This is a genomic window from Pseudomonas sp. B21-015 (genome assembly GCF_024749285.1).
Taxonomy (GTDB): domain Bacteria; phylum Pseudomonadota; class Gammaproteobacteria; order Pseudomonadales; family Pseudomonadaceae; genus Aquipseudomonas.
Genome location: NZ_CP087196.1, coordinates 113,483 through 171,153 on the forward strand (window position 1 = coordinate 113,483; position 57,671 = coordinate 171,153).

A 57,671-nucleotide genomic window follows, 5' to 3' on the forward strand; every position below is an offset into this window, starting at 1 on the left:
CTCGATCCCGTAGGCGCTGCCGAAGGTTGCGATCTTTTATCGGTTTAGCTGACCAACGTCGCATCCAGGCTGATTTTCGCATTCAATACTTTGGACACCGGGCAGCCCTCTTTGGCCTTGTTGCTCAGTTCCTCGAATTGCGCCTGGGTCGCCCCAGGGATTTTCGCCTTGAGGATCAGTTTCACGGCGGTGATTGCAAAGCCGCCGTCCACCTGGTCCAGGGTAACTTCGGCGTTGGTGTCGATGCTGTCGGCCTTGAGGCCGGCCTCACCGAGAATCATTGAAAACGCCATGGAGAAACAGCCCGCGTGAGCCGCGCCGATCAGCTCTTCCGGATTGGTGCCCTTACCTCCCTCGAAACGGGCTTTGAAGCCGTAGGGCGCTTCTCTGAGTACACCGGTTTCCGTGGAAATCGAGCCGATGCCGGTCTTCAGATCACCTTCCCAATGAGCCGATGCTTTCTTTGTGATGGCCATGTCTGCCTCCTCAAGGTCCGGCGCGAACCGTCACGCCTTCGTGGTTTTTGGTTACCAGGGTTCTGAGGATAGACCGTCGGGCAAAGTTCACCTCATCTGATCAGTCTTCTGATTACGCAGGAATTTTGTCTCTCCTATTGAAACTCGGGTATATGCCCTCATTGCAGAGAACACGCTTATAGACTCGGCAGGTTTTCGTTCGTGAAAAAACCTGCTTACCCATTGGAGAAGCAGGTTTATGAAACGATTGTCTGATATCAAGTTTTCGACCCTCGATTTGGTGCCCGTGCGGGAAAACGGCAGCGCGGCGCAGTCCTTGCGCAATTCCCTGGACCTGGCGCAGCACGTCGAAAAATTCGGCTACCACCGCTTCTGGGTTGCTGAACACCACAATATGGACGGGATCGCCAGTTCGGCGACCTCGGTTCTGCTGGGTTATCTGGCCGGCGGCACTTCGACCATTCGTGTCGGTTCGGGCGGCGTGATGCTGCCCAACCACGCGCCGCTGGTGATCGCCGAGCAGTTCGGCACCCTTGAAAGTCTGTATCCAGGCCGGATCGACCTAGGCCTGGGCCGCGCGCCCGGCTCCGATCAGATGACTGCCCGCGCCTTGCGTCGTGAGCGCTCCGGCAATGCCGACGACTTCCCGGAGGACGTGGCCGAACTGATGCGCTACCTCGGCCCACGCACGCCGGACCAGCGGATCATTGCCATGCCGGGTACCGGCACCAACGTTCCGATCTGGTTATTGGGTTCGAGCTTGTTCAGTGCTCAGCTGGCCGGTGAGCGCGGTTTACCCTACGCCTTTGCCTCACATTTCGCACCGCGCTTCATGCACGAGGCGATTCGCGTTTACCGCAACCACTTCAAGCCTTCAGCGGTTTTGGATAAGCCTTACGTGATGCTTGGTGTGCCGCTGGTGGCGGCAGACACCGATGAGCAGGCCGATTACCTGGCCACTTCGGTGTACCAACGGATTCTCGCGTTAATGCGTGGTCAGAGCCTGGTGCAACGCCCGCCCGTGAAGACCATGGACGGGCTGTGGCTGCCCCATGAGAAAGAAGCGGTCGGTGATTTCCTGGGACTGGCCATGGTCGGCAGCCCGCAGAAAATCCGCGCCAAGCTTGAGGTGCTGATCGAGCAGACCCAGGCGGATGAGCTGATTTTTACCTGTGATCTATACGAACATGCTGATCGCGTGCATTCCTATGAGCTGTTGGCGCAGGTCATGAAGGGCTGACGTTCAAGCGGCACCCACAAAAAAGCCGACGCCATTGCGTCGGCTTTTTCATTTTCGAGGGCGGTCAGCCCTGCTTGTAGACGATTTGCTTGGTGCCTTTCTCACAGGAGCCGACGACTTTTCCGTCAGCAGCAGCGCCTTTGTCGATGATCTCCAGTGTGTAATTGGAAACACCCTTGGCATCCAGTTTCGCTGCGATTTCGGCTTTCAGCTCTTCGCACGGCTTGCCCTCGGCAAAGGCTGTTCCCGCAAGGCTCAACAAACCTACCGCCAAAATAAACTTCTTCATGGGTTGCACTCCCTGGTCGGATCAATAGGGTGAGTGCATCCAGCTATCCGCCGGATTCGCTCACCACTTAGCGCTTTGCCATTCCCTATGGCATTCGGCCAGCGCGCAAGTTCAGAAGACTAGCTCAAACTCAGCTACTGGCAATCCGGAACCCGACTTTGAGCGTCACCTGGAAGTGCGCAGCTTTGCCGTCCTTGATGTGCCCACGGGTTTCGGTCACTTCAAACCATTCCATGTACTTTAGGCTTTTGTTGGCTTCGGCCAGGGCATTGTTGATGGCGTCTTCAATGCTGGTGGTGGATGAGCCAACCAACTCGACTTTCTTGTAGGTGTGATGGTCAGTCATGGCGTTCTCCTAAGGGTGTGAAATACAGCCTAGCAGTGATTTTTCTTATTTCTTCTGTCGACCAATTCGAGGTGGAGGTTCAGATTTACTGCACTTTCTCGAACGCCTGAAGTCCCAACCAACACACGCCACTCATCAACAATGCAGGAGAGCCACCATGGCCAACACCTCGTTACGCAAAGCCTCATTGCAAAGCATGGAAGCCGAGATCGAGAGTCTGCTGAAATCGTTGGAAAGCCTGAAGGACGACGCCTCGGACGAGTCGCGTAAAACCCTTAAAACGCTGAAAATCAACGCTGAGAATGCGCTGAAACATTCGCGTCATCTGCTCTCCGATGCCTATGAAGAGGTCAAGGTCAAAACCCGTGAAACCGGGATCGCGACTCGCGACTACGCTCAGGAACACCCTTGGACTACAGCCGGTGTCGCAGTCGGTGCGCTGGGTCTTCTGGCGGCCTATCTGCTGTGCAAGCGCGGTAATTAAGGTGCCTGGCGCAGTTCGTTTTTAAGCCACTGCGCCAGTTGCCGAGCGCGCCCGTCCGCGGCGCGCTTGGGTAGCCATAACGCCAGTTGCGCCGGGGTTTCACAGAAACCCCATGGCGCAACCAGGCGACCGGCCTTCAAATCCTCGGCCACCAGTGGCTCGGGCGCGATGGCCACACCCAGCCCGGCCACTGCCGCCTCCAGCAAATAATACAAATGCTCGAAACCCTGACCGTACTTCAGCGCCTTGGCGTCGAGGCCGCTTTGCTGTGCCCAACTCGGCCAGGCTTGAGGGCGTGAAGTGGTGTGCAGCAAGGGTTCGGTCAACAGTGCGCTTGCCGGTGCGTTCTGCAGCCTTTCGTAGCCGACGAATCGTGGGCTCATGACTGGGCCGATGCGTTCGCTGGCCAATTCGTAGACTTGCATGTCTGCTGGCCATGGCGGCTCGGCAAACACCAGCAAGGCATCCAGGCCGGGCCGCCGTGGATCGAGATCGCCTTCGCCAGCCGACAGGTGCAAGCGCAGATCCGGCAAATCCGCATTGAGTCGCCCCAAACGCGGAATGAACCAGCGCGCCAGCAGGCTGCCCGAGCAGCCGAGCACGAACGGCGCATCGGCGGTGCTCTGGGTCAATTCGGCGCAAACGCTACGCAAGCGCTCGAAGGCTTCGCCGCTGACATCACGCAAACGAACGCCGGCATCTGTGAGTTTCAGGCCGCGTCCATCCTTGATGAACAGACTCACGCCCAGATGCTCCTCCAGCACCTTGAGTTGCCGGCTGACCGCCCCATGAGTGACGTGCAGCTGTTCAGCAGCCTGACTGACGCTGTTTAGGCGGGCAGTGGCTTCGAAGGCCCGAAGGGCGTTCAGCGGAGGAAGGTCATGGCTCATGGAATCTGTGAGTTTTCCTGACAGGTTGCGGCGATCTTATCGGTTTTCAGCGTGGGACGTCAGGGGTAGAGTGAACCCCATCGTCACCTCTCGAATACAACTGGAGCGACCCATGACCCAGACTAATCTGCGCAACGGCCCCGACGCCAACGGCCTGTTCGGCGCGTTCGGTGGCCGCTACGTCGCCGAAACCCTGATGCCGTTGATCCTCGATCTGGCCCGCGAATACGAAGCGGCCAAGGAAGATCCGGCATTCAAAGAAGAATTGGCCTACTTCCAGCGTGATTACGTCGGACGTCCAAGTCCACTGTATTTCGCCGAGCGTCTGACAGAGTTCTGCGGTGGCGCGAAGATTTATCTCAAGCGTGAAGAGTTGAACCACACTGGCGCGCACAAGATCAACAACTGCATCGGTCAGATTCTGCTGGCGCGGCGCATGGGCAAGAAACGCATCATTGCCGAGACCGGCGCCGGTATGCACGGCGTGGCGACCGCCACCGTGGCGGCACGATTCGGCCTGGAGTGCGTGATCTACATGGGCACCACCGACATCGAACGTCAGCAGGCCAACGTGTTTCGCATGAAGTTGTTGGGCGCCGAAGTGATCCCGGTGGTTGCTGGCACCGGCACCCTCAAAGACGCGATGAACGAAGCCTTGCGTGACTGGGTGACCAACGTCGATAGCACCTTCTACCTGATCGGCACGGTGGCCGGCCCGCACCCGTATCCCGCCATGGTTCGCGACTTCCAGGCTGTGATCGGCAAGGAAACCCGCGAGCAGTTGCAAGCCCAGGAAGGGCGTCTACCCGACAGCCTGGTGGCGTGCATCGGCGGGGGTTCCAATGCCATGGGCCTGTTCCATCCGTTCCTCGATGACAAGAGCGTCGAGATCATCGGCGTCGAAGCCGCCGGTTATGGCATCGAAACCGGCAAGCACGCGGCCAGCCTGAACGGCGGCGTACCGGGCGTGCTGCACGGCAACCGTACGTTCCTGTTGCAGGATGACGACGGCCAGATCATCGACGCCCACTCGATTTCCGCCGGTCTCGACTATCCGGGCATCGGCCCGGAACACGCCTGGTTGCACGACATCGGCCGCGTCCAGTACACCTCGGTGACCGACGACGAAGCCCTCGACGCGTTCCACAAATGCTGTCGCCTGGAAGGGATTATTCCTGCACTGGAAAGCGCCCATGCCCTGGCCGAAGTGTTCAAACGCGCACCGACACTGCCGAAAGATCACCTGATGGTGGTCAACCTGTCCGGCCGTGGCGACAAAGATATGCAGACCGTGATGCACCATATGGAACACTCTCAACAAGAGCAATCCCAGCAGGAGAAACACTGATGAGCCGCCTGCAAACGCGTTTTGCCGAACTCAAGGAACAGAACCGCGCCGCCCTGGTGACCTTTGTGACCGCCGGCGACCCGAGTTACGACACGTCTCTGGCGATTCTCAAAGGCTTGCCGGGAGCGGGTGCCGACGTGATCGAGTTGGGCATGCCCTTCACCGATCCGATGGCCGATGGCCCGGCGATTCAACTGGCCAACATTCGTGCCTTGGGCGCCAAACAGAACCTGGCGAAAACCCTGCAAATGGTTCGCGAGTTCCGTGAAGGCAACAGTCAGACTCCGCTGGTGCTGATGGGCTACTTCAACCCGATTCACATGTACGGCGTGCCGCGTTTCATCGCTGAAGCCAAAGAGGCCGGTGTCGATGGTCTGATCGTGGTCGACATGCCGCCGGAGCATAACGCTGAGTTGTGCGACCCGGCGCAGGCTGCAGGCCTGGACTTCATCCGTCTGACCACACCGACCACCGACGACGTGCGTCTGCCGACCGTATTGAATGGCAGTTCCGGTTTTGTTTACTACGTGTCGGTGGCGGGTGTGACCGGTGCGGGTGCGGCGACACTTGAACATGTCGAAGAAGCTGTTACTCGTCTGCGTCGTCATACTGATCTGCCGATCAGCATCGGCTTCGGCATTCGTACACCGGAACAGGCAGCGTCCATCGCACGTCTGGCCGATGGTGTGGTGGTGGGGTCGGCGCTGATCGATCACATCGCCAGTGCCTCGACGCCGGACGAGGCCGTGGAGGGCGTACTCAGCCTGTGTGCGGCCTTGTCCGACGGCGTGCGTAAAGCGCGGGTCAGCTAAAGGTAAAGTTCCTGATACAGAGGAATTAGCGCCTCGCGGCACAGACTAAACAGCAAGACCTAGGGCTTCAGGACTACGTTCTGAAGCCCTTTTTGCTGCATGTGCCGTGAGGAAAGACCTGATGAAAATGCCGAAACGTCTGATTGCCGGCCTGGGCGTGCTGATGCTCGGTGCGACCCCGTTGCTGCACGCCAGCGCCGATCAGCGTGACGATCACGACCGCGGCGACCCGCAGCAGGGTCATTACGATAACCGCAGTGACAATCGTGGCGACGAGCACCGTGGCCCGCAGGACAATCGTCGCGGCGGTCCGCCACGGGATTTCGGCCCGGTGCGTCAGACCATTCACGACAATCGTGGTTATTTTGTACGCGGTGCGCCGCCACCTCCAGGCATTCATCTGGTCCGTGGCCGGCCGTTGCCTCACGGGTATTACGGCGAGCGCCTGGATAACCGCGCGTTGGGCCGACTGCCGCATTACCCGGGTTACGAGTGGCGTCGTGCGGGCGGCGATATTGTGCTGATCGCCGTAGGCACCGGGATTGTTTATGAGATTCTGGATGGTGTTTTGTATTGACCCACAGCTAAGCAATCAGGCGACCACTGTGGCGAGGGAGCCTGCTCCCGCTGGGGCGCGAAGCGGCCCCAAAATCGACCAGGCACCCTATCGCGTCGGCTTCGCCGTCGAACGGGAGCAAGCTCCCTCGCCACAGAGGATTTTGCTCTCTCGGGGTCTTATGTCTCAGGGCAGTTCCAACCCACCCGCAGCCTTGTGCAACTTCCTCAGATGTTCGCCAACCTGCTTCAGGTTGGCTTCGTTGGCGGCCATCTCGGCGGCACGGCTCGGATCGAGCAGCGCTCGCACTTCCTTGTCGAGGTCCCCGGTCAGCGCTTGCAGCTGTTTCTGGCGCAGGCTGCTCTCCGACTCCAGGCGCGTCCACTCGTTCGGCTGCGGCAAACCATAACCACCGGTGCCAAGCAATTCGGCCGGACGGCTGAGGAAGCCGCTATTGGCGAGAATCTGCTGCAAGGTCGCGTTGGCCTTATCCATACCGCCGTTGCTCAATTCTCGAGCGCCCAGGTACCGCTGTTTCACTTCGTCCTGGGCCAGCACCAGCTGCTGACGGAAACTGGCCTGCTCCAGCAGCAGCAATGCCGCGCTGGTGCGCAAGTCTGCCTGGTCAATCCATTTGCGGCGTTCTTCAGCTTTCAATGACAGCCAGTCTTCGACCTTTTCCTGCTTGATCGGCAAATGCTTTTTCAGCACTTCGAACATCGCTTGATAACGCTCGCGGAAGGAATCGAAGCGATAGCCCAGGCGTAACGCTTCGCGAGGATCATCCAGTACGCTGGTGTCCGCCAGTCCGCGGCCCTTGAGCACTTCCAGCAAACCGTTGGGCATGATGCTGTCCAGGCCGACCAGTTGCGCATTGTTGGTGCTGCTGCGCAGTAACTTCAGGCCTTCTACCGCGCAGTTGTTGGACAGGAAAAAATAGTTGCCGTCATAACTCCAGTGCATCTCCGCGGCGTGCTCCACCACGTCTTCGATCTCGCTTCGCGACAGGTTCAGCGGCACCGAGGCCAGGCTGCGCAGTTCAGTCTTGGTGTATTCGTCGATCACCTGAGCCAGGGGCAAGACAAACAGACGCGAAGGGTATTTACCCACCAGCCCATCCCAGCTCGATAGCTGTACGTCACCGACGAAGGCGCGGTAGGACAGCACCAAATGCTGATCCAGATCCAGTCGACAATCCGGCCCGCGCGGCCGACCCGGTGCGCAGATCACCAGTCGCAGCATGCTGTGGCCCCAGCGGCTGACCCAGTTCTGGTTGGCTTCGGCCAGCAGATAGTCGACAGCGTAAACCCGCTCCGGATCGACCTGGCCCAGGGGCTGCTTGGCGAAGTCGTTACCCGCATTGAGGAAGGCGAATGATTGGGCGCATTTATCTTTGGCGGCAGGTGCCCAACCGAAATGTTCTTTGTAGTAGCGGTACAGCGCAGGGCGACGGCAGGCATAGCTTGGGTCGAGGAGGAAGTACTCCATGTTGACCGCGACGAACTCCTTCGGGTTGCTCGTCTCGTAGATGTCCGGGCTGCGGGCAATCTGCCGGTTGTGCTGTTCACGTTCGCCGCGTCGGCCGACGTATTGCGGCCAGCCGGCGAGATCGAGCAGGCGAGGGTCGTCGCTGAGGGTCCAGCGTCGTGCGGTCTGCCCGCGGCATTGATCCGGGATGCCGATCAGCCCGGAGCTGCTGTTGCGTTGCGTGCAGCGCTGGATGAGCGTGCGCTCGGCGTCTGGCCACAGGCGCGCACGGTCATAGATGTGGGTGAGTTCGTGCAACACCGTGGCGAGCATCTCCCGGCGCACGGTGCCGTGGGGACGATACGTCTTTTTGGTCGCAGCGCTGCCGTCGGTGAGACTGGCGAGCAGGTTGCGATTCAGGTCGAGCTCGGACACAAGCGACGCCTGGCCGTAGGCATCGCTCGGCATGTCGTCGGTCCAGCCGACGTCGATACGCCGGTCCAGTTGCTCGATGAAACGCGGCGGCAACGCCTGCATGGCTTCATCGAGCAGCGCCTGACTGGCCTGCTGTTGCGCAGGGCTCAGACCGTCGGTCTTGAGTCGTAATTGCAGGCCGGCCTGAGCCGTGTTGCCAAGCAGCAACACGACCCCGGCCAGCAGCCAGGTGCCTAGCGACCTCACAGTGCGAGGATGGCTTCGGCGAGAACCTGATCACTGGCGTCGCGGGCTTCCGGTACGCGGGTGCGCAAGGTGTCGAAGGCCGCTTCCAGGTGTGCGCCACGGATTTCACCGTCGCTGGCGACGAAGCTGGCCGCATCGTCGTGGGCTTCACGGACGATCTTCGAATCACGGATGGACGTGGTGGTATCGGAAGTGAAATCAAGCGTGCGCTGGGTGGCACGAATGATGATGTTACTGGTGGCAACCAAGGTGTGCGCCTGGGTCACATCGGCCAATAACAGCAAGCCAAGGGTGGCAGCAATCAGCGGGCTACGCATGGAATGACTCCGGAGGAACTGGGGATAACTATTGGACGAGAATTGCCTGCGCCAGTTCAAGGTCACTGGCATGAAGTTTTGGCTGGGTCCGGCGCAGATAGATCAAGGCCGATTCCAGTTGTGCTCCTCGCAGTTGGCCGTCACTGGCGATGAACGCCGCAGCGTCATCCCGGGCGGCGATCAGCAGTTTATGGTCGAAGGGGGCGGAGGTCACCATGCTGGTGGCGTAACCACTGGCTACGGTGCCTTGTGTAGACAGGTTGAAAGCGTCGAAAGCATGGGCCGAACCTGACCAGCAGGCCGCAAGAAAAACCGGAGTGATCAACAGATTTGAAAGAAAACGCATGAGGCTCGATAGCTGAAAGCGAGTCCCAAGGCTAGCGCAATGCCCGGGCTAGAGCCAGCGCCGAAACATTGGGACACCTGTGGGAGCGGGCTTGCTCGCGAAAGCGGTGTGTCAGGCGACATCAATGTTGGATGTACTGAGGCCTTCGCGAGCAAGCCCGCTCCCACATGGAATGCGTTCAACTGACCAGCATTAGGGCGCCCGCTTTAGAGCTGTCGCCTAGATCGTCAGGATGGCCTGGGCCAATTGTGCGTCGGTCGCATTCAGTTGAGGAGCCTGTTGGCGGATATGGTCGAGTGCACTTTCCAGCTTCACGCCACGGATGGCACCTTCACTGGCAACGAAGCTGGCGGCGTCGTCACGGGCAGCACGGACAATTTTGTCGTCGCGAAAGGAAGAGGAGACATCCGAAGTCGCGTCGGAGGAAGCCTTCAGTCCACCAACAATGGAATCGGTGGTCACGATAAAGCTGGTGGCGTGGGCATTGGCAGCCATGGCAAGCAGGGCGGCAGCGCTGAGCAGACGAAGGCGGGACATGGGGGATAACTCCTTTGGATGAACCGATTGAGAGGTGGCGCAGGATCAGACGCCTGTCGTCTTAAAGCGTTCGCCACGTTCTGTCTAAATATTAGGCCTGAGCACATCGGTTAGAACAGTCCCGTCTGTGAATGGCAAAGCCTGGCCCCAGAGCGGTTTATCCAATTCATTGAGCCGGTCGGCGTGGCTGATGCCCAGTTCCGAGAGCTGTTGATCGTTGAGTTGGCCCAGCAAACGCCGGGTTCGAGCTCTTTCCAGGCTGTCAGCGAGCGCTCTCAATAAGCGTCGAAGCCTGCCCAGGCGGGGCTTGGTTTGAGGTGTGACGACGGAAATATTTAGCAAGCTATTCATGGGGGGTAGTCCGTGTTGCCAGCTATCTGGGATTCAATGGTGACCCCGTGACGTCTGCGGACACAGACACACCTTGATGAAATTGTACTGGTTCAATTCTTATAATTCATAAACTGTACATGTTGGTGGCTTTCTCTTCTGCACGAGCCAATAAGAAGCCCCAAAACGACAAAACCCGTCGTGGTTTCCCACGACGGGTTTTGTTTGTTCAATTCGGGTTGCTGGCGGTGGACCCGGTGGGTCAGAGCCAGCGACGCTAACTTAGCGCCAGAACGGCTTGCTCAGCTCTTCGTAGCGTTGTGCTTCGCTAATCCCGGCGTCAGCCAGCAGACGCGAATCCAGACGAGCCAGTTGGTGGCGGCTGGTGATGCGGCGCTGCCACAGCATCAGGTTGGCGATAACGCGCAAAGGCAGGGAAGCCTGGGTTTTTGCAGCAGTGTCTTCGAAGAACAGTTCGGAACTGAGTGTACGTTCCATGGTTGACATCCTTCCGCTTGTGGCGGGATTAGGTAGTGGTTTGACTGGTGCCCATGATCCTCTCGTTTGGCCAGTCTCTGTAGATACAGTTCACCTGTATTGTGAGGGACCAGTTAACTGTTAAATGGCAGTGTACTGGTCGAAATTGAGGCAACTGTACCTATGAGCACTGATATGGTGCGTTTTTGGTCGTTCGACCAGAAAGTGTAGGCGATTACGGTAGGAAAAGACCGATACAGCAGTACAGTTTTTGACAAAATTGGACGTTGCCACAGCGAACTGACGAAACTGTGTTTGCGTCAGCCGCTATCTGTATCAATTACACCGCCAGCATGCGCCCGGTTTCTTCCAGATTTATGTGCCAACTCAGGGCATCGCGCAGGATGTGTGGGGTGTGCCCGCCGACGGCACAAGCGGCGGTGAAGTAATCATTCAAGGCTGGGCGATAGTCCGGGTGAACACAGTTGTCGATGATGACGCGGGCGCGCTCTCGCGGCGCCAGGCCGCGCAGGTCGGCCAAGCCTGTCTCGGTCACGAGAATGTCGACGTCATGTTCTGTGTGGTCGACATGGCTGACCATGGGGACCACGCTGGAAATCGCACCGCCCTTGGCGATCGACTTGGTGACAAAGATCGCCAGGTGCGCATTGCGTGCGAAGTCGCCTGAGCCGCCGATACCGTTCATCATCCGCGTTCCGCAGACGTGGGTGGAGTTGACGTTGCCGTACAGGTCGAATTCCAGCGCAGTGTTGATGCCGATGATGCCCAGGCGCCGCACTACTTCGGGGTGATTGGAGATTTCCTGGGGGCGCAGCACCAGCTTGTCCTTATAGTGCTCCAGATTTCCGAATACATCGGCATTGCGCCGGCTCGACAGGGTGATCGAACTGCCCGAAGCAAAGCTCAACTTGCCGGCGTCGATCAGGTCGAAGGTCGAATCCTGCAGCACTTCGGAGTACATGGTCAGGTCTTCGAAGGGGGAGTCGATCAAGCCGCACATCACCGCGTTGGCAATACTGCCGATACCGGCTTGCAGCGGGCCGAGTTTGTTGGTCATGCGACCGGCAGCCACTTCTTGCTTGAAGAAGTCGATCAGGTGGTCAGCGATGGCCTGGGTGTCGCTGTCTGGCGGCAACACCGTGGATGGCGAGTCGGACTGATGGGTGATCACGATAGCGACGATCTTTTCCGGCGGTATCGCAATGGCGGTGCTTCCAATGCGATCGTCGACCTTCACCAGTGGAATAGGCGTGCGGGTCGGCCGGTAGGTGGGGATATAGATGTCGTGAAGGCCTTCAAGATTCTGGTTGTGCGCCAGATTGATCTCGACGATCACATGCTTGGCGAAAATCGCGAAGCTGGCCGAGTTGCCCACCGAGGTGGTCGGCACGATATGGCCCTGCTCGGTGATCGCCACGGCTTCGATCACCGCGATGTCCGGCAGCTTGAGTTGCTGGTTACGCAGTTGCTCTACGGTTTCCGACAGGTGCTGGTCGATGAACATGACCTCGCCGGCATTGATCGCCTTGCGCAGGGTGCTGTCCACCTGGAACGGCATGCGTCGCGACAGTACGCCGGCTTCAGTCAGCTGTTTGTCGAGGTCGTTACCCAGACTGGCGCCGGTCATCAGGCTGATTTTCAGCGGCGTGACCTTGGCGCGTTCGGCCAGTGCATGAGGCACGGCCTTGGCTTCGCCGGCTCGGGTAAAGCCGCTCATGCCGACGGTCATGCCGTCCTGAATCAGAGCGGCAGCGTCGGCGGCGCTCATCACCTTGTCCAACAATGAAGGCAAGCGAATACGGTCACGGTACATGATTGTTATCTCGGGCAACGGAAGCAGAGTGCGCAGTCTAGTGAATTTGATCGCTGCCCGACCCGCGACCAAGGTCGCATTCGAGGTGTCTATTCCGGTGCTTTCAGGCAAAACACCTTTACAGTATCTGTAACGTCCACAAACAAAAACGCCCCGACGAGTCGGGGCGTTCAGGTGGCCGAAGGTTTTTACTCGACGGCTTTAACCATGTCTTCGATGACTTTCTTGGCGTCGCCGAAAACCATCATGGTCTTGTCCAGGTAGAACAGTTCGTTGTCCAGACCGGCATAGCCGCTGGCCATCGAGCGCTTGTTGACGATGATGGTCTTGGCTTTGAACGCTTCGAGAATCGGCATGCCGGCAATCGGCGATTTCGGATCGTTCTTGGCCGCCGGGTTCACCACGTCGTTGGCGCCGAGCACCAGCACCACATCGGCCTGACCGAACTCGGAGTTGATGTCTTCCATCTCGAACACCTGGTCGTAAGGCACTTCGGCCTCGGCCAGCAACACGTTCATGTGGCCAGGCATGCGACCGGCAACCGGGTGGATTGCGTACTTAACGGTCACGCCACGGTGGGTCAGCTTCTCGGTCAGTTCTTTTAACGCGTGCTGCGCGCGCGCTACCGCCAGGCCATAGCCTGGAACGATGATCACAGTATCGGCGTTGGTCAGCAGGAAGGTGGCGTCATCAGCCGAGCCGGATTTCACCGGGCGGGCTTCTTTCGAGCCTGCCGGGCCAGCGGCATCTGCTGTGTTGCCGAAACCGCCGAGCAACACATTGAAGAACGAACGGTTCATCGCCTTGCACATGATGTACGAGAGGATCGCACCAGACGAACCTACCAGCGAGCCGGCAATGATCAGCATCGAGTTGTTCAGCGAGAAGCCGATACCCGCTGCGGCCCAGCCGGAGTAGCTGTTGAGCATCGACACCACGACGGGCATGTCGGCGCCGCCGATCGGGATGATGATCAGCACACCCATCACGAAGGCCAGGGCCAGCATCAGAGCAAATGCGCTGAAGTTGCCGGTCAGCATGAAGGTGACGCCCAGAGCCAGCGTGGTCAGGCCCAGCAGCAGGTTCAGTTTGTGCTGACCGCTGAACTGTACCGGTGCGCCCTGAAACAGACGGAACTTGTACTTGCCCGACAGCTTGCCGAACGCGATCACCGAACCGGAGAAGGTGATTGCACCGATGGCCGCGCCGAGGAACAGCTCCAGACGGTTACCCGCCGGAATCGAATCCCCCAGCTGTTTAACGATGCCCAGGGACTGCGGCTCGACCACGGCTGCAATGGCGATGAATACCGCCGCCAGACCGATCATGCTGTGCATGAAGGCGACCAGTTCCGGCATTTTGGTCATTTCAACACGCTTGGCCATGATCGAGCCGGCGGTACCGCCGACCAACAGGCCGACGATGACGTAGCCGATGCCGGCAGTAGCGAGCTCTGCCCCTAGCTTATAAATGAGGCCGACCGTGGTGAGGATCGCCAGGGCCATGCCGAGCATGCCGTAGACATTGCCGCGCCGCGACGTGGTTGGGTGCGACAGGCCTTTGAGGGCCTGGATGAAGCAGATCGACGCGATCAGGTAGAGCGTCGTTACCAGATTCATGCTCATTACTTGGGCGCCTCTTCTTTTACGGCTTTCGGGGCTTTTTTCTTGAACATCTCAAGCATGCGACGCGTTACCAGAAAACCACCGAACACGTTCACGGCCGCCAGAGCCACCGCCAGGGTGCCCATGGTCTTGCCCAGTGGCGTCACGGTCAAAGCCGCCGCCAGCATGGCGCCGACGATCACGATCGCCGAAATGGCGTTGGTCACCGCCATCAACGGCGTGTGCAGTGCAGGTGTAACGTTCCAGACCACGTGATAACCGACATAAATCGCCAGCACGAAGATGATCAGGTTGTAGATACCGGGGGAGATAAGCTCTTCCATCGTCTGAATCCCTGCTTAGGCGTTTTTGCGGATGACTTGGCCGTCGCGGCACATCAGGCACGCGGCGACGATGTCGTCTTCGAGGTTCACTTCGAACTGACCTTCTTTGTTGAAGACCAGCTTCAGGAAGTCCAGCAGGTTGCGCGCGTACAGCGCTGACGCGTCTGCCGCGACCGCGCCGGCCAGGTTGGTCGGGCCGACAATGGTCACGCCATTCTCGATCACTACCTGGTCCGCTACGGTCAGCGGGCAGTTGCCGCCCTGGGCTGCCGCGAGGTCGATGACCACGGAGCCTGGCTTCATCTGCGCCACGGTTTCGGCGCTCAACAGTGTCGGCGCCTTGCGGCCCGGGATCAGTGCGGTGGTGATGACAATGTCAGCCTGCTTGGCGCGTTCGTGCACGGCCAAGGCCTGGCGCTGCATCCAGCTGGCCGGCATTGGGCGCGCGTAACCGCCGACACCGACGGCGCATTCGCGCTCTTCATCGGTTTCGTACGGCACATCGACGAATTTCGCACCCAGAGATTCGATCTGTTCCTTCACGGCAGGACGCACGTCGGACGCTTCGATCACGGCACCCAGGCGTTTCGCCGTGGCAATCGCCTGCAAACCGGCTACGCCAGCGCCAAGAATCAGCACGCGCGCTGCTTTCACGGTACCCGCCGCCGTCATCAGCATTGGCATGAAACGTGGATAGTAGTGAGCGGCCAGCAACACGGCCTTATAGCCGGCGATGTTCGCCTGGGAGGACAACACATCCAGGCTCTGAGCACGGGAGGTGCGCGGCGCGGCCTCCAGTGCGAAAGCGGTAATGCCGCACTCAGCCAGCTTGGCAATGGTTTCATTGCTGAACGGATTGAGCATGCCCACCACAACGGTGCCGCTTTTTATCAGCGTCAGTTCGCTGTCGCTGGGGGCGACCACCTTGAGAATCAGCTCTGCGCCAAATGCATCATTGGCACTGCCAATGGTCGCGCCTGCCGCTTCATAAGCACTGTCGACAACGCTGGCGTTAATACCGGCGCCGCTTTGCACAGTGACTTTATGACCCTGGCCGATCAGCTTCTTGATGGTTTCCGGGGTTGCAGCAACCCGTGTTTCACCCGTCTGGGTTTCGAGAGGAACACCAATGTGCACGTCAAATCTCCTGCGTGATCTTATTGAGTAAACCCAGGCACTTCGGATGGTGCGTCTGGGGCGGCCGATCAGCACGATCCCGCCAAATCAGGGCGGGGCGCGGCATTTTGCAGGCGAACTTTGTGCCCTTCAAGGGATTATGACGGGTGACGGAAAATTAACTACAAGTCACCCCGTGACCGAATGTCGCACTGTCCGGTTAAATCCATTGCAGGCCGTGGCCTGTAAGGATTTTGGCCGAAATTCAAGAATTTACACATCGGCGCGGTGAATGAATCGCCATTGCTTACCAATAGAGGCTCAAGGCCACGTATTCAGTAGCTTGTGGGACGTTTGTGCTGTTTGTCGGTACAGTCTGTCAACATGCGACAAATACGTACATCTGTAGTGCTTTTGTTTTGCTGACTACGGGGTCAATTAATGGGTGCAGCCTTTATCCTTCCAGGTTGTAGCTTTGTGCCTGGCTCACCAGCCAATCGCGAAATGCCTTTAAAGAGGCTGATTCGACCTTTCGTTCGGGAATCATCAGGTAATAAGCCTTGATGCTCGATAAAGCTTGGGGATTGGCAATCACCAGGCGCCTCTCCGCCAATTCGCGCTGAATCAGGAACGGCGGAATCAAAGCGATCCCCATGTCATGCGTCGCCGCTTGGGCAAGCATGGAGAATAGCTCGTAACGCGGCCCTGTCATGTCTCGCGGGATATTCAGGTTTTGGGCGTTGAACCACTGACGCCAGGCATAAGGGCGTGTGGTTTGTTGCAGCAGGGGCAGTTCGGCGATTTCACTGGGGCTCAGGTTCGCTTTTTTGCCCAGTAACGTGGGGCTGCACACTGGCATCGGATTTTCGCCCATTAGCCTGTGGGATTCGGTGCCCGGCCAGTCGGCGTCGCCGAAATAGATCGCGGCATCGAAGTCGGTGTCGGCAAAAAGGAAGGGGCGCGTGCGGTTGGTGAGACTGACCGTCACTTCCGGGTGCTTGTGCTGAAAGTCTTTGAGTCGTGGCAGCAGCCATTGCGTGCCGAAGGTTGGAACCACCGCCAGCTCGATCACGTTGGCGCCTTGCTGGCCCATCACTGACAAGGTGTCCCGTTCAACCGCATCGAGTTGGGTGGCTACTCGGCGGCTGTAGGAAAGCCCCGCCTCTGTCAGCTTCACTCCGCGCCGCGAGCGTCGGAACAGTTCGACGTTGAGGAACTCCTCGAGGCTGGCGATCTGTCGGCAAATCGCTCCCTGAGTGAGAGAAAGCTCCTGGGCAGCCTTGGTAAAGCTCTCGTGGCGCGCTGCCGCTTCAAAGCTGATCAAGGCCGTTGTGCTGGGAATCTTCCTGCGCATGTACGTCAACCTCACTAATGCATCGCATAAAGGCTATTTGGCGATGTTTCGAAGTGAGAAATTAGCACAGCAGTATGCAAAATCCTCGTTTGTCGTGGCGCCGAACCCGGCCTAGGATCAACCCACGTTATTTGACCCGATTCGAGAGGACTCACTCATGGGCGGTAAAGCTAGCTTCAACTGGATCGATCCCCTGCTGCTGGATCAACAGCTCACTGAAGAAGAACGCATGATTCGCGACACCGCTCAGCAATTCGCTCAGCAGAAGCTCGCGCCGCGCGTTCTCGAAGCTTTCCGTCATGAGAAGACCGACCCGGCGATCTTCCGCGAGATGGGTGAAGTGGGTCTGTTGGGTGCGACCATTCCTGAGCAATACGGTGGCAGCGGCCTTAACTACGTCAGCTACGGTCTGATTGCCCGTGAGGTCGAGCGTGTCGACTCCGGCTATCGCTCGATGATGAGCGTGCAGTCCTCGCTGGTCATGGTGCCGATCAACGAATTCGGTACCGAAGCACAGAAGCAGAAATACCTGCCGAAGCTAGCCTCGGGTGAATGGATCGGTTGCTTCGGTCTGACCGAGCCTGACCACGGTTCCGACCCGGGCGCGATGATTACTCGTGCGCGCAAAGTTGAAGGCGGCTACAGCCTCACCGGCAGCAAGATGTGGATCACCAACAGCCCGATCGCCGATGTGTTCGTGGTCTGGGCCAAGGACGATGCGGGCGACATTCGTGGCTTTGTGCTGGAGAAGGGCTGGAAAGGCCTGAGCGCTCCGGCGATTCACGGCAAAGTTGGCCTGCGTGCATCCATCACCGGCGAGATCGTCATGGACAGCGTGTTTGTCCCTGAAGAGAACATCTTTCCGGATGTCCGGGGTTTGAAAGGTCCTTTTACCTGCCTTAACTCGGCGCGTTATGGCATCTCCTGGGGTGCACTGGGCGCTGCCGAGTTCTGCTGGCACACCGCTCGCCAATACACTCTGGATCGTCAGCAGTTTGGTCGTCCATTGGCCGCCACTCAGTTGATCCAGAAGAAACTGGCCGACATGCAGACCGAAATCACTCTGGCGCTGCAAGGTTGCCTGCGTCTGGGTCGTATGAAAGATGAGGGTACTGCTGCGGTCGAGATCACTTCGATGATGAAGCGCAACTCCTGTGGCAAGTCCCTCGACATTGCCCGCATGGCGCGCGACATGCTGGGTGGCAACGGTATCTCCGATGAGTTCGGTGTGGCTCGCCACTTGGTCAACCTGGAAGTGGTGAATACCTATGAAGGTACGCATGACGTCCACGCGCTGATCCTCGGTCGCGCGCAGACCGGCATCCAGGCGTTCTATTAATAGGAGAACGGCCATGGGCGCGCTTTCGCATCTACGGGTACTGGATTTATCGCGGGTTCTTGCCGGGCCTTGGGCCGGGCAGATCCTGGCGGACCTTGGCGCTGAAGTCATCAAGGTTGAGCGCCCGGGCAATGGTGATGACACGCGCGCCTGGGGACCTCCGTTCCTTAAAGACGCCTATGGCGAGAACACCAGTGAGGCGGCCTATTACTTGTCCGCCAACCGCAACAAGCAATCGGTGACCATCGACTTCACGCAGCCAGAGGGGCAACAGTTGGTGCGCGAGTTGGCGGCGAAGTCGGACATCCTCATCGAGAACTTCAAGGTTGGTGGTCTTGCAGCTTATGGGTTGGACTACGAGTCGCTCAGGGTGGCCAATCCGAAGCTGATCTATTGCTCGATCACCGGGTTCGGTCAGACCGGTCCGTATGCCAAGCGTGCGGGTTATGACTTCATGATCCAGGGCTTGGGCGGCCTGATGAGTTTGACTGGTCGCCCCGAAGGAGATGAAGGCGCTGGTCCGGTGAAAGTCGGGGTGGCGTTGACAGACATTTTGACCGGGCTCTATTCGACGGTAGCGATCCTGGCTGCGCTGGCTCACCGGGATCATGGCGGTGGCGGTCAGCATGTTGATATGGCATTGCTGGATGTTCAGGTGGCTTGTCTGGCCAACCAGGCGATGAACTACCTGACTACAGGCAATGCGCCCAAGCGCTTGGGCAACGCTCATCCGAATATCGTGCCTTATCAGGACTTTCCTACGGCGGATGGCGACTTCATCCTCACGGTGGGTAATGACGGGCAGTTCCGCAAGTTTGCGGAAGTGGCTGGTCAGCCGCAGTGGGCGGATGATCCGCGTTTTGCGACCAACAAGTTGCGGGTGGCAAATCGAGGGGTGCTGATTCCGCTGATCCGTCAGGCGACAGTGTTCAAGACCACTGCCGAATGGGTGGCGCAGCTGGAGCAGGCGGGCGTGCCGTGTGGGCCGATTAATGATCTGGCTCAGGTGTTTGCCGATCCTCAGGTTCAGGCGCGTGGGTTGGCTATTGAGCTGCCTCATGCGTTGGCCGGGATGGTGCCGCAGGTTGCGAGCCCGATACGCCTGTCCGAGACGCCGGTGGAATACCGTAGCGCGCCTCCTTTATTAGGCGAGCACACGCTGGAGGTTCTGCAGCGGGTGTTGGGTCTGGATGTCGGCGTCGTTGCTGCGCTCAAGGAGGCGGGAGTGCTTTGAGAAGCCTTTCTATATAGAGGGGCGTAGCTTTGCTCTCCTATAAGGTGCTTTTCGCAAGTCATTGATAGAAAAATCAAATTAACGGTTGACGGCAGATTCTGGACGTCTATAATTCGCCCCACTTCCGGCGCAGTCGAAACGGAAAACTCCTTGGTAAACAATGAGTTACGCAGTTTTCGGCAGCGGTTACGCTTCAGTTCATCGAGGCCAGAAGGAGTTGGTAAGGCAGTGTGTTGTCGCCTTATTGACGGTTCGATCTTCTCGGTCGAAAGCGGAGAAAAACAGGTGTTGACAGCAGCGACTAACGCTGTAGAATTCGCCTCCCGCTAACGAGAGATCGGAAGCGCAAGTGGTTGAAGTTGCAAAGGAAACTTTGAAAACTTCTGAAAATAACCGCTTGACAGCAACAGAGGCTGCTGTAGAATGCGCGCCTCGGTTGAGACGAAAGATCTTAACCAACCGCTCTTTAACAACTGAATCAAGCAATTCGTGTGGGTGCTTGTGGAGTCAGACTGATAGTCAGCAAGATTATCAGCATCACAAGTTACTCCGCGAGAAATCAAAGATGTAACCAACGATTGCTGAGCCAAGTTTAGGGTTTCTTAAAAACCCAAAGATGTTTGAACTGAAGAGTTTGATCATGGCTCAGATTGAACGCTGGCGGCAGGCCTAACACATGCAAGTCGAGCGGCAGCACGGGTACTTGTACCTGGTGGCGAGCGGCGGACGGGTGAGTAATGCCTAGGAATCTGCCTGGTAGTGGGGGATAACGCTCGGAAACGGACGCTAATACCGCATACGTCCTACGGGAGAAAGCAGGGGACCTTCGGGCCTTGCGCTATCAGATGAGCCTAGGTCGGATTAGCTAGTTGGTGAGGTAATGGCTCACCAAGGCGACGATCCGTAACTGGTCTGAGAGGATGATCAGTCACACTGGAACTGAGACACGGTCCAGACTCCTACGGGAGGCAGCAGTGGGGAATATTGGACAATGGGCGAAAGCCTGATCCAGCCATGCCGCGTGTGTGAAGAAGGTCTTCGGATTGTAAAGCACTTTAAGTTGGGAGGAAGGGCAGTTACCTAATACGTAATTGTTTTGACGTTACCGACAGAATAAGCACCGGCTAACTCTGTGCCAGCAGCCGCGGTAATACAGAGGGTGCAAGCGTTAATCGGAATTACTGGGCGTAAAGCGCGCGTAGGTGGTTCGTTAAGTTGGATGTGAAATCCCCGGGCTCAACCTGGGAACTGCATTCAAAACTGTCGAGCTAGAGTATGGTAGAGGGTGGTGGAATTTCCTGTGTAGCGGTGAAATGCGTAGATATAGGAAGGAACACCAGTGGCGAAGGCGACCACCTGGACTGATACTGACACTGAGGTGCGAAAGCGTGGGGAGCAAACAGGATTAGATACCCTGGTAGTCCACGCCGTAAACGATGTCAACTAGCCGTTGGGAGCCTTGAGCTCTTAGTGGCGCAGCTAACGCATTAAGTTGACCGCCTGGGGAGTACGGCCGCAAGGTTAAAACTCAAATGAATTGACGGGGGCCCGCACAAGCGGTGGAGCATGTGGTTTAATTCGAAGCAACGCGAAGAACCTTACCAGGCCTTGACATCCAATGAACTTTCCAGAGATGGATTGGTGCCTTCGGGAACATTGAGACAGGTGCTGCATGGCTGTCGTCAGCTCGTGTCGTGAGATGTTGGGTTAAGTCCCGTAACGAGCGCAACCCTTGTCCTTAGTTACCAGCACGTAATGGTGGGCACTCTAAGGAGACTGCCGGTGACAAACCGGAGGAAGGTGGGGATGACGTCAAGTCATCATGGCCCTTACGGCCTGGGCTACACACGTGCTACAATGGTCGGTACAGAGGGTTGCCAAGCCGCGAGGTGGAGCTAATCCCATAAAACCGATCGTAGTCCGGATCGCAGTCTGCAACTCGACTGCGTGAAGTCGGAATCGCTAGTAATCGCGAATCAGAATGTCGCGGTGAATACGTTCCCGGGCCTTGTACACACCGCCCGTCACACCATGGGAGTGGGTTGCACCAGAAGTAGCTAGTCTAACCTTCGGGAGGACGGTTACCACGGTGTGATTCATGACTGGGGTGAAGTCGTAACAAGGTAGCCGTAGGGGAACCTGCGGCTGGATCACCTCCTTAATCGACGACATCAGCTGCTCCATAAGTTCCCACACGAATTGCTTGATTCATTGAAGAAGACGATAAGAAGCAGCCCGAAATTGGGTCTGTAGCTCAGTTGGTTAGAGCGCACCCCTGATAAGGGTGAGGTCGGCAGTTCGAATCTGCCCAGACCCACCAATTTTGCTTGTGTGGGAACGCCTGTAGAAATACGGGGCCATAGCTCAGCTGGGAGAGCGCCTGCCTTGCACGCAGGAGGTCAACGGTTCGATCCCGTTTGGCTCCACCACTACTGCTTCTGTTTGTTGAAAGCTTAGAAATGAGCATTCCATTGTGATGATGGTGAATGTTGATTTCTAGTCTTTGGCTAGATCGTTCTTTAAAAATTTGGGTATGTGATAGAAAGATAGACTGAACGTTACTTTCACTGGTAACGGATCAGGCTAAGGTAAAATTTGTGAGTTTAATCGCGAATTTTCGGCGAATGTCGTCTTCACAGTATAACCAGATTGCTTGGGGTTATATGGTCAAGTGAAGAAGCGCATACGGTGGATGCCTTGGCAGTCAGAGGCGATGAAAGACGTGGTAGCCTGCGAAAAGCTTCGGGGAGTCGGCAAACAGACTTTGATCCGGAGATGTCTGAATGGGGGAACCCACCTAACATAAGTTAGGTATCTTAAGCTGAATACATAGGCTTAAGAAGCGAACCAGGGGAACTGAAACATCTAAGTACCCTGAGGAAAAGAAATCAACCGAGATTCCCTTAGTAGTGGCGAGCGAACGGGGACCAGCCCTTAAGTGGCTTTGAGATTAGCGGAACGCTCTGGAAAGTGCGGCCATAGTGGGTGATAGCCCTGTACGCGAAAATCTCTTGGTCATGAAATCGAGTAGGACGGAGCACGAGAAACTTTGTCTGAATATGGGGGGACCATCCTCCAAGGCTAAATACTACTGACTGACCGATAGTGAACTAGTACCGTGAGGGAAAGGCGAAAAGAACCCCGGAGAGGGGAGTGAAATAGATCCTGAAACCGTATGCGTACAAGCAGTGGGAGCCCACTTTGTTGGGTGACTGCGTACCTTTTGTATAATGGGTCAGCGACTTATTTTCAGTGGCGAGCTTAACCGAATAGGGGAGGCGTAGCGAAAGCGAGTCTTAATAGGGCGTCTAGTCGCTGGGAATAGACCCGAAACCGGGCGATCTATCCATGGGCAGGTTGAAGGTTAGGTAACACTGACTGGAGGACCGAACCGACTACCGTTGAAAAGTTAGCGGATGACCTGTGGATCGGAGTGAAAGGCTAATCAAGCTCGGAGATAGCTGGTTCTCCTCGAAAGCTATTTAGGTAGCGCCTCATGTATCACTGTAGGGGGTAGAGCACTGTTTCGGCTAGGGGGTCATCCCGACTTACCAAACCGATGCAAACTCCGAATACCTACAAGTGCCGAGCATGGGAGACACACGGCGGGTGCTAACGTCCGTCGTGAAAAGGGAAACAACCCAGACCGTCAGCTAAGGTCCCAAAGTTATGGTTAAGTGGGAAACGATGTGGGAAGGCTTAGACAGCTAGGAGGTTGGCTTAGAAGCAGCCACCCTTTAAAGAAAGCGTAATAGCTCACTAGTCGAGTCGGCCTGCGCGGAAGATGTAACGGGGCTCAAACCATACACCGAAGCTACGGGTATCACTTAGGTGATGCGGTAGAGGAGCGTTCTGTAAGCCTGTGAAGGTGAGTTGAGAAGCTTGCTGGAGGTATCAGAAGTGCGAATGCTGACATGAGTAACGACAATGGGTGTGAAAAACACCCACGCCGAAAGACCAAGGTTTCCTGCGCAACGTTAATCGACGCAGGGTTAGTCGGTCCCTAAGGCGAGGCTGAAAAGCGTAGTCGATGGAAAACAGGTTAATATTCCTGTACTTCTGGTTATTGCGATGGAGGGACGGAGAAGGCTAGGCCAGCTTGGCGTTGGTTGTCCAAGTTTAAGGTGGTAGGCTGGAATCTTAGGTAAATCCGGGATTCCAAGGCCGAGAGCTGATGACGAGTGTTCTTTTAGAACACGAAGTGGTTGATGCCATGCTTCCAAGAAAAGCTTCTAAGCTTCAGGTAACCAGGAACCGTACCCCAAACCGACACAGGTGGTTGGGTAGAGAATACCAAGGCGCTTGAGAGAACTCGGGTGAAGGAACTAGGCAAAATGGCACCGTAACTTCGGGAGAAGGTGCGCCGGTGAGGGTGAAGGACTTGCTCCGTAAGCCCACGCCGGTCGAAGATACCAGGCCGCTGCGACTGTTTATTAAAAACACAGCACTCTGCAAACACGAAAGTGGACGTATAGGGTGTGACGCCTGCCCGGTGCCGGAAGGTTAATTGATGGGGTTAGCTAACGCGAAGCTCTTGATCGAAGCCCCGGTAAACGGCGGCCGTAACTATAACGGTCCTAAGGTAGCGAAATTCCTTGTCGGGTAAGTTCCGACCTGCACGAATGGCGTAACGATGGCGGCGCTGTCTCCACCCGAGACTCAGTGAAATTGAAATCGCTGTGAAGATGCAGTGTATCCGCGGCTAGACGGAAAGACCCCGTGAACCTTTACTATAGCTTTGCACTGGACTTTGAATTTGCTTGTGTAGGATAGGTGGGAGGCTTTGAAGCGTGGACGCCAGTTCGCGTGGAGCCATCCTTGAAATACCACCCTGGCAACTTTGAGGTTCTAACTCAGGTCCGTTATCCGGATCGAGGACAGTGTATGGTGGGTAGTTTGACTGGGGCGGTCTCCTCCTAAAGAGTAACGGAGGAGTACGAAGGTGCGCTCAGACCGGTCGGAAATCGGTCGTAGAGTATAAAGGCAAAAGCGCGCTTGACTGCGAGACAGACACGTCGAGCAGGTACGAAAGTAGGTCTTAGTGATCCGGTGGTTCTGTATGGAAGGGCCATCGCTCAACGGATAAAAGGTACTCCGGGGATAACAGGCTGATACCGCCCAAGAGTTCATATCGACGGCGGTGTTTGGCACCTCGATGTCGGCTCATCACATCCTGGGGCTGAAGCCGGTCCCAAGGGTATGGCTGTTCGCCATTTAAAGTGGTACGCGAGCTGGGTTTAGAACGTCGTGAGACAGTTCGGTCCCTATCTGCCGTGGACGTTTGAGATTTGAGAGGGGCTGCTCCTAGTACGAGAGGACCGGAGTGGACGAACCTCTGGTGTTCCGGTTGTCACGCCAGTGGCATTGCCGGGTAGCTATGTTCGGAATAGATAACCGCTGAAAGCATCTAAGCGGGAAACTAGCCTCAAGATGAGATCTCACTGGGACCTTGAGTCCCCTGAAGGGCCGTCGAAGACTACGACGTTGATAGGTTGGGTGTGTAAGCGCTGTGAGGCGTTGAGCTAACCAATACTAATTGCCCGTGAGGCTTGACCATATAACACCCAAGCAATTTGCTGACTCGAGAGAGCACCAGATTGCGGTGTGTGAAGACGCAATGAACCGAAAGTTCGCACAAACACACAAACTATCGCATACCCAATTTGCTGAAGCGTCGAAAGACGGTTCGGTACCCGAATTTCTTGACGACCATAGAGCATTGGAACCACCTGATCCCATCCCGAACTCAGCAGTGAAACGATGCATCGCCGATGGTAGTGTGGGGTTTCCCCATGTGAGAGTAGGTCATCGTCAAGATTAAATTCCGAAACCCCTATCTGCGTATGCAGGTAGGGGTTTTGTTTTAGTAGAAGTCACCGATTTTGCTGGCACGTTACCGCTGTAACGGGCTGGTCACAGAATTTCTTGACGACCATAGAGCATTGGAACCACCTGATCCCATCCCGAACTCAGCAGTGAAACGATGCATCGCCGATGGTAGTGTGGGGTTTCCCCATGTGAGAGTAGGTCATCGTCAAGATTGAATTCCGAAACCCCTGTCTGCTTATGCAGACAGGGGTTTTGTCTTTCTGGGCTTATAGAAATTTAAGCCCGAAGCAGGTCAGATCCCAAGTCTGCGTGTCTCGCTACTCCGTCGAGCCAGTAACACCAGATATAGACCAACGCCCAGTAATCCGTCCTCTCTAGCACGCCGTTCGGCGGGTATCTGACGGGTTTCGTACAAATCCCTAAGTTTTCTCTCGTTCGTGCCGAAAGAGTGATGAGACATGCGTGCACCAAAGTAGAGCGGCTCCAGTATGCCGTCTGCGCTGTTACATGGAATGTTGCAACCCGGAACGCGTCCCCACTTTTGCATAAGAAGTCCCATGATATGAATCTCAAGTTCAGCCATAAAATTCTGCTGGCCGCTTCAGGCGTCGTGGTGCTGGCTTTTGCGTTGTTCACTTTGTACAACGACTATCTGCAGCGAAACACCATTCGGCAAAACCTCGAGTCCTCCGTTGAACAAGCCGGCGACCTGACCGCCAGCAGCGTACAAAACTGGATGAGCGGTCGCATACTGGTTCTGGAAAACCTCGCGCAGAACGTCGCTCATCAAGGCGCCAATGCCGATTTGCCGGGGCTGGTCGATCAACCCGCCCTCACCTCGAACTTCCAGTTCACCTACGTCGGGCAAGCCAATGGTGTGTTCACCCAGCGCCCTGACGCGAAGATGCCGGACGGCTACGATCCGCGTCAGCGCCCCTGGTACAAACAAGCCGTAGTCGCCGACAAAACCATGCTGACTCCGCCTTATATGGCCGCAGTCGGCGGGCTGGTGGTGACCATCGCCATGCCGGTGAAAAAGAATGGCGAACTGCTGGGCGTGGTCGGCGGTGACCTGAGCCTGGAAACCCTGGTGAAGATCATCAACTCGGTGGATTTCGGTGGCATCGGTCACGCGTTCCTCGTCAGCGCCGACGGTCAGGTGATCGTCAGCCCGGACAAGGATCAGGTGATGAAGAACCTGAAAGACATCTATCCGGGTTCCAGCGTCCGCATCGAAAAGGGCAACCAGGAAGTCGAATTGAACAAGCAGGATCGCATCCTCTCATTCACGCCAGTGAGCGGTTTGCCGGGTGCCGAGTGGTACGTCGGTCTGTCGATCGACAAGGCCAAGGCCTACGCGCCACTGAGCCAGTTCCGCACCTCGGCGCTGATCGCGATGTTCATCGCCGTGACCGCCATTGCGGTGCTGCTCAGCTTGCTGATCAACGTGCTGATGCGTCCGCTGACCACGATGGGCCGTGCGATGCAGGACATCGCTCAGGGCGAGGGTGACCTGACCCGTCGTCTGGTTGTAGAAAGCAAAGATGAGTTCGGCGAGTTGGGCGGTTCCTTTAACCAGTTCGTGGAGCGGATTCACGCGTCGATTTCCGAGGTGTCCTCGGCGACCCGCCAGGTTCATGACCTGTCGCAACGGGTGATGGCGTCGTCCAACGCCTCGATCATCGGTTCCGACGAACAAAGCGCCCGAACCAATAGCGTGGCCGCAGCGATCAACCAATTGGGCGCCGCCACTCAGGAAATCGCCCGCAACGCCGCCGATGCTTCGCAACATGCCAGCGGCGCGAGCGAGCAGGCCGATGACGGTCGTCAGGTGGTGGAGAAAACCATCCTGGCCATGACTGAGCTGTCGCAGAAAATCAGCCTGTCCTGCACGCAGATCGAAACCCTGAACGCGAGCACCGACAACATCGGTCACATTCTCGATGTGATCAAAGGCATCTCCCAGCAGACCAATTTGCTGGCGCTCAACGCGGCCATCGAAGCGGCCCGTGCCGGTGAGGCCGGTCGAGGTTTTGCGGTGGTGGCGGACGAGGTGCGTAACCTCGCTCATCGCACCCAGGAGTCGGCGGAAGAAATCCACAAGATGATCAGCTCGCTGCAGATCGGTTCACGCGAAGCGGTGACTACGATGAACGCCAGTCAGGTGTCCAGCGAGCAGAGTGTCGAAGTGGCGAACCAGGCCGGCCTGCGACTGGTCAGCGTGACCCAGCGCATCGGCGAAATCGACGGGATGAACCAGTCGGTGGCCGCGGCGACCGAGGAGCAGACTGCCGTGGTGGAAACCCTCAACGTCGACGTCAACCAGATCAACCTGCTGAACCAGCAGAGCGTAGCTAACCTCAATGAAACATTGAAGGATTGCGATGCGCTGTCTCAGCAGGCCAGTCGGTTGAAGCAGTTGGTTGACAGTTTCAAGATCTGATTGAGGTCAGCTCTACAGCGTTATCGTTCTTCGCGAGCAAGCCCGCTCTCACATTTGACCGCATTCCTTATGAAGGAACCCGATCAAAATGTGGGAGCGGGCTTGCTCGCGAAAGCGGTGTATCAATCACCGCCAAACTGAAGCCTTACACAAACAGCTTCAACACATTCCCCATCGCATCATCGGCAAACCCCTGAACGAAATCCTTGAACCCCGGCAGGGCCTCGGCGCCACCCTGAGCCGGTTCGGCGATGATGGTCCAGGTCGCCCGTGACTTGCCTGCGCCCAGGGATTCCACACTCATCGCCGCCCACAAATTGGCCACGCCCAGCGTGTTGTAGATGGTGGTCCAGGTCATGTTCAGCGCCTGGTCGTCCCGGGAGTTGAGCTGCTCGACCACCAGGTTGCCGTCCTTGAAGAATTTCTTGCGCAGCGATGACACACCTTCGCCCGTCATCTCGATGTGCGACAGCGCCGGAATGAATCGGTCGAAGCCGGCAAAGTTGCCGACCACCGTCCAGACTTGCGCTGCCTCGGTAGGTACTTCCACCGAAGACACGACGTGGCAGCCGTGAGGGTTTTTGATCAGGGTATCGGGTTGCAGAGTGTTCATGGTTTTTGCTCCGTGCTGGGTTAGGGTGAATCAGATGAAGTTGATTTCTTTGAGGTAGTCGCAGCCGCGGCGTAGCAGCGCCGGGGATTTTTCCGGGTAATGCGCGCCCATCTGCCGTACGCCGGCCTGGGCGTTGTCGTGGCCGATCATTGAGATGTCGCCGATGTCTTCCTCGAAGCCGTTGAGATAGAAACCCAGTACGCCAAACAGCGCGTTATCACTGTCGACCCGGCCCAGTTGTTGCTGCCAGTCGGCGACGCTGACCATGGAGAATTCCCGACCGGCCTCGCGAAAGGACGCCACGTAGGCGTCCCAGCTCAGAGGCTCGGGGTTGTGCAGGTTGAACACGGCTTTTTCGGCCTGGTAACGGCTGGCGTGGAAGGCGATGAAACGGGCGAGGAAGTCCACCGGCATCAGGTCGAAATTCAGCGCGAACTCCGGCACCTGACCGAGCTGGATCGAGCCCTTGAGCATCAGCATCAGACGATTTTTGTGGGGCTGGCAGACACCGGTGAGGCTGTTGAAACTGATGTTGCCAGGGCGATAAAGATTGACCCGCACCCCACGCTCCCGCGCCCGTTCGAGGATCCGCTCGCCGACCCATTTGGACAGGTTGTAGCCGTTTTTGATGTAGATCGGCGGCGTCTGCGCGGCAGGTAACTCCAGCACCCGACCATCGTCGGAAATCGTGCTGGACGCCGAGAGCGTCGAGACGAAGTTGAAGATCTTCTTGCTGCGTCCTTCACACAAACGCAGGCACTCGAAAATCGGCTCGACGTTATCCCGCGCCAACGACTCGTAATCGAGGACGTGATTGACGTTGGCGGCGTTGTGCACCAGCGCGCCGAACTCGCGATCCAGGTGTTGGTAAACGTCTTCGCCAAGTCCCAGTTGCGGGCGAGTGATGTCCGCCGCGTAAACCTGCACCCGGCTAAGGTCCAGATGCTCCAGACGGTTTTCCCGCAACGCCTGAGCGAAGCGTTGCGCTGCCGACTGCCCGCCGCCATCGCGCACCAGGCATGCCACTTCGCTGGCGCCCCAGGCCAGTAGAGCTTCGACGATATGAACACCGACAAAGCTGTTGGCGCCGGTGACGATCACCTTGTGCACATCGCCCATTCGGCTGACCGGTAACGGCTCTATGTCCAGTTCACGAAAGGCATCGGCCAGGGCTTTTTCACTCAGCACTTCCTCGGTTCCGGAGCCGCGCACCAGGGTCGCCAGCTTCGCAATCGTCGGCAGTTCGATGAAGCGGTTGATCGAGATACTGCGGCCAAACTCTTCGCGCAAACGCAGGAGCATGCGCGACAGCAGGATCGAGTGCCCGCCGAGGTTGAAGAAACTTTCGTCGGTGGAAATATCGCTGGCGGGCAGCTCCAGCAGCTCGGCCCAGATTTCCAGCAACAGCGCTTCGTCGGCGCTGGTGGGCAAGCGCCGCTGGCTGTTTTCGCTCACGCTGACGGGCAATTCCAGCAGCGCTTTGCGGTCGACCTTGCCGTTGCTGGCGAACGGCATGGTTGCCAGTTCGGTCCAGGCGGTCGGCAGCATGTAGTCCGGCAGACACTGCATCGCGTGGGCTTTCAATGCCTCGCGAGCAGCACCGGGTTGCTCTTCCTGAGGCTGCGCGAGAAAGGCCAGAATCCGTCGATGAGGGTCGATAACCACCGCCACCTGGCGGTATAGCTGACTGTCGCGCAGGCAGCGTTCGATCTCTTCCGGCTCGACCCGAAAGCCGCGAATCTTCACCTGATTGTCTCGTCGTCCGCACAGTTCGATACCGTCGGCGGTCCATTTGGCCATATCGCCGGAGCGGTAGGCTCGCAAGCTTTGGCCGTTCGGCAGGCTCAGGTTCAGATAGCGTTCGGCAGTCTGCTGCGGGTTGTTCAGGTAACCCATGCATACCCCTGGGCCGACGATGTACAACTCACCGACGGTTTGCTCGGCCACCGGTTGAAAGTCCTCATCGAGGATCAGCACCTGACTGTTGGCAATCGGTGCACCGAGGGTCCGGTTGCTGTCGCCGGTGCGCAGTTGCCGCGCGGTGATCAGCACCGTGGCTTCGGTCGGGCCGTAGAGGTTGTAGAGATTGCCTTGGCGGGTCAGTTGCTCGATCACGTAGGGTTCGCAGACATCGCCACCGGTCATCACATGATCGAGGACCTGCAACTGATCCAGCGGCAGGATGCTTAATAGGGCGGGCGGTAAAAACGCGTGGCTCAGCCTCTGGTGACGGATCAGCTCGACCAGTTGCAGCGGGTCGCGACGTTGGTCCTCATCGGGCACGATCAGCTCGGCGCCCTGGAGCAACGTCGGGAAAATATCGATCAGCGATGAGTCGAAACTCAAGGATGAAAACTGCAACGCCCGGCTCTGTTCGGTCAGCTGCACATAGTCGGCGTACCACGCGGTGAAGTGCGCGAGGTTGGCCTGGCTGAGCAACACCCCTTTGGGGTGTCCCGTGGTGCCCGAGGTATAGAGCGCCATGCACGGTGCGTCGAGATCGGGTCGTTGGCGCATCAAGGGTTGATCGAGATTTACATCGCCGATGTCGATGCGGCTGATGTCCAGCCCAGGCATCGTCTCGCTGAGCGGGTGTTCTCCGTCATGCAGCAACAACACCGCGCCGGCGTTTTCCAGAATGTACTGCTGACGTTGCAGTGGATGGCTTGGCTCCAGCGGCAGGTACACCGCGCCGCTGCCCAGGATCGCCAGAATCCCCGCATACAACGCGCTGCATTTTGGCAGGCAGATCCCGACTACCAACGGTCCTTGATGTCGATCGAGCAACGGCTGCAAGCGCTGTTGGATGGCGCGGCTGTGGGCGTGCAGTTGCCGATAGCTCAGCGACGTACCGGCGATGTTCAGTGCTGGCCGCTCGGCGGACTGGATGAAGCGTTGTTCAAGCCGCTCGATCATCGGTATCTGGGCCAGTTGCAGCAACCATGGTTCAGCCGTGGCGTTGAGCTGATGGACGTAGGCCAGACGCTCTAAAAACAGCAGGTTTTCCACCTGCTCGAAGTGCGCGGAAGCCATCGGTTCTGCCTGCAAGAAATACTCGGCATCCCGGGAGAAACGGCTGACCAGCAGTGCCACGTGATCGATCAGATCGGCCACCGCTCGCAGGCGCAATGCCTGGCCGTTGCCGGACAGCTCTTCGGCGACTGGCACGCGACTTAGCTGCATCGAGTTGTACGTGCACAGCAAGTCCAATGCTGGCAGGCCTGAGGCGCCCGGCACGCCGACACCCAGCTGCAGCGTCAGGCGCGGTGCATCGCCGAAGTCCTGAAACGGCAGGCTCGCATCGTCGATCAGCAAATCAAACGTGCTTGGCGGCAGCTCCACCAGATTCGCCAGTCGCGCCAGTGAATGACCGTGTTGTTCGAGTTCCAGCGCCAGGTCGGTCAGAGCCTGGCTTTGCCCAATGAGCAAAATATCGAGACGTCTCATGATGTTCTCCTCGTTAAACCAGGTAGTCGCTCAAGGCGCTTTGCACGCACGGTGAATCGAGTAGCGAACTGCTGCGGAAAAACCGCACGATGTTGGCGACCAGCGGGTGATGGCGATTGATCGGGAAGGCCAGCCCCGACACTTCGCTCTTGAGTGCCCGACGCGCCGTGTCGCTGATCTGCAAGGCGTCGATCAAGCGGAAGTCGAAGGATTTCTGAATGTCATTGGTCAGGTAATGGCCGATGAATACCGGCAGGATGTGCGCGATGCACTGGCGATCGTCTTCGCTTGCGGTGTGCCAGTAGATGCGCACCAACCGCGCCCAGAACCCGGAGTGACGGCCCTCGTCGAGCAAGTGGTCGGCCATCAGGCCCTTGATCGATTGTTTGATCGTGTCGTCCTTGGCGAACGCCGCCACATCGCCGGTCACGGTGTTCTCGGCGATGGCCACGCAGATCAGCTCCACGGCGCTGCGCAGGTGCTCCGGTGCGAGCGCCACGGCTGCTGGAATGGCACGGCTCAGTTCGATTTCATCCGGCAGTCCGATCGGCTCGATGCCGGTCATGGCGACGGTCTGCTGCATGAAATCCATGGCCACCAGGGCGTGGTAATCCTCGTCCACTACCACGGTCATGGCGTCGTAGCGACAGGCGAATGGGAACGCCACGCTGAAGCGGTTTTTGGCGATGCTGCGGGCGGTCTTGTCGACGATCTCGGTTTCGAAAATCACCACGTCGTTGATGAACTTGTAGAGCGTCTGCACCAGGGCAAAGTCCCGTTGTTCCGGGCACTCACGCAGGAAGGTTTCGCTCAGCACCAGCGGTTGACGGCTCAACGGATAGATCAGCTTGTCGTCGTTCTCCAACATGCGCCGGGGACGGGTGCGAATGGTCGCGCGGCTCTCCCAGGCGTCGGCGAAGGATTGGTAGTCGGCGGCGTTCATGCGTTCACCTCCGCAACCGGTTCGCTCATGCTCAGGCGCAAGCCGTCCCACAGGGCGATGCGACTTTCCACGGCGGCGATGGCGCTGGCGTAGACGTCTTCTTCGCGCTGCGGATCGCCGTCGACCAGGCGGGCGAGGAGTTTCTCCGCCGCCGGGCCGTGGTCCTCGGAGTCGACTTCGATGTGCCGTTCCAGGTAGTAGCGGAAGGTCGGTGCCTGTTCGATACCGATGCCCCAGTCGTCGAGAATTCGCTGGAACATCTGCGGAATCACGCTCTCGCGGCCATGCAGGAACGCCGCCGCCACACTGTGCCCCGGCGCATGCAACGCCGTGTGCAAGGTGTGCCGCACGAACTGTGCGGCCGCCGGGTCGACGTCGACGCTTTGCAAGGCCACGTCGTAGCTCACGCCTTCTTTTTGCAGCGCCACGAAGCGTTCGACGGCGACCGTGCTTGCACCGACTTCGCGCATCGCATCCAGGTACAGCTCGAAATGACTGTAGTGACCTTGGGCGGGACGATCATCGGACTCTTCACCGAGCACGATCTCGTTGATCAGCCGCGCCGCCTGCGGATCTTGCGGCGGCAGCCAGGGTAGCTGAACGCAGGTCAATTCCTGTTGCAGGCGCTTGGTCAGCGACATGAAATCCCACACCGCAAACACATGGGTTTCCATGAAGCGTTGAAGGACCGATAACGAATGTATTTCAGAGAAGATCGGGTGCGCACTAAGTTCTGCTTTCTTCTGATTAAGACGGTCTTTAGTTGGTTTCATGAGCGAGCCTATAAGTGATCTGGAATGCCATTGAGGGTGGTGTTGATCAATAAGTGATGGTGGCTTGAAGTTTTCTATTGGCGAACGGGGGCCTCAATTGAATTGATGTTTTTAGGCGTGCGTAATTGCTAAAAAGTGCCTGGCTCACAGTGTTTATGGGCGGCGGAGAAAAACTAATACACGGGCAAAGTTGCCGGCAAGTAATTTTTTTATTAATTTAAAGTTTAACTTTTTTGAGTGCGACAAGTTTCAATAAGACTTTTATATAAAGTTTTATTTGGGCGTAGTTACTCCTTTCGGCTTATATAAGCCAAAATTTAAATAAAGAGTGAATGCCTCACTCAAAGCAACTGTCTACTTGGATCGTTAATGTGATCTGAGGGGGGTGGAAGTTGGCTGGGAGTGACGCCGGTTCTTCCTTTCCCGTGGCAAGACTCCTTCCGTAGGTTCTTGTTGCGGGGGACTGCTCCGCGGGTGCGGTGCGTCGCCCGTCATTATTCGTTGGCAGCACAAGAGTGAGCGTAATTCACTGCGGTCGCTATCACTGACGCATGATCCGATCGGTGCAATTATCGGGCTTGAGGGTGACAGGGGCTTTGGGGGAGGGGAGGAAGTCGCTGCACAACGGTCTGGTGTGAGCGAAAGGAGGTTTTGTAAGCAGATTTGTTCGTCGAGCAACCCAGGTGCGGATCAGCCCGATATCGCGGCAAACGAAAGCGAGCCGCTCAATGGGCTCGCTCGGGGCTGTCGCTGCGGTTTTACTTTGAGGTTTTCCGGCGTTGCGCCTCAGGGCTTTCGAGGTAGCGCGTGATGACTTCGACGCCCCGGTTGAGGTGGTGTTCGAGCAGCGTCACCGAGTGCTCGACGTCCCCCTCTTCGGCGGCTCGCAATAGCGCGCGGTGATCTTCCTGGGACAGTTTGCCCAAGCCCATGGCTTCCAGGTTGAAGCGCAGGAAGCGCTCTTCTTCGTTCAGCCCGTCTTCGACCAGTCTCAGCAGTCGACGGTTGGGGGCCTTGTTGTAAAGCGCCATGTGAAACAGGCGATTGAGCCGGCCTATCTCGGTGTAATCGTGTTCCGTCTCCAGCTCGTCGATATAGCGGGCTGCCTGTTCGAAATCGGCGGCGTCGAGCAGGGGGATCGACCGACGCAGGGCTTCGGACTCCAGCAGGATTCGCAGCTCATAGGTTTCTGCCGCATCGCCCTGAACCAGCGGTGCGACCACCGCGCCTTTATGGGCGACCACGTTGAGCAGCGATTGCGCTTCGAGCTGGCGCAACGCTTCGCGCACTGGCATGCGGCTGACGCCGAACAGGTCGGCGAGGTCTTGCTGACGCAGGGCGGTGCCGCAGGGAATGCGGCCGTCGAGAATGGCTGCGCGCAGGGTTTCTTCGATCACCGAGCGTGCCAGATGAGCGGGAATCGGCCCGTTGACCTTGATGCTGCTGAGAGGGTTGGGCTTCTGTGTCACAACAAACGCACCCTGTTTGGCTGAAGATACTTGGATCCAAATGGACACTAGAGACTGCTTGAGGGGTTGTCAAACAGTCAAAAGATCGCAGCCTTCAGCAGCGCCTGCAAAGCTGCGATCTTTTTATTGCACCCGCAATGCAAAGTTTAGCGTGCCCGCAGTGATCTCACCGTGCCATTGTCTTTTAGTTGGCTACCCTTCACCATCAAGCAGATTTCCATCTGCCTGATCTGGATGCCTCGCATTGGCGGTACGTTTCGCGATCCCTCGGACTTTGCGCTGGCTATGCTGCGCACTGCTGCTGGCCGGCGTCATGCTGGGCGGGCTGCATGCCGACTGGGATTTTTCGCTGATCAGCCGTCGTGCGCAGGCATTGTACGGGCCTTTGGGTGAAGGGCAGCAGCGCATCGATGCCTGGCAGCAGTTGCTGGCCACGCAGAAGCAGATCGGCGAGCTGGAACAGCTCAACGTGGTCAACCGATTCGTCAACAAGCAGATGCGTTACGAAGAAGACATCGACTTGTGGCACGAGGTCGATTATTGGGAAACCCCGATCGAAGCCTTGTGGAAAGGCGCCGGCGATTGTGAAGACTACGCTATCGCCAAGTATTTCAGCCTGCGCCATCTCGGTGTCTCCAGTGACAAGCTGCGCATTACCTACGTCAAGGCTTTGCGCCTGAACCGCGCGCACATGGTCCTGACCTACTACTCAAACCCCGAGGCCATGCCTTTGGTACTCGACAGCCTGATCGATGCGATCAAGCCCGCCAGCCAGCGAACCGATTTGCTGCCGGTCTACTCTTTCAATGCCGAAGGGTTGTGGTTACCGGGTGCCAAGGGCAACAAAAAGGTCGGTGACACCAAACGCCTGTCCCGCTGGCAGGATGTGTTGAAGAAAATGCAGGCCGAAGGATTCCCGGTCGAGACGACTAACTAGGAGCACGCGCTCAGATGTCTTTGTTCAAACAGCTGTTGATCGCTATCTGTCTGTTCCTGGTGGTCGCCTTCACCGGCAGCTTCATGGTCAGTCTGGAAAGCTCGCGCACCCAGTACGTCAACCAGTTGCGCTCCCACGCCCAGGACGCCGCGACGGCGTTGGCGCTGTCTCTGACGCCGAACATCGACGACCCGGCGATGGTCGAGTTGCTGGTCAGTTCGATCTTCGACAGCGGTTATTACGCGAGCATCCGTGTGGTCGACCTGGCCAACGACAAGACCATTGTCGAGCGCAGCGGCATTCCGGCGGTCACCAACGTACCGGACTGGTTCGTCAAACTGATCGGCCTGGAACCGGCCGGTGGCGACGCCCTTGTCAGCCGTGGCTGGGAGCAGGCCGCGCGAGTCGAGGTGGTCAGCCATCCGATGTTCGCGTTGGCCAAACTGTGGCAAAGCGCGTTGGGCAGCCTTGGCTGGTTGTTGATCTGCGGCGCGGTGAGTGCGGTGCTGGGCGCGTTGTTGCTGCGCCGGCAATTGAAGCCGCTGGATTACATGGTCAAGCAGTCCCACGCCATTGCTCGCCGGGAATTCCTCAGCCTGCCGGAACTGCCGCGTACCCCGGAACTGCGCCGGGTGGTGCAGGCCATGAACCAGATGGTCGAAAAGCTTAAGGCGCTGTTTCAGGAACAGGCCGAACGCAGCGAAAAGCTGCGGGCCGAATCCTATCAGGACAACCTGACCGGTCTGGCCAACCGGCGCTATTTCGAAATGCAATTGAACGCACGAGTGAGCAACCCGGAGCAGGCCAGCTCCGGTTATCTGTTGCTGTTGCGGGTGAAGGATCTGGCCGGGTTGAACCAGCGGCTGGGTGGTCAGCGTACCGATGAATTGCTCAAGGCTGTGGGCGAGCAATTGTCCCGCGAGTGCGCCAAGTACCCGGAAACCCAAAACCTCGTGACGCGGATTCGTGGCGGTGAATTCGCCGTGCTGGCGCCGGGGCTGGTGCGCGAAGAAGCGCTGCAACTGGCGAGCAACCTCGACAGTGCCTTGGCGAGCTTGCATGCGACGGGCGCCACGGACGTGGCTTCGGTGGCCTCGATCGGGCTGGCGCCGTTTGCCCATGGCGACTCGCCGCAAGCGGTGATCGGTCTGGCGGATCAGGCGCTGGCCCAGGCGGAAAGTCAGGGCGAGCCGAGCTGGGCGTGTCTCGATCAGGGCGTGCCGGCCCGGGTTGGTGACGATCACCATGCCTGGCATACCTTGCTGGATGAGGCGTTGGATCAGCAGCGTTTCGAGCTGTACTTCCAGCCGGTGGTGGCCAGTCAGGACACACAGTGCGTGCTGCATTACAAAGTGCTGTCGCGCCTGCTCGACGAGCAGGGCCAGACCATTCCTGCCGGGCGGTTCCTGCCGTGGCTCGAGCGTTTCGGCTGGACCGCGCGGCTGGACCGTTTGATGCTGGAACGGGTGCTTGAGCAGATGGCCGACCATCAAGAGTCGCTGGCGCTGAACCTGTCTTCGGCGACACTGGCGGATCCGCAGGCGCTGAACACAGTGTTCGACATCCTGCGTCAGCATTCGAGTTTCGGGGCGCGCCTGACCCTGGAAATCGGCGAAGAACAACTGCCCGAGCAGGCGGTGCTGGAACAACTGACGCGGCGTTTGCGCGAGCTTGGGTTCTCGCTGAGTCTGCAGCGTTTTGGTGGGCGCTTCAGCATGATCGGCAACCTGGCGCGGCTGGGGTTGGCGTATCTGAAGATCGACGGCAGTTACATCCGGGCGATTGATCAGGAGAGCGACAAGCGTCTGTTCATCGAGGCGATTCAGCGGGCGGCGCACAGCATTGATTTGCCGTTGATTGCCGAGCGGGTCGAGACCGCAGGGGAGTTGTCGGTGATTCGTGAGATGGGGTTGTATGGGGTTCAGGGGCAACTCTTTGGTGAGCCGAAGCCTTGGCGGTGAGGCTGATGCCGTCATCGCGGGCAAGCCCGCTCCCACAGGATTTGTGTGGTACCACAATCCTGCGTTCACCTCTGCCCCCTGTGGGAGCGGGCTTGCCCGCGATGGCGCCCGTGCGGACACCGATTATTCTGGTAGCAAGATCCTAGGAGATTTCCTTCAAGTTGTAGCGGTTTTGGTGAACTTGTTCCGGCCGAAACTCAGGTCTAGTCTGGCTTTGTCACTGAATAATCGGTGACACGGACGTGCAAGTCCGACCAAACTGTTTAGGTAGCGTGCTGCCATTCCCCTCAATGAGCATTTCGATGTTCACTGCTTTATGGCGGCTGCGCGCAGGAGATCCTCGGATCTGCTGGGTGTCCTAAACAGTCCCGGTCTTGCACACCTGCGCACGGCCGCCACCCTATTCGCGTGCAAGCGAACGGTGACGGCTCCAACTTACTGTCTAGGGTATTTCTTATGTTCAAAATCGCTGCCGACCTGGCGGATGATGTGGAAGGCTTACGGCGCTCAGTAGCCCTGGCGCTTACCCGAATGGCCGATGGTGTGCAATTGTTGGTGGAGCGGGCGCTGGATCACCTTGAATCGCCGGAAATGATGCAGGCTCGGGCCAAGGTTTAGCAGGTTAGAGCGGTGGTGAGTTGAAGATCGCCTTCGCGGGCAAGCCTCGCTCCTACAGAGTTGCGTTCGTTCACGCGATTGCGGCACGACACAAATCCTGTAGGAGCGAGGCTTGCCCGCGAAGGCGTCAGCACAAACAACAATGAAGGCGGGGCGTTAGATCAACCCCGTCTCATCATCATCGATCAACTGGCTCAACCCGCCCAGCGCCTCGCGGGCCTGGGTTCGGTCCATGAGTTTGGCTTGTGCGGCCGGCGGCAGGTCGGTGACGCGGATCACGCCTTTTTGGGTCAGCACCTGGATCAAGTCGTCGAGTACCCGGATCATTTCCAGGTCGCTCTGCTTGAGCTGTTTGAGGCTGGTCTCCACCACTTCGTTGGCATACCAGGCCTGGATTTCATGGTGGTCGGCCGGCAGCGTTTCCGTGGCCTCGGCGTAGGCCGTGGCTTCCACGCGCACTAACTGGCCTTGCGCATCGCGTTGCACGTAAAACATTGAGCATCCCTCGGAAATGGACCAGCGTCATGCTGTCAGCAGCATAGGCCAACGCAGGCGAGTATGCGGTGCGACGACGAAATCGTCACCCGTGAGGTGTGCGCATACATGACGGCCGCCCGGTTTGGGCGGCCGTCAGCCTGCTGATCAGCTGTTGTTGTGATCGATCTTGATGGTCGGGTCACTGCCGGCGATCAACGAGTTGATGCTGGCGCTGGACCAATTGTTACCTTCCAGCTTGATCGTCACGTCCGGGGTGGCCGCTGCTGCGTCGGCGCCGTTGAACTTGCCGGCGGAGCTGACCTGCAAGGACGACACGCCATCCACGGTGGTGATCTTCAGGAAGTTGTCGATGGTGCTGCCGCTTTCACCCTGCAACAGATCGCGCAGGTCGATGCGGTCGCCTTCGCTGGCCTTGAAGTCCTTGATCACGTCGCTGCCGGTGTCGCCAGCCTTCCAGATGAAGGTGTCGGCACCCGAACCACCAATCAGGATGTCGTTGCCTTGACCGCCGATCAACGAGTCATTGCCGCTGCCGCCGAGCAGGATGTCATTGCCCTTGCCGCCGTCGAGGAGGTCGTTGCCACCCTGGCCGAAGAGAATGTCGTTGCCTGCGCCACCCAGCAGCGTGTCGTTACCGTCGTGGGCGCCAGACACGTCGAACGCGGTGTAGTGCTCGGTGATGTATTGGTGCACGTTGCTGGTCGTGACTTTGCTGACGTCGACGCCGGTCTGCTGGGCCACGAACGCCTGCATGGCCTGATAACCCTCGCCGGCGATGCCATTGAAGCTCACCAGATCGCCGAACAGAAGATCGTTGCCGTCACCGCCGCTGACCGTGTCGGCACCCGGCATTGTCGCTTCGGTATGGCCGATGACTGAGTTGGTCAGGTCTTTCGGGTCGATGTTGGTTTGTGGCGTTTGATTCGAGTCGTAGGGCTTGAGGTCGGTGAGGGTGACGTCTGTGTTCAGGCCGATCGCTTCCACCGTCGACACGTTGCTTAGCAATGCGAAGCCGCTGGTGGAGTTGTCGATGGCGGTGGAATCGGTGCTGCTGCCGGTGCCATCGCGATAGGACAGTTCGTACGTGCCGTTACCCTCGGCATGAAGGGTACCCAGTTCAGAACTGCTCCAGCGCCCAGAGTTTTTCAGAGTCTGCAGCGTGACGTTGCCGGCGCTGTCGATGGTCAGGTAGTGAGTGCTGTCCAGATAGCTGGAATAGGTCTGCCCCAACTTGTAATTGGTGGTGGTGATGACGTCATCGAGCTTCACGTTGCCGTACAAGGTCGGGTTGGTCTGCTCACCGCTCTGGTAGTAGGTCGGCTTGCCGTCAGTGATGAAGTACGTGAGGTTCTTCGCACCGGTATTGGCAGTGGCGTCGGCACTCTGGAACCAGTTGGCCGTGGTTTTGAACACGTCCTCGTAGTTGGTGCCACCGCCGGACGACATCGAGTCCAGTACTGACTTGAGCAGGGTCAGTGCGTTCGGGTCATTCAGGTTCACCGACACCGACTTGTTGACCTGGGTATCGAAGTCCACCAGGAAAATCTTCACGGTCCCGGAGTTGCTGCCCAGGCTTTGCTTGAGGGTGTTGAACACCGCCGTCAGCGAATCCTTGGCCGCGCTGATCGAAGAGGCGCTCATGCTGCCCGAGCTGTCGACCATGAACGCGATATTGTAGTTAGTGCCCGGCACCACGGTCAGCCCGCCGATGTCGGCGACCATGATGTCGTTACCATCGGTGCCGGTGATGGTGTCGTCGGCCGCAGTGGCGGTGATGGCGTTGTAAACCGCCGGGTACACCGTGACCGGGATCTGCGCGGTGCTCGGTGCCGAACCGCCATGGGCTTCGGTGGACGTCGAGGTGACGGTCAGGGTGAATTGGCCGTTGTAGTATGACGGCGGTGTGACGGTCAGGGTGCCGAGGTTCCAGCCGGTGACGTTGGCTTCGCCGTTGGTCGCGCTGGCGGTGAAGGTGTGACCTGCGCCATCGGTGAGCACCGAGCCCGCCGGGATGCCGCTGATTTTCACACTCAGGCTTTCGGAGCCGTCAGTGTCGGTCAGTGCTGTCTTGATCGCGGACAAGTGAACGCTGGTGCCTTCGGCGCCTTCGTTGAGTTTGTAGCCGTCGTAGTAGCCTTCGCCATTGGTGCCGTGCAGGTCGGAAACGGTCACGCCGGAAGCGGCCAGATCCGCCACGCCGGTGTACAGCGGCACGCCGGCGCTGCTCAGGTCGACTGCGGCACCGCCGTTGATCGACAGGTTGACGTCATAGTTACCCGGGCCATGCTGGTTGTGGTGGTAGATGTCCAGGGTGTAGTAGCCGCTGGTGGTCGGGGTGAACGAACCGTTCAGCTTGCCGCCTGCGCCCCACGTGGCCGCGGCCACATTCTGGCCACCGATGGTCACCAACAGACTGTCGTCACCGGTACCGCTGAAGGTGTACGTCTTGCCGGCTTCGAGGTAGATCAGGCCGGACGTTTTCGAGGCCGTGCCGACGGCGACGCCGTCGGACTGCACGTTGGTCACGGTGGCGCTGCTGTTCGGGGTACCCGCGCCGTCGATGACCGATTTCAGCGTGCCGGAAGCCGCGCCGCTGCCATCGGTGCCGAGGCCCGACAGACCGGTCCAGACTTCCTTGATCAGGCCGGTGGACTTGACGCTGTTGTCCGCGACGCTCAGGGATGGCGCGTCGGCAACCGGTGTGATGTCGATTTTCACCGTGCCGGTGTTGCCCAGCAGCTGACCGTCGGTTGGCTGGAACTTGATTTGCGCGTAGTCCGCCTGGTTATTGCCCACACCGGTGCCGCCGTAGCCGTCAACGCCTGATTCGTTGGCATCTGGCGTGAAGCGCAGTTTGCCGGCGTCGATGTCGGCTTTAGTGAAGGTCTGGTTGGTCGCCACGTCTTTCCAGGTCGAACCGTCCAGGTACTGCAACTTGCCTTCGCCCGGCAACTGAGTGATTTTCACCCCCAGGTTGGCGGCCGAACTGTCGACATCGCTGACGCCGAAGGTCGACCAGCCGAGGATCAGCGGGGTGTCTTCGGTGCCAGTGACGTTAACCGGTGCGGCGGTCGGCGCATCGTTCACGGCCACCACGTTGACGGTGGTGGTCGCGGTGTTGGAGTAGTTGCTGCCATCGGTCACCGTCACGGTGATGATCCGCGGCACGGTGCTCGGATCTTCGCTGCTGTTGGTGAAGCTGATGTTTTTGATCTGCTGCATGTAGTCGGCCAGCGTCGCGTTGCCCGACAGGGTCAGGGTGACAGTGCCGTCCTGGCTGTTGGCGTTGATGCTGATGCCGTTGACGCTGTTGCCCAGGTTCAGCGCGTCGCCCGGCTGACGGTTGGTCAGCACGATGGTGGCGCCGGTCAGCATCGTGCTGTCCGGGTCGGTGATCTTCAGGTCGGTGTCGCCGATCGATACGCCCTGGCCGGCGGTGCCTTCGGTGAAGGTCACGTTGTAGTTGGCCCCGGTCGCACCGCTGGAGTTGTTGGCGTCCAGGTCGAGAACCGGCGCGGCATCGTTGTCGGTGATCGAGGTGCTGACGCTGCCGCTGGAAGCGCTGACCGCGAGGTTTTCGAAGTTACCGCCGGTGGCCGAGTCGATCTTGATCACGAAGTTCTCGGTGCCTTCGGTGAGCTTGTCGTCCAGCGTTGCGACGTTGAAGCTCGCGCTGCTGGTGCCAGCCGGGATTTTCACGGTGTACACGCCGGTGAAGTCCGAACCGTCGGCGGCGGTGCCGCTGTAGACGATTTTCAGGGTCACTTCGGTCTGTGCCGGGTGGGTCAGGCTGACGGTGTAGCTGGCGGTCTGGCCTTCGGTCACCGAGGTGCTGCCGCTGATGCTGACTTCGGTTTTGTCGATGGTGTCGGTGACAGTCGTGACCGCAGCGGTGTTGCTGGTGACCAGGTTCTCGAAATTGCCACCGGTGGCGGTGGAGATGGTCGCCTGAACCGTGCCGGCGTCTTTGTAAACATCATCGGATGGTGCCGGGACGGTCACGGTGCCGGTGGTTTTACCGGCGTCGATGGTGATCACGGAGCCGTTGCTCAACGTCACGGTGACCGGTGTGCCGGCGGCGTTGGTCAGGGTGGCGGTGTAAACGATGGAACCACCTTCGGCGACCGAGTTGGTGGCGCTCAGGCTGAGATTGGTGGTGTCGACGGTGTCGGTCACGGTGGTGCTGACCGGCGTTTTGTCCGCCACCAGGTTCTCGTAGTTGCCGCCGCTGACGCTGGTGATCGAGTTGGTCAGCGGAGTATGGCCGGCCAACGCGTCGTTCGGCGCGGCGGTGGTCACGGTACCGGTGGTTTTACCGACGTCGATGGTGATCGTCTGGCCGTTGGCCAGGGACACGGTAACCGGGCTGCCAGTCACCGGTGCACCGACGGTCGCGGTGTAAGTGACGGTGCCGCCTTCCGCCGCCGAAGTGGTGGCGTTCAGGGTGACGGTCGAAGTGTCGATAGTGTCGGTGACGCTGGTGACTGCCGGGGCAGTGCTAGGGACCAGGTTCTCGAAATTTCCACCGGTGGCGGTGGAGATGGTCGCCTGAACGGTGCCGGCGTCTTTGTAAACGTCATCGGATGGTGCCGGGACGGTCACGCTGCCGGTGGTTTTACCGGCGTCGATGGTGATCACGGAGCCGTTGCTCAACGTCACGGTCACCGGGGTGCCGGCGGCGTTGGTCAGGGTCGCGGTGTAAGTGATCTGGCCACCTTCGGCGACCGAGTTGGTGGCGCTCAGGCTGAGGGTGGTGGTGTCGACGGTGTCGGTCACGGTGGTGCTGACCGGCGTTTTGTCCGCCACCAGGTTCTCGTAGTTGCCGCCGCTGACGCTGGTGATCGAGTTGGTCAGCGGAGTATGGCCGGCCAACGCGTCGTTCGGCGCGGCGGTGGTCACGGTACCGGTGGTTTTACCGACGTCGATGGTGATCGTCTGGCCGTTGGCCAGGGACACGGTAACCGGGCTGCCAGTCACCGGTGCACCGACGGTCGCGGTGTAAGTGACGGTGCCGCCTTCCGCCGCCGAAGCGGTGGCGTTCAGGGTGACGGTCGAAGTGTCGATAGTGTCGGTGACGCTGGTGACTGCCGGGGCAGTGCTAGGAACCAGGTTCTCGAAATTGCCACCGGTGGCGGTGGAGATGGTCGCCTGAACGGTACCGGCGTCTTTGTAAACGTCATCGGATGGTGCCGGGACGGTTACGGTGCCGGTGGTTTTACCGGCGTCGATGGTGATCACGGAGCCGTTGCTCAACGTCACGGTCACCGGGGTGCCGGCGGCGTTGGTCAGGGTCGCGGTGTAAGTGATCTGGCCACCTTCGGCCACCGAGTTGGTCGCGCTCAGGCTGAGATGGGTGGTGTCGACGGTGTCGGTGATCGAGGTGTCGGCTGATTTGCCATCGACTTCCAGCTTCTCGTAGTTACCGCCCTTGGCATCGTCGATTTTCACGCTCAGGGAACCGCCGCCGGCCAACGCATCGTTCGGCGCGGTGAAGTTGACGCTGGCACTGCTCGAACCGACCGGGATGGTGATGGTCTGGCCGTTGGACAGGGTCACAACCACTGGTGAACCGGTGACCGGAGCGGACACGGATGCGGTGTAAACCACCGTGCCGCCTTCAGCCACACTCGAAGTCGCGGTCAGGTTCACGGTCGAAGTGTCGATAGTGTCGGTGACGCTGGTGACTGCCGGGGCAGTGCTAGGAACCAGGTTCTCGAAGTTGCCACCGGTCGCATCTTTGATCGTCGCTTCGACGGTGCCGGCGTCTTTGTAGACGTCGTCTTTCGGCGCATCGACGGTCACGGAGCCACTGGTGGCACCGGCGGCGATGGTGATCACGGCACCGTTCGACAAGGTCACAGTGACCGGAGTCCCAGCGGCGTTGGTCAGGGTCGCGGTGTAAACGATGGAACCGCCTTCAGCCACCGAGTCGGTTGCGCTCAGGCTGAGAGTCGTGGTGTCCGAGGTATCGGTCACCGAGGTGTCGGCTGATTTGCCATCGACTTCCAGCTTCTCGTAGTTACCGCCCTTGGCATCGTCGATCTTTACGCTCAGGGAACCGCCGCCCGACAAAGCGTCGTTTGGCGCGGTGAAGTTGACGCTGGCGCTGCTCGAACCGACCGGGATGGTGATGGTCTGGCCATTCGACAGGGTCACAACCACTGGCGAGCCGGTGACTGGAGCGGACACGGACGCGGTGTACACCACGGTGCCGCCTTCAGCCACACTCGCAGTTGCGGTCAGATTGACGGTCGAAGTATCGACAGTGTCGGTGACGTTGGTAACCGCCGCTGCTGGGTTGGTCGCCAGGTTTTCAAAGTTGCCGCCCGCGGCGTCCTTGATAGTTACTTCGACTTGGCCGGCGTCTTTGTAGACATCATCGGCCGGGGCGGCGACGCTCACGCTGCCGGTGGTCGCGCCAGCGGCGATGGTGATCACGGCACCGTTCGACAGGGTCACGGTGACCGGCGTGCTGGCGGCGTTGGTCAGGGTCGCGGTGTAGACGATGGAGCCGCCTTCTGCCACGGAGTCGGTCGCCGACAGGCTGAGAGTCGTGGTGTCCGCTGTGTCGGTCACCGAGGTGTCCGCCGACTTGCCGTCGACTTCCAGCTTCTCGTAGTTACCGCCCTTGGCATCGTCGATTTTTACGCTCAGCGAACCGCCGCCCGACAAGGCGTCGTTTGGCGCGGTGAAGTTGACGCTGGCACTGCTCGAGCCGACCGGGATGGTGATGGTCTGGCCGTTCGACAGGGTCACGACCACCGGCGAACCGGTGACCGGTGCGCTGACGGATGCGGTGTACACCACCGTGCCGCCTTCGGCGATGGTGGACGTCGCGGTCAGGTTCACCGTCGAAGTGTCGACGGTGTCGGTGACTTCGGTAACTGCCGCCGCTGGATTGGTCGCTAGGTTTTCGAAGTTACCGCCGGCCGCGTCTTTGATCGTTGCTTCAACGGTACCGGCGTCTTTGTAGACGTCGTCTTTCGGCGCGTCGACGGTCACGGAGCCAGAGGTGGCACCGGCGGCGATGGTGATCACGGCGCCATTGCTCAGCGTGACGTTCACTGGTGTGCCGGCCGCATTGGTCAGGGTCGCGGTGTAGACGATGGAGCCGCCTTCAGCCACGGAGTCGGTCGCACTCAGACTAAGAGTGGTGGTGTCCGCCGTGTCAGTCACCGAGGTGTCCGCCGACTTGCCGTCGACTTCCAGCTTCTCGTAGTTGCCGCCCTTGGCATCGTCGATTTTCACGCTCAGGGAACCGCCGCCGGCCAACGCATCGTTCGGCGCGGTGAAGTTGACGCTGGCACTGCTGGCGCCGACCGGGATGGTAATGGTCTGGCCATTCGACAGGGTCACGACGACTGGCGAACCGGTGACTGGAGCGGACACGGACGCGGTATACACCACCGTGCCACCTTCAGCCACAGCGCTGGTCGCGGTAAGGTTGACGGTCGAAGTGTCGATGGTGTCAGTCACATTGGTGACCGCCGCCGCTGGGTTGGTCGCCAGGTTTTCGAAGTTACCGCCGGCCGCGTCTTTGATCGTTGCTTCAACGGTACCGGCGTCTTTGTAGACGTCGTCTTTCGGTGCATCGACGGTCACGGAACCGCTGGTGGCGCCGGCGGCGATGGTGATCACCGCGCCGTTCGACAGTGTCACGGTGACCGGCGTACCGGCCGCATTGCTCAGGGTGGCGGTATAAACGATGGAGCCGCCCTCTGCCACGGAGTCGGCTGCGCTCAGGCTGAGGGTGGTGGTGTCGACGGTGTCGGTCACGGTGGTGCTGACCGGCGTTTTGTCCGCCACCAGGTTCTCGTAGTTGCCGCCGCTGACGCTGGTGATCGAGTTGGTCAGCGGAGTATGGCCGGCCAACGCGTCGTTCGGCGCGGCGGTGGTCACGGTACCGGTGGTTTTACCGACGTCGATGGTGATCGTCTGGCCGTTGGCCAGGGACACGGTAACCGGGCTGCCAGTCACCGGTGCACCGACGGTCGCGGTGTAAGTGACGGTGCCGCCTTCCGCCGCCGAAGCGGTGGCGTTCAGGGTGACGGTCGAAGTGTCGATAGTGTCGGTGACGCTGGTGACTGCCGGGGCAGTGCTAGGAACCAGGTTCTCGAAATTGCCACCGGTGGCGGTGGAGATGGTCGCCTGAACCGTGCCGGCGTCTTTGTAGACGTCGTCCTTTGGTGCGTCGACGGTCACGGAGCCTGTGGTTTTACCCGCTTCAATGGTGATGACTGCGCCGTTCGACAAGGTCACAGTGACCGGAGTCCCAGCGGCGTTGGTCAGGGTCGCCGTATAGGTGATCTGGCCGCCTTCATCCACAGCGCCGGTGGCGGTCAGCGACAGGCTGGTGGTGTCCTGGGTATCAGTGATCGAGGTGTCGGCTGACTTGCCATCGACTTCCAGCTTCTCGTAGTTGCCGCCCTTGGCATCGTCGATTTTCACGCTCAGGGAACCGCCGCCGGCCAACGCATCGTTCGGCGCGGTGAAGTTGACGCTGGCACTGCTCGAACCGACCGGGATGGTGATGGTCTGGCCGTTGGACAGGGTCACAACCACTGGCGAACCGGTGACTGGTGCAGACACGGACGCGGTGTAAACCACGGTGCCGCCTTCGGCGACGGTGGACGTCGCCGTCAGGTTCACCGTCGAAGTATCGATGGTGTCGGTGACGCTGGTGACTGCCGCCGCCGGATTGGTGGCCAGATTTTCGAAGTTGCCGCCCGCAGCATCCTTGATGGTCACTTCGACTTGGCCGGCGTCTTTGTAGACGTCATCGGATGGTGCCGGGACGGTCACGGTGCCGGTGGTTTTACCGGCATCGATGGTGATCACGGAGCCGTTGCTCAACGTCACGGTCACCGGAGTGCCGGCGGCGTTGGTCAGGGTCGCGGTGTAGACGATGGAGCCGCCTTCAGCCACCGAGTTGGTTGCGCTCAGACTCAGAGTCGTGGTGTCCGAGGTATCGGTCACCGAGGTGTCGGCCGACTTGCCGTCGACTTCCAGCTTCTCGTAGTTACCGCCCTTGGCATCGTCAATCTTGACGCTCAGTGAGCTGCCACCCGCCAGCGGGCTGTTTGGCGCGACGAAGTTCACGCTGCCAGTGGTTTCGCCGACCGGGATGGTGATGGTCTGGCCATTCGACAGGGTCACGACGACTGGCGAGCCGGTCACTGGCGCGGTAACGGAAGCCGTGTAAACCACGGTGCCGCCTTCGGCAACATTCGCGGTGGCAGTCAGCGAAACGGTGCTGGTATCGAGGGTGTCGTTAACAGTGGTGACAGCGGGCGTATCGCTGGTGACCAGATTCTCGAAATTTCCACCGGTCGCGCCTTTGATCGTCGCTTCGACGGTGCCGGCGTCTTTGTAGACGTCGTCCTTCGGTGCGTCGACGGTCACGGAGCCTGTGGTTTTACCCGCTTCAATGGTGATGACTGCGCCGTTCGACAAGGTCACGGTGACCGGAGTCCCAGCGGCGTTGGTCAGTGTCGCCGTGTAAGTAATCTGGCCGCCTTCATCCACAGCACCGGTGGCGGTCAGCGACAGGTTGGTGGTGTCCTGGGTATCAGTGATCGAGGTGTCGGCTGATTTACCATCGATTTCCAGCTTCTCGTAGTTGCCACCCTTGGCGTCGTCGATTTTGACGCTCAGCGAACCGCCGCCCGACAAGGCGTCGTTTGGCGCAACGAAGTTAATAGAACCGCTGCTGGCGCCGACCGGAATGGTGATGGTCTGGCCGTTGGACAGGGTCACAACGACTGGCGAACCGGTGACCGGTGCCGACACGGACGCGGTGTATACCACGGTGCCGCCTTCGGCCACACTCGAAGTCGCGGTCAGATTCATGGTCGAGGTGTCGATGGTGTCAGTCACATCTGTGACCGCCGCCGCAGGGTTGGTCGCCAGGTTTTCAAAGTTGCCGCCAGCAGCGTCCTTGATGGTCACTTCGACTTGGCCGGCGTCTTTATAGACGTCGTCTTTCGGCGCGTCGACGGTCACGGAGCCACTGGTGGCGCCGGCGGCGATGGTGATCACGGCACCGTTCGACAAGGTCACGGTGACCGGCGTGCCGGCGGCGTTGCTCAGCGTCGCGGTGTAGACGATGGAGCCGCCTTCAGCCACCGAATCGGTTGCGCTCAGGCTGAGGGTGGTGGTGTCCTGGGTATCGGTCACCGAGGTATCCGCCGACTTGCCGTCGACTTCCAGCTTCTCGTAGTTACCGCCCGCAGCGCCGTCGATCTTGACGCTCAGCGAACCGCCACCGGCCAACGCGTCGTTTGGCGCAACGAAGTTAATAGAACCGCTGCTGGCGCCGACCGGGATGGTGATGGTCTGGCCGTTGGACAGGGTCACAACGACTGGTGAGCCGGTGACTGGAGCGGACACGGACGCGGTATACACCACCGTGCCGCCTTCGGCGACGGTGGACGTCGCGGTCAGGTTCACGGTCGAAGTGTCGATAGTGTCGGTGACGCTGGTGACTGCCGGGGCAGTGCTAGGAACCAGGTTCTCGAAATTGCCACCGGTGGCGGTGGAGATGGTCGCCTGAACCGTGCCGGCGTTTTTGTAGACGTCATCGGATGGCGCCGGGACGGTTACGGTGCCGGTGGTTTTACCGGCGTCGATGGTGATCACGGAGCCGTTGCTCAACGTCACGGTCACCGGGGTGCCGGCGGCGTTGGTCAGGGTCGCGGTGTAAGTGATCTGGCCACCTTCGGCCACGGAGTCGGTCGCGCTCAGGCTGAGGGTGGTGGTGTCTGCCGTGTCGGTCACCGAGGTGTCGGCTGACTTGCCATCGACTTCCAGCTTCTCGTAGTTACCGCCCTTGGCATCGTCGATCTTGACGCTCAGGGAACCGCCGCCGGCCAACGCATCGTTCGGCGCGGTGAAGTTGACGCTGGCACTGCTCGAACCGACCGGGATGGTGATGGTCTGGCCGTTGGACAAGGTCACAACCACTGGCGAGCCGGTGACCGGTGCCGAGACGGATGCGGTGTAAACCACCGTGCCGCCTTCAGCCACAGTGCTGGTCGCGGTGAGGTTGACCGTCGAAGTGTCGATGGTGTCGGTCACATCGGTGACCGCCGCTGCCGGATTGGTCGCCAGATTTTCGAAGTTGCCGCCGGCGGCATCTTTGATCGTCACTTCGACTTGGCCGGCATCTTTGTAGACGTCGTCCTTCGGCGCGTCGACGGTCACGGAACCGCTGGTGGCGCCGGCGGCGATGGTGATCACCGCGCCGTTCGACAGTGTCACGGTGACCGGCGTACCGGCCGCATTGCTCAGGGTGGCGGTATAAACGATGGAACCGCCTTCGGCCACGGAGTCGGCTGCGCTCAGGCTGAGGGTGGTGGTGTCTGCTGTATCAGTGATCGAGGTGTCCGCCGACTTGCCGTCGACTTCCAGTTTCTCGTAGTTACCGCCCTTGGCATCGTCGATCTTGACGCTCAGGGAGCCGCCACCGGTCAGGGCATCGTTAGGCGCGGTGAAATTGACGCTGGCGCTGCTCGAACCGACCGGGATGGTGATGGTCTGGCCGTTGGACAGGGTCACAACGACTGGTGAACCGGTGACTGGAGCGGACACGGACGCGGTGTACACCACGGTGCCGCCTTCGGCGACGCTCGAAGTGGCAGTCAGCGAAACGGTGCTGGTATCGATGGTGTCGTTAACAGTGGTGACAGCGGGTGTATCGCTGGTGACCAGATTCTCGAAATTGCCACCGGTCGCGCCTTTGATCGTCGCTTCGACGGTGCCAGCGTCTTTGTAGACGTCATCGGATGGCGCCGGGACGGTCACGCTGCCGGTGGTTTTACCGGCGTCGATGGTGATCACGGAGCCGTTGCTCAACGTCACGGTCACCGGAGTGCCGGCGGCATTGGTCAGGGTGGCGGTGTAAACGATGGAGCCGCCCTCTGCCACGGAGTCAGTAGCGCTCAGGCTGAGGGTGGTGGTGTCCGCTGTGTCGGTGATCGAGGTGTCGGCTGATTTGCCATCGACTTCCAGCTTCTCGTAGTTACCGCCCTTGGCATCGTCGATTTTCACGCTCAGGGAACCGCCGCCGGCCAACGCATCGTTCGGCGCGGTGAAGTTGACGCTGGCGCTGCTCGAACCGACCGGGATGGTGATGGTCTGGCCATTCGACAGGGTCACAACCACTGGCGAGCCGGTGACCGGTGCCGAGACGGATGCGGTGTAAACCACCGTGCCGCCTTCAGCCACAGTGCTGGTCGCGGTGAGGTTGACCGTCGAAGTGTCGATGGTGTCGGTCACATCGGTGACCGCCGCCGCCGGATTGGTGGCCAGATTTTCGAAGTTGCCGCCCGCAGCATCCTTGATGGTCACTTCGACTTGGCCGGCATCTTTGTAGACGTCGTCCTTCGGCGCGTCGACGGTCACGGAACCGCTGGTGGCGCCGGCGGCGATGGTGATCACCGCGCCATTGCTCAGCGTGACGTTCACTGGTGTGCCGGCCGCATTGGTCAGGGTCGCGGTGTAGACGATGGAGCCGCCTTCAGCCACCGAGTCGGTCGCGCTCAGGCTGAGGGTGGTGGTGTCTGCCGTGTCGGTCACCGAGGTGTCGGCTGACTTGCCATCGACTTCCAGCTTCTCGTAGTTACCGCCCTTGGCATCGTCGATCTTGACGCTCAGGGAACCGCCGCCGGCCAACGCATCGTTCGGCGCGGTGAAGTTGACGCTGGCACTGCTCGAACCGACCGGGATGGTGATGGTCTGGCCGTTGGACAAGGTCACAACCACTGGCGAGCCGGTGACCGGTGCCGAGACGGATGCGGTGTAAACCACCGTGCCGCCTTCAGCCACAGTGCTGGTCGCGGTGAGGTTGACCGTCGAAGTGTCGATGGTGTCGGTCACATCGGTGACCGCCGCTGCCGGATTGGTCGCCAGGTTTTCAAAGTTGCCGCCGGCGGCATCTTTGATCGTCACCTCGACTTGGCCGGCGTCTTTATAGACGTCGTCTTTCGGCGCGTCGACGGTCACGGAACCGCTGGTGGCGCCGGCGGCGATGGTGATCACCGCGCCGTTGCTCAAGGTCACGGTGACCGGCGTGCCGGCGGCGTTGCTCAGCGTCGCGGTGTAGACGATGGAGCCGCCTTCAGCCACCGAATCGGTTGCGCTCAGGCTGAGGTTGGTGGTGTCGACGGTGTCGGTCACGGTGGTGCTGACCGGCGTTTTGTCCGCCACCAGGTTCTCGTAGTTGCCGCCGCTGACGCTGGTGATCGAGTTGGTCAGCGGAGTATGGCCGGCCAACGCGTCGTTCGGCGCGGCGGTGGTCACGGTACCGGTGGTTTTACCGACGTCGATGGTGATCGTCTGGCCGTTGGCCAGGGACACGGTAACCGGGCTGCCAGTCACCGGTGCACCGACGGTCGCGGTGTAAGTGACGGTGTCGCCTTCCGCCGCCGAAGTGGTGGCGTTCAGGGTGACGGTCGAAGTGTCGATAGTGTCAGTCACATTGGTGACCGCCGCCGCTGGGTTGGTCGCCAGGTTTTCGAAGTTACCGCCGGCCGCGTCTTTGATCGTTGCTTCAACGGTACCGGCGTCTTTGTAGACATCGTCTTTTGGCGCGTCGACGGTCACGGAGCCACTGGTTGCGCCGGCGGCGATGGTGATCACGGCACCGTTCGACAGGGTCACGGTGACCGGAGTGCCGGCGGCATTGGTCAGGGTGGCGGTGTAAACGATGGAGCCGCCTTCTGCCACGGAGTCGGTTGCGCTCAGGCTAAGAGTGGTGGTGTCCGCCGTGTCAGTGATCGAGGTGTCCGCCGACTTGCCATCGACTTCCAGTTTCTCGTAGTTGCCGCCCTTGGCATCGTCGATTTTGACGCTCAGGGAGCCACCACCGGTCAGGGCATCGTTAGGCGCAGTGAAATTGACGCTGGCGCTGCTCGATCCAACCGGAATGGTGATGGCCTGGCCATTCGACAGGGTCACAACGACTGGCGAACCGGTGACTGGAGCGGACACGGACGCGGTGTAAACCACCGTGCCGCCTTCGGTCACAGTGCTGGTCGCGGTGAGGTTGACCGTCGAAGTGTCGACGGTGTCGGTGACTTCGGTAACTGCCGCCGCTGGATTGGTGGCCAGATTTTCGAAGTTTCCGCCCGCAGCGTCCTTAATGGTCACTTCGACTTGGCCGGCGTCTTTATAGACGTCGTCTTTCGGCGCATCGACGGTCACGGAGCCACTGGTTGCGCCGGCGGCGATGGTGATCACGGCACCGTTCGACAGGGTCACGGTGACCGGAGTGCCGGCGGCATTGGTCAGGGTGGCGGTGTAAACGATGGAGCCGCCTTCTGCCACGGAGTCGGTCGCGCTCAGGCTCAGAGTCGTGGTGTCCGCCGTGTCGGTGATCGAGGTGTCCGCCGACTTGCCGTCGACTTCCAGCTTCTCGTAGTTACCGCCCTTGGCATCGTCGATCTTGACGCTCAGGGAACCACCGCCGGCCAACGCATCGTTCGGCGCGGTGAAGTTGACGCTGGCACTGCTCGAGCCGACTGGGATGGTGATGGTCTGGCCGTTGGACAAGGTCACAACGACTGGTGAACCGGTGACCGGAGCGGACACGGACGCGGTGTAAACCACCGTGCCGCCTTCGGTCACAGTGCTGGTCGCGGTGAGGTTGACCGTCGAAGTGTCGACGGTGTCGGTGACTTCGGTAACTGCCGCCGCTGGATTGGTGGCCAGATTTTCGAAGTTTCCGCCCGCAACGTCCTTAATGGTCACTTCGACTTGGCCGGCGTCTTTATAGACGTCGTCTTTCGGCGCGTCGACGGTCACGGAGCCACTGGTTGCGCCGGCGGCGATGGTGATCACGGCACCGTTCGACAAGGTCACGGTGACCGGTGTGCCGGCGACGTTGGTCAGGGTGGCGGTGTAAACGATGGAGCCGCCCTCAGCCACGGAGTCAGTAGCGCTCAGGCTGAGGGTGGTGGTGTCTGCCGTGTCGGTAACCGAGGTGTCGGCTGACTTGCCATCGACTTCCAGCTTCTCGTAGTTACCGCCCTTGGCATCGTCGATTTTGACGCTCAGGGAGCCACCACCGGTCAGGGCATCGTTCGGCGCGGTGAAGTTGACACTGGCACTGCTCGAGCCGACCGGGATGGTGATGGTCTGGCCGTTCGACAGGGTCACGACCACCGGCGAACCGGTGACTGGAGCGGACACGGACGCGGTGTAAACCACGGTGCCGCCTTCGGCGACGGTGGACGTCGCGGTCAGGTTCACCGTCGAGGTGTCGACGGTGTCGGTGACTTCGGTAACCGCCGCCGCTGGGTTGGTCGCCAGGTTTTCGAAGTTACCGCCGGCCGCGTCTTTGATCGTTGCTTCAACGGTACCGGCGTCTTTGTAGACGTCGTCCTTTGGTGCGTCGACGGTCACGGAACCGCTGGTGGCGCCGGCGGCGATGGTGATGACGGCGCCGTTCGACAGGGTCACGGTGACCGGCGTGCCGGCGGCATTGGTCAGGGTGGCGGTGTAGACGATGGAGCCGCCTTCAGCGACCGAATCGGTCGCCGACAGGCTGAGAGTCGTGGTGTCCGCAGTATCGGTCACCGAGGTGTCCGCCGACTTGCCGTCGACTTCCAGCTTCTCGTAGTTGCCGCCCTTGGCATCGTCGATTTTGACGCTCAGGGAGCCACCACCGGTCAGGGCATCGTTCGGCGCGGTGAAGTTGACACTGGCACTGCTCGAGCCGACCGGGATGGTGATGGTCTGGCCGTTCGACAGGGTCACGACCACCGGCGAACCGGTGACTGGAGCGGACACGGACGCGGTGTAAACCACGGTGCCGCCTTCGGCGACGGTGGACGTCGCGGTCAGGTTCACCGTCGAGGTGTCGACGGTGTCGGTGACTTCGGTAACTGCCGCCGCCGGATTGGTGGCCAGATTTTCGAAATTGCCACCGGTCGCGTCTTTGATCGTTGCTTCGACGGTACCGGCGTCTTTGTAGACGTCGTCTTTCGGCGCATCGACGGTCACGGAGCCTGTGGTTTTACCCGCTTCAATGGTGATGACCGCGCCGTTCGACAAGGTCACAGTGACCGGAGTCCCAGCGGCGTTGGTCAGGGTCGCCGTATAGGTGATCTGGCCGCCTTCATCCACAGCGCCGGTGGCGGTCAGCGACAGGCTGGTGGTGTCCTGGGTATCAGTGATCGAGGTGTCGGCTGACTTGCCATCGACTTCCAGCTTCTCGTAGTTACCGCCCTTGGCATCGTCGATTTTCACGCTCAGGGAACCGCCGCCGGCCAACGCATCGTTCGGCGCGGTGAAGTTGACGCTGGCACTGCTCGAACCGACCGGGATGGTGATGGTCTGGCCGTTGGACAAGGTCACAACGACTGGCGAACCGGTGACTGGAGCGGACACGGACGCGGTGTACACCACGGTGCCGCCTTCGGCGATGGTGGACGTCGCGGTCAGGTTCACGGTCGAAGTGTCGATAGTGTCGGTGACGCTGGTGACTGCCGGAGCAGTGCTAGGGACCAGGTTCTCGAAGTTGCCACCGGTGGCGGTGGAGATGGTCGCCTGAACGGTGCCGGCATCTTTGTAGACGTCATCGGATGGTGCCGGGACGGTCACGGTGCCGGTGGTTTTACCGGCGTCGATGGTGATCACGGAGCCGTTGCTCAACGTCACGGTCACCGGAGTGCCGGCGGCATTGGTCAGGGTGGCGGTGTAAACGATGGAGCCGCCTTCAGCCACCGAGTCGGTCGCGCTCAGGCTCAGAGTCGTGGTGTCCGAGGTATCGGTCACCGAGGTGTCGGCTGATTTGCCATCGACTTCTAGCTTCTCGTAGTTGCCGCCCTTGGCATCGTCGATCTTGACGCTCAGGGAGTTGCCGCCGGCCAACGCATCGTTCGGCGCAGTGAAATTCACGCTGGCGCTGCTCGATCCAACCGGAATGGTGATGGTCTGTCCGTTGGACAGGGTCACGACCACCGGCGAACCGGTGACTGGAGCGGACACGGACGCGGTGTACACCACGGTGCCGCCTTCGGCGACGGTGGACGTCGCGGTCAGGTTCACCGTCGAGGTGTCGACGGTGTCAGTCACATTGGTGACCGCCGCCGCTGGGTTGGTCGCCAGGTTTTCGAAGTTACCGCCGGCCGCGTCTTTGATCGTTGCTTCAACGGTACCGGCGTCTTTGTAGACATCGTCTTTCGGCGCATCGACGGTCACGGAGCCACTGGTGGCACCGGCGGCGATGGTGATCACGGCGCCATTGCTCAGCGTGACGGTCACTGGTGTGCCGGCCGCATTGGTCAGGGTCGCGGTGTAGACGATGGAGCCGCCTTCAGCCACGGAGTCGGTCGCACTCAGACTAAGAGTGGTGGTGTCCGCCGTGTCAGTCACCGAGGTGTCCGCCGACTTGCCATCGACTTCCAGCTTCTCGTAGTTACCGCCCGCAGCGCCGTCGATCTTGACGCTCAGTGAGCTGCCACCCGCCAGCGGGCTGTTTGGCGCGACGAAGTTCACGCTGCCAGTGGTTTCGCCGACCGGGATGGTGATGGTTTGGCCGTTGGACAGGGTTACGATCACCGGCGAACCGGTGACAGGCGAAGTCACGGAAGCCGTGTAAACCACGGTGCCGCCTTCGGCAACATTCGCGGTGGCAGTCAGCGAAACGGTGCTGGTATCGAGGGTGTCGTTAACAGTGGTGACAGCGGGCGTATCGCTGGTGACCAGATTCTCGAAATTTCCACCGGTCGCGTCTTTGATCGTCGCTTCGACGGTGCCGGCGTCTTTGTAGACGTCGTCCTTTGGTGCGTCGACAGTTACGGAGCCGCTGATTTTACCGGCCTCGATGGTGATCACGGCACCGTTCGACAAAGTCACAGTGACCGGAGTCCCAGCGGCGTTGGTCAGGGTCGCCGTGTAGGTAATCTGGCCGCCTTCATCCACAGCGCCGGTGGCGGTCAGCGACAGGCTGGTGGTGTCCTGGGTATCAGTGATCGAGGTGTCGGCTGACTTGCCATCGACTTCCAGCTTCTCGTAATTGCCGCCCTTGGCATCGTCGATCTTGACGCTCAGGGAACCGCCGCCGGCCAACGCATCGTTCGGCGCGGTGAAGTTGACGCTGGCGCTGCTCGAACCGACCGGGATGGTGATGGTCTGGCCATTCGACAGGGTCACAACCACTGGCGAACCGGTGACCGGTGCCGAGACGGATGCGGTGTAAACCACGGTGCCGCCTTCGGCGACGGTGGACGTCGCGGCCAGGTTCACCGTCGAGGTGTCGGTGGTGTCGGTGACGTCGGTGGCCGCCGCTGCCGGATTGGTCGCCAGGTTTTCAAAGTTGCCGCCGGCGGCATCTTTGATCGTCACCTCGACTTGGCCGGCGTCTTTGTAGACGTCGTCCTTCGGTGCATCGACGGTCACGGAGCCGCTGGTGGCACCGGCGGCGATGGTGATCACGGCACCGTTCGACAAGGTCACAGTGACCGGAGTCCCAGCGGCGTTGGTCAGGGTGGCGGTGTAAACAATGGAGCCGCCTTCTGCCACGGAGTCAGTAGCGCTCAGGCTGAGGGTGGTAGTGTCTGCCGTGTCGGTAACCGAGGTGTCGGCTGACTTGCCATCGACTTCCAGCTTCTCGTAGTTACCGCCCTTGGCATCGTCGATTTTGACGCTCAGGGAGCCACCACCGGTCAGGGCATCGTTCGGTGCGGTGAAGTTGACACTGGCACTGCTCGAGCCGA

At 59.5% G+C, this 57,671-nt stretch carries 31 protein-coding genes, 2 tRNA genes, 4 rRNA genes and 2 pseudogenes (1 of these 39 cut by a window edge); 17 read left to right on the top strand and 22 right to left on the bottom strand.

From position 1 onward, the window contains the following. Positions 1 to 44 precede the first annotated feature (44 nt). On the bottom strand, positions 45 to 476 hold the full coding sequence (locus tag LOY38_RS00545; RefSeq protein ID WP_007940742.1) for an OsmC family protein: 432 nt from the start codon (positions 474 to 476) through the stop codon (positions 45 to 47). 238 nt (positions 477 to 714) lie between these two features. Here LOY38_RS00545 and LOY38_RS00550 point away from each other — a divergent pair, with 238 nt between their 5' ends. After that, entirely contained in the window at positions 715 to 1,716 is a 1,002-nt protein-coding gene (locus LOY38_RS00550; RefSeq protein ID WP_258698415.1) for an LLM class flavin-dependent oxidoreductase, read from the top strand. 64 nt (positions 1,717 to 1,780) lie between these two features. On the opposite strand, the gene LOY38_RS00555 is transcribed toward LOY38_RS00550, so the two are convergent. Both LOY38_RS00555 and LOY38_RS00560 read right to left on the bottom strand, forming a co-directional pair. Next, on the bottom strand, positions 1,781 to 2,005 hold the full coding sequence (locus LOY38_RS00555; RefSeq protein ID WP_258698416.1) for a DUF1161 domain-containing protein: 225 nt from the start codon (positions 2,003 to 2,005) through the stop codon (positions 1,781 to 1,783). Between the two features lie 130 nt (positions 2,006 to 2,135). Then, positions 2,136 to 2,351 (bottom strand): dodecin, encoded by a 216-nt coding sequence (locus LOY38_RS00560; RefSeq protein WP_007902773.1) that lies wholly within the window; start codon positions 2,349 to 2,351, stop codon positions 2,136 to 2,138. A gap of 157 nt (positions 2,352 to 2,508) precedes the next feature. On the opposite strand from LOY38_RS00560, the gene LOY38_RS00565 reads away from it, so the two are divergent. Continuing rightward, on the top strand, positions 2,509 to 2,835 hold the full coding sequence (locus LOY38_RS00565) for a YqjD family protein (protein WP_007902771.1): 327 nt from the start codon (positions 2,509 to 2,511) through the stop codon (positions 2,833 to 2,835). On the opposite strand, the gene LOY38_RS00570 is transcribed toward LOY38_RS00565, so the two are convergent. Then, positions 2,832 to 3,725: a LysR family transcriptional regulator gene (locus LOY38_RS00570; protein WP_258698417.1), complete on the bottom strand. Its 894-nt coding sequence runs from the start codon at positions 3,723 to 3,725 to the stop codon at positions 2,832 to 2,834. The genes LOY38_RS00565 and LOY38_RS00570 overlap by 4 nt on opposite strands. A gap of 112 nt (positions 3,726 to 3,837) precedes the next feature. On the opposite strand from LOY38_RS00570, the gene trpB reads away from it, so the two are divergent. The 3 genes from trpB (at position 3,838) to LOY38_RS00585 (ending at position 6,462) form a co-directional block, all read left to right on the top strand. Beyond that, positions 3,838 to 5,073, top strand: coding sequence for a tryptophan synthase subunit beta (gene trpB / locus LOY38_RS00575; RefSeq protein WP_258698418.1), 1,236 nt, complete (start codon positions 3,838 to 3,840; stop codon positions 5,071 to 5,073). Further along, positions 5,073 to 5,885 carry a tryptophan synthase subunit alpha gene (gene trpA, locus LOY38_RS00580; RefSeq protein ID WP_258698419.1) on the top strand — a complete coding sequence of 271 codons (813 nt, stop codon included), beginning with the start codon at positions 5,073 to 5,075 and terminating at the stop codon, positions 5,883 to 5,885. The genes trpB and trpA overlap by 1 nt, the downstream gene beginning before the upstream one ends. 121 nt (positions 5,886 to 6,006) lie before the next feature. Continuing rightward, positions 6,007 to 6,462, top strand: a complete 456-nt coding sequence (locus LOY38_RS00585) for an RcnB family protein (RefSeq protein WP_258698420.1) — start codon at positions 6,007 to 6,009, stop codon at positions 6,460 to 6,462. A gap of 165 nt (positions 6,463 to 6,627) precedes the next feature. Here the strand turns inward: LOY38_RS00585 and LOY38_RS00590 are convergent, their stop codons facing one another. The 11 genes and pseudogenes from LOY38_RS00590 to LOY38_RS00640 form a co-directional block, all read right to left on the bottom strand. Continuing rightward, positions 6,628 to 8,589, bottom strand: coding sequence for a DUF4105 domain-containing protein (locus LOY38_RS00590; protein WP_258698421.1), 1,962 nt, complete (start codon positions 8,587 to 8,589; stop codon positions 6,628 to 6,630). Beyond that, positions 8,586 to 8,906 (bottom strand): DUF2388 domain-containing protein, encoded by a 321-nt coding sequence (locus LOY38_RS00595; RefSeq protein WP_258698422.1) that lies wholly within the window; start codon positions 8,904 to 8,906, stop codon positions 8,586 to 8,588. The genes LOY38_RS00590 and LOY38_RS00595 overlap by 4 nt, the downstream gene beginning before the upstream one ends. 28 nt (positions 8,907 to 8,934) lie before the next feature. Further along, a complete protein-coding gene (locus LOY38_RS00600; RefSeq protein WP_258698423.1) occupies positions 8,935 to 9,252 on the bottom strand; it encodes a DUF2388 domain-containing protein in 318 nt (105 codons plus the stop codon). Between the two features lie 219 nt (positions 9,253 to 9,471). After that, complete coding sequence (locus LOY38_RS00605; protein WP_105342757.1) at positions 9,472 to 9,789, bottom strand: DUF2388 domain-containing protein; 318 nt, start codon at positions 9,787 to 9,789, stop codon at positions 9,472 to 9,474. A gap of 147 nt (positions 9,790 to 9,936) precedes the next feature. After that, positions 9,937 to 10,140, bottom strand: a pseudogene (locus LOY38_RS00610) (DUF1127 domain-containing protein); the annotation flags it as partial. Between the two features lie 261 nt (positions 10,141 to 10,401). Further along, positions 10,402 to 10,617 carry a DUF1127 domain-containing protein gene (locus LOY38_RS00615; protein WP_008018491.1) on the bottom strand — a complete coding sequence of 72 codons (216 nt, stop codon included), beginning with the start codon at positions 10,615 to 10,617 and terminating at the stop codon, positions 10,402 to 10,404. A gap of 319 nt (positions 10,618 to 10,936) precedes the next feature. Next, the gene (locus LOY38_RS00620; RefSeq protein WP_258698424.1) at positions 10,937 to 12,430 is read right to left on the bottom strand and encodes an acetyl-CoA hydrolase/transferase family protein; all 1,494 of its coding nucleotides are present in this window, start codon (positions 12,428 to 12,430) and stop codon (positions 10,937 to 10,939) included. Between the two features lie 188 nt (positions 12,431 to 12,618). Further along, on the bottom strand, positions 12,619 to 14,055 hold the full coding sequence (locus LOY38_RS00625) for an NAD(P)(+) transhydrogenase (Re/Si-specific) subunit beta (protein ID WP_258698425.1): 1,437 nt from the start codon (positions 14,053 to 14,055) through the stop codon (positions 12,619 to 12,621). Further along, positions 14,055 to 14,378: an NAD(P) transhydrogenase subunit alpha gene (locus LOY38_RS00630; protein ID WP_003187010.1), complete on the bottom strand. Its 324-nt coding sequence runs from the start codon at positions 14,376 to 14,378 to the stop codon at positions 14,055 to 14,057. Before LOY38_RS00630 ends, LOY38_RS00625 begins: the two co-directional genes overlap by 1 nt. Before the next feature lie 15 nt (positions 14,379 to 14,393). Beyond that, positions 14,394 to 15,515 carry a Re/Si-specific NAD(P)(+) transhydrogenase subunit alpha gene (locus LOY38_RS00635; protein WP_258698426.1) on the bottom strand — a complete coding sequence of 374 codons (1,122 nt, stop codon included), beginning with the start codon at positions 15,513 to 15,515 and terminating at the stop codon, positions 14,394 to 14,396. Between the two features lie 433 nt (positions 15,516 to 15,948). Then, positions 15,949 to 16,848 (bottom strand): LysR family transcriptional regulator, encoded by a 900-nt coding sequence (locus LOY38_RS00640; protein ID WP_258698427.1) that lies wholly within the window; start codon positions 16,846 to 16,848, stop codon positions 15,949 to 15,951. A gap of 157 nt (positions 16,849 to 17,005) precedes the next feature. Here LOY38_RS00640 and LOY38_RS00645 point away from each other — a divergent pair, with 157 nt between their 5' ends. From LOY38_RS00645 to LOY38_RS00685, 9 genes are all read left to right on the top strand, one after another. Beyond that, positions 17,006 to 18,187: an acyl-CoA dehydrogenase gene (locus tag LOY38_RS00645; protein ID WP_258698428.1), complete on the top strand. Its 1,182-nt coding sequence runs from the start codon at positions 17,006 to 17,008 to the stop codon at positions 18,185 to 18,187. Positions 18,188 to 18,200: 13 nt separating this feature from the next. Beyond that, positions 18,201 to 19,421, top strand: coding sequence for a CaiB/BaiF CoA-transferase family protein (locus LOY38_RS00650; RefSeq protein ID WP_258698429.1), 1,221 nt, complete (start codon positions 18,201 to 18,203; stop codon positions 19,419 to 19,421). A 622-nt stretch (positions 19,422 to 20,043) separates the two neighbouring features. Continuing rightward, positions 20,044 to 21,582: ribosomal RNA gene (locus tag LOY38_RS00655) — 16S ribosomal RNA — on the top strand. Between the two features lie 82 nt (positions 21,583 to 21,664). Continuing rightward, positions 21,665 to 21,741: transfer RNA gene (locus LOY38_RS00660), tRNA-Ile, on the top strand. A 33-nt stretch (positions 21,742 to 21,774) separates the two neighbouring features. Further along, positions 21,775 to 21,850, top strand: a tRNA-Ala gene (locus LOY38_RS00665). 236 nt (positions 21,851 to 22,086) lie between these two features. Further along, positions 22,087 to 24,978: ribosomal RNA gene (locus LOY38_RS00670) — 23S ribosomal RNA — on the top strand. A gap of 144 nt (positions 24,979 to 25,122) precedes the next feature. Further along, positions 25,123 to 25,238, top strand: a 5S ribosomal RNA gene (gene rrf / locus LOY38_RS00675). Between the two features lie 107 nt (positions 25,239 to 25,345). Beyond that, positions 25,346 to 25,461: ribosomal RNA gene (gene rrf, locus LOY38_RS00680) — 5S ribosomal RNA — on the top strand. Together the 16S, 23S and 5S rRNA genes with 2 tRNA genes alongside form the textbook arrangement of a ribosomal RNA operon. 351 nt (positions 25,462 to 25,812) lie before the next feature. Then, entirely contained in the window at positions 25,813 to 27,693 is a 1,881-nt protein-coding gene (locus LOY38_RS00685) for a methyl-accepting chemotaxis protein (protein ID WP_258698430.1), read from the top strand. A gap of 145 nt (positions 27,694 to 27,838) precedes the next feature. Here LOY38_RS00685 and LOY38_RS00690 read toward each other — a convergent pair whose 3' ends face one another. The 5 genes from LOY38_RS00690 to LOY38_RS00710 all read right to left on the bottom strand — a co-directional run bounded on the left by LOY38_RS00690 (position 27,839) and on the right by LOY38_RS00710 (position 34,938). Further along, positions 27,839 to 28,306, bottom strand: a complete 468-nt coding sequence (locus LOY38_RS00690) for an SRPBCC family protein (protein WP_258698431.1) — start codon at positions 28,304 to 28,306, stop codon at positions 27,839 to 27,841. Positions 28,307 to 28,336: 30 nt separating this feature from the next. After that, positions 28,337 to 31,753, bottom strand: coding sequence for a non-ribosomal peptide synthetase (locus LOY38_RS00695; RefSeq protein WP_258698432.1), 3,417 nt, complete (start codon positions 31,751 to 31,753; stop codon positions 28,337 to 28,339). A gap of 13 nt (positions 31,754 to 31,766) precedes the next feature. Further along, positions 31,767 to 32,696 (bottom strand): diiron oxygenase, encoded by a 930-nt coding sequence (locus tag LOY38_RS00700; RefSeq protein ID WP_258698433.1) that lies wholly within the window; start codon positions 32,694 to 32,696, stop codon positions 31,767 to 31,769. Further along, on the bottom strand, positions 32,693 to 33,469 hold the full coding sequence (locus LOY38_RS00705; RefSeq protein WP_258698434.1) for a DUF3050 domain-containing protein: 777 nt from the start codon (positions 33,467 to 33,469) through the stop codon (positions 32,693 to 32,695). The genes LOY38_RS00700 and LOY38_RS00705 overlap by 4 nt, the downstream gene beginning before the upstream one ends. Positions 33,470 to 34,227: 758 nt before the next feature. Beyond that, positions 34,228 to 34,938 (bottom strand): GntR family transcriptional regulator, encoded by a 711-nt coding sequence (locus LOY38_RS00710; RefSeq protein ID WP_258698435.1) that lies wholly within the window; start codon positions 34,936 to 34,938, stop codon positions 34,228 to 34,230. 244 nt (positions 34,939 to 35,182) lie between these two features. On the opposite strand from LOY38_RS00710, the gene lapG reads away from it, so the two are divergent. From lapG to LOY38_RS00725, 3 genes and pseudogenes are all read left to right on the top strand, one after another. Then, entirely contained in the window at positions 35,183 to 35,875 is a 693-nt protein-coding gene (gene lapG / locus LOY38_RS00715) for a cysteine protease LapG (RefSeq protein ID WP_258698436.1), read from the top strand. 14 nt (positions 35,876 to 35,889) lie between these two features. Further along, positions 35,890 to 37,836 carry a cyclic di-GMP receptor LapD gene (lapD, locus tag LOY38_RS00720; RefSeq protein ID WP_258698437.1) on the top strand — a complete coding sequence of 649 codons (1,947 nt, stop codon included), beginning with the start codon at positions 35,890 to 35,892 and terminating at the stop codon, positions 37,834 to 37,836. Positions 37,837 to 38,301: 465 nt separating this feature from the next. Then, positions 38,302 to 38,454, top strand: a pseudogene (locus LOY38_RS00725) (DUF6124 family protein); the annotation flags it as partial. 156 nt (positions 38,455 to 38,610) lie between these two features. Here the strand turns inward: LOY38_RS00725 and LOY38_RS00730 are convergent. Both LOY38_RS00730 and LOY38_RS00735 read right to left on the bottom strand, forming a co-directional pair. Continuing rightward, on the bottom strand, positions 38,611 to 38,949 hold the full coding sequence (locus tag LOY38_RS00730) for a tryptophan synthase subunit beta (RefSeq protein WP_258698438.1): 339 nt from the start codon (positions 38,947 to 38,949) through the stop codon (positions 38,611 to 38,613). Positions 38,950 to 39,096: 147 nt separating this feature from the next. After that, a protein-coding gene (locus LOY38_RS00735) for an immunoglobulin-like domain-containing protein (protein ID WP_258698439.1) crosses the window boundary here: on the bottom strand, positions 39,097 to 57,671 show its 3' portion. 6,658 nt of this gene lie beyond the right edge of the window; only the last 18,575 of its 25,233 coding nucleotides appear in the window; the start codon falls outside the window, past its right edge — the gene reads right to left on this strand; the stop codon is at positions 39,097 to 39,099.

Excerpts from the sequence above, each read along its gene's own strand:
- LOY38_RS00545 (WP_007940742.1), bottom strand. The coding sequence starts at position 476 with ATGGCCATCACAAAGAAAGCATCGGCTCATTGGGAAGGTGATCTGAAG.
- LOY38_RS00550 (WP_258698415.1), top strand. The coding sequence starts at position 715 with ATGAAACGATTGTCTGATATCAAGTTTTCGACCCTCGATTTGGTGCCC.
- LOY38_RS00555 (WP_258698416.1), bottom strand. The coding sequence starts at position 2,005 with ATGAAGAAGTTTATTTTGGCGGTAGGTTTGTTGAGCCTTGCGGGAACA.
- LOY38_RS00560 (WP_007902773.1), bottom strand. The coding sequence starts at position 2,351 with ATGACTGACCATCACACCTACAAGAAAGTCGAGTTGGTTGGCTCATCC.
- LOY38_RS00565 (WP_007902771.1), top strand. The coding sequence starts at position 2,509 with ATGGCCAACACCTCGTTACGCAAAGCCTCATTGCAAAGCATGGAAGCC.
- LOY38_RS00570 (WP_258698417.1), bottom strand. The coding sequence starts at position 3,725 with ATGAGCCATGACCTTCCTCCGCTGAACGCCCTTCGGGCCTTCGAAGCC.
- trpB (WP_258698418.1), top strand. The coding sequence starts at position 3,838 with ATGACCCAGACTAATCTGCGCAACGGCCCCGACGCCAACGGCCTGTTC.
- trpA (WP_258698419.1), top strand. The coding sequence starts at position 5,073 with ATGAGCCGCCTGCAAACGCGTTTTGCCGAACTCAAGGAACAGAACCGC.
- LOY38_RS00585 (WP_258698420.1), top strand. The coding sequence starts at position 6,007 with ATGAAAATGCCGAAACGTCTGATTGCCGGCCTGGGCGTGCTGATGCTC.
- LOY38_RS00595 (WP_258698422.1), bottom strand. The coding sequence starts at position 8,906 with ATGCGTAGCCCGCTGATTGCTGCCACCCTTGGCTTGCTGTTATTGGCC.
- LOY38_RS00600 (WP_258698423.1), bottom strand. The coding sequence starts at position 9,252 with ATGCGTTTTCTTTCAAATCTGTTGATCACTCCGGTTTTTCTTGCGGCC.
- LOY38_RS00605 (WP_105342757.1), bottom strand. The coding sequence starts at position 9,789 with ATGTCCCGCCTTCGTCTGCTCAGCGCTGCCGCCCTGCTTGCCATGGCT.
- LOY38_RS00615 (WP_008018491.1), bottom strand. The coding sequence starts at position 10,617 with ATGGAACGTACACTCAGTTCCGAACTGTTCTTCGAAGACACTGCTGCA.
- LOY38_RS00620 (WP_258698424.1), bottom strand. The coding sequence starts at position 12,430 with ATGTACCGTGACCGTATTCGCTTGCCTTCATTGTTGGACAAGGTGATG.
- LOY38_RS00625 (WP_258698425.1), bottom strand. The coding sequence starts at position 14,055 with ATGAGCATGAATCTGGTAACGACGCTCTACCTGATCGCGTCGATCTGC.
- LOY38_RS00630 (WP_003187010.1), bottom strand. The coding sequence starts at position 14,378 with ATGGAAGAGCTTATCTCCCCCGGTATCTACAACCTGATCATCTTCGTG.
- LOY38_RS00640 (WP_258698427.1), bottom strand. The coding sequence starts at position 16,848 with ATGCGCAGGAAGATTCCCAGCACAACGGCCTTGATCAGCTTTGAAGCG.
- LOY38_RS00645 (WP_258698428.1), top strand. The coding sequence starts at position 17,006 with ATGGGCGGTAAAGCTAGCTTCAACTGGATCGATCCCCTGCTGCTGGAT.
- LOY38_RS00650 (WP_258698429.1), top strand. The coding sequence starts at position 18,201 with ATGGGCGCGCTTTCGCATCTACGGGTACTGGATTTATCGCGGGTTCTT.
- LOY38_RS00685 (WP_258698430.1), top strand. The coding sequence starts at position 25,813 with ATGAATCTCAAGTTCAGCCATAAAATTCTGCTGGCCGCTTCAGGCGTC.
- LOY38_RS00690 (WP_258698431.1), bottom strand. The coding sequence starts at position 28,306 with ATGAACACTCTGCAACCCGATACCCTGATCAAAAACCCTCACGGCTGC.
- LOY38_RS00695 (WP_258698432.1), bottom strand. The coding sequence starts at position 31,753 with ATGAGACGTCTCGATATTTTGCTCATTGGGCAAAGCCAGGCTCTGACC.
- LOY38_RS00700 (WP_258698433.1), bottom strand. The coding sequence starts at position 32,696 with ATGAACGCCGCCGACTACCAATCCTTCGCCGACGCCTGGGAGAGCCGC.
- LOY38_RS00705 (WP_258698434.1), bottom strand. The coding sequence starts at position 33,469 with ATGAAACCAACTAAAGACCGTCTTAATCAGAAGAAAGCAGAACTTAGT.
- lapD (WP_258698437.1), top strand. The coding sequence starts at position 35,890 with ATGTCTTTGTTCAAACAGCTGTTGATCGCTATCTGTCTGTTCCTGGTG.
- LOY38_RS00730 (WP_258698438.1), bottom strand. The coding sequence starts at position 38,949 with ATGTTTTACGTGCAACGCGATGCGCAAGGCCAGTTAGTGCGCGTGGAA.